Below are 55,250 nucleotides of genomic sequence, written 5' to 3'. Positions count from 1 at the left end.
GCCGCGCGGTCCGGGCTGAGCGAGAACTTGTCGGTGGCGACCTTCCGCTTCGTCTTGTCGGCGCGGATCTCGTCGAGCTGGTTGATCGCCGACGCAATGGTGCCGCCGCTCGCACCGCCCTTCATCGCCATGTGCAGCGTCGTGTCACCGAGCTCGCCGGCGTCATCCGCGCGCGCGGCCTCCGCCAGCACGAGCACTCCGAGGTCGGACGGCACCGAGTCGAACCCACAGGAGTGCACGATGCGGGCGCCGGTGCGGTTCGCCTCCTCCTGGAACTGGTCGATCGACTCGCGCACGAAGAGAACCTCGCCGGTCAGGTCGACGTAGTCGGTCCCGGCGGTGGCGCAGGCGTCCACCAGCGGGAGGCCGTACTTCGCGTACGGGCCGACCGTGGTGATCACCACGCGAGTGCTTTCGGCCATCGCTCGCAACGATGCCGGATTGCTCGAATCCGCAATGACGACAGGCCAGTCGGCAGCCGCGCGCGGTAGCTCCCGGCGCACCGCCTCGACCCTCCCGCGATCGCGCCCGGCGAGGGCGATCCGGGTGCCTTTCGGCGCGAATTTCGCCAGGTGTTCGGCGGTCAGCCGACCGACGAAACCGGTCGCGCCGAAGAGGACGATGTCGTGCTCGCGTTCAGTCATGTCTACGAATGTAGTAGCAGGACGGTCGCTCAGGCGAGGGGCAACGACTTTTCGGCAACCCGGGTCACCCTGTCGTGCAGCGCGATCAACCGCTGCTCGGAGGGCCGCGGCGGCGGTCCGACGACCTCAACCAGCCGGCAGGTTGCGTATGGCGCGGACGCCGCCTGATAGTCGCGCAGCCAGGAACCCCATTGCCCCTCCGCGTCAGGGTCCGCCGGCGGCCAGGCCGGCGCGGACGCACGCAGTCCGGCGCGCCACGGCTTCGGCGTGAGCCGCGCCCGGCAGGTCTGGTATTTCCGGCACAGCCGGGCGTACACCTGGTCGGTCGCGAGCTCGTCGAAGAGCGTGGCGGCACCGAGGGAGTCGGGCGGCAGGCCGGTGCCGGTGAGGATGGCCCGGAAGCCGCCGAAGGTCTCGTAGACCCGCACCCCGACCGACGGATGCGCTGACGCGAACTCACCGATCTGGCGCAGTGCCAAGGTTTTCGGGCTGTTGGTGCTTTCCTCGGGGCGTCCGAACGCACGCCGCAGCAGCCGCCGCCCGTGCTGCGCGACCGTCTGGCGGACGTCGACGTCGGCGATGAGGAAATGGTCGGTGTTGAGCACGTCGGCGCCGTAGCGATTGCGCGACACCACCCCGATCAGCACGCCGGCGTCGTCGCGCTCCTCGTGCAGGGTCAACTCGCGCGGCGGCGCCCAGCCGTAGGAGCCCCTGATCGTGCCGTCGTGCACCGCGGCCAGGAGACGGGCCAGCCGGTCGTACCCGACGGCGCGAGCGTCGTCGAGCGACCGGCTGGACCAGCCCCAGGCCGTCTGGCTGCCCTTGCGCGCGGCGATCCAGTATTTCGGAAGCGGCTCCACGCGGGTCAGTGAACCAGAGTCGTTGACATCAGTGCGTGCTCACGGCGTCGCCGCTCAGAGCATCGACCACGCCTCGGTGAGGACGCCGCGGAGCTTCTGCTCGATCTCGTCGAACTCCGGCTGGCCGATGATCAACGGCGGCGCCAGCTGGACGACGGGGTCGCCGCGGTCGTCGGCGCGGCAGTAGAGACCTGCGTCATACAACGCCTTGGAGAGGAACCCGCGCAGCATCCGCTCGGCCTCGTCGTCGTTGAACGTCTCGCGGGTCTCCTTGTCCTTGACCAGCTCGATGCCGTAGAAGTAGCCCTCGCCGCGGACGTCGCCGACGATCGGCAGATCGTGCAGCTTCTCCAGCGACGCACGGAACTTCGGGGCGTTCTCGTGCACGTGCTGCACGAGGCCCTCGCGCTCGAAGATGTCCAGGTTGGCCATCGCGACCGCGGCCGACACCGGGTGCCCGCCGAAGGTGTAGCCGTGCGGGAAGGACGTGGTGCCGTGCCGGAACGGCTCGAACAGCCGGTCGCTCGCGATCATCGCGCCGATCGGGGAGTAGCCGGAGGTCATCCCCTTGGCGCAGGTGATGATGTCCGGGGTGTAACCGAAGTCCTTGCAGGCGAAGATCTCGCCGATCCGGCCGAACGCGCAGATCGTTTCGTCCGAGACCAGCAGCACGTCGTACTCGTCGCAGATCTCGCGCACCCGCTCGAAGTATCCGGGCGGCGGCGGGAAGCAGCCACCGGCGTTCTGCACCGGCTCGAGGAAGACCGCGGCGACCGTGTCGGGCCCCTCGAACTCGATCGCCTCGGCGATGCGGTCGGCGGCCCAGCGGCCGAAAGCCTTTGGGTCGTCACGGAATTCGGGAGCTGCCCGGTAGATGTTGGTGTTGGGCACCTTGAACGCACCCGGCACCAACGGCTCGAACATCTCCTTGAGCGGCGGCAGCCCGGTGATCGACAGCGCACCCTGCGGCGTGCCGTGGTAGGCGATCGCGCGGCTGATCACCTTGTGCTTGGTCGGCTTGCCGACCAGCTTGTAGTACTGCTTGGCGAGCTTCCACGCCGACTCGACGGCCTCGCCGCCGCCGGTGGTGAAGAAGACCCGGTTGAGGTCACCCGGTGCGTATGACGCGAGTCGCTCCGCGAGGTCGATCGCCGGCTTGTGGGCGTAGGACCAGATGGGGAAGAACGCCAGCTCCTTGGCCTGCTTGGCGGCCGCCTCGGCGAGCTCCTCGCGGCCGTGACCGACCTGCACGGTGAACAGGCCGGAGAGGCCGTCGAGGTACTTCTTGCCGGCGTCGTCGAAGATGTAGGCACCCTCACCGCGGGTGATCAGCGGAATGTTGGCGCCGAGCCCGCCCTGGTCGACCGGTTCGTAGACCGACTGCCGGGTGAAGTGACCCCAGAGGTGGTCCCGTGCGGCCTCCTGGCGCGGCGTGCCCGCAGGAGTCAGATCGGTGGATTGCGCTGTGGTTGTTGTCATCTCGTTCCCCAGTCGTAGCGTTGTTTGGCGAGTTTGAGGTAGACGAAGGTCTCGGTGTCGGCGACACCGGGGATCGCCCGGATCTTGGCGGTGAGCAGGTCGAGCAGGTGGTCGTCGTCGACGCAGACGACCTCGACGAGGATGTCGAACCGGCCCGCGGTGAGCACGATGTAGGCGACCTCGGGCATCTCGTTGAGAGCCACCTGCACGCCGCCCAGATCGCCGTGCACGGTCAGGCCGATCATGGCCTGCCGGTCGAAGCCGACCTGTGCGGGATCGGTGACCGCGACGATCTGCAGGACGTCGGAGTCGAGCAACCGCTGCACCCGCTGGCGGACCGCCGCCTCGGACAGGCCGATCTCCCGCGCGATCGCCGAATAGGCGGCGCGGCCGTCGGACTGCAGGTGTCCGATGATCGCCTTGGACACGTCGTCGAGCGCCGGGCGGGAAGATGTGCGATTTGGCTCGGCCATGCCTGCATGTTGCCACGAGTTGTGACGTTAATCAACCATTCGACCACGGATTTCGTTGCTGGAGTGGGCTGGTGATTATGCTTTGGGTATGGCGTTGAGCGCGTTTGATCTGTACTCCGTCGGCATCGGGCCGTCCTCCTCCCACACCGTCGGTCCGATGCGGGCCGCCAAGACGTTCGTCGACGGCCTGGCCGACACCGGAAAGCTCGACGCCGTGCGTCGAGTCGAGGCCCAGCTCTTCGGATCGCTCGGTGCGACCGGCCACGGGCACGGCTCGGACAAAGCGGTCGTCCTGGGCCTGGAGGGCGAACAGCCCGAGACGGTCGACACCGACTCCGCAGACGCCCGTGTCGCCGAGGCACGCACCCGCCATACGCTGCGATTGGGCGGGACCCACGAGATCCCCTGGGATCCTGACACCGATCTGGTGCTGCACCGGCGCAAGTCGTTGCCGGCGCACCCCAACGGCATGCAGTTCGATGCGTATGACGGGGGCGGCGAGCTGATCGCGAGCCGCGTCTACTACTCGGTCGGCGGCGGCTTCGTCGTTGACGAGGAGGCGACCGGCGCCGACCGGGTGGTGCTCGACGACACCAAGGTGGAGTTCCCGTTCTCGACCGGTGCGCAGCTGTTGGAGATCTGCCAGCGCGAAGGACTGAGCGTCGGCGAAGTGATGCTGCGCAACGAATTGTCCTGGCGCACCGAGGACGAGGTCCGCGCGGACCTGCTCGCGCTCTGGCAGGTCATGGCGCAGTGCGTGCGCAACGGCATCGGGCACGAAGGCGTGCTGCCCGGCGGGCTGCGCGTGCCGCGCCGCGCGCCAGAGCTGCACCGGGAGCTGACCAAGGGCGCACTGCGCGACGACCCGCTCAAGGTCATGGACTGGGTCAACCTTTACGCCCTCGCGGTCAACGAGGAGAACGCCTCCGGCGGTCGCGTCGTCACCGCGCCGACGAACGGCGCCGCCGGCATCATCCCGGCGGTGCTGCACTACTACGTCAACTTTGTCGACGGAGCCGACGAGGACGGCATCGTGCGATTTCTGTTGGCAGCAGCGGCAATTGGCATCCTCTTCAAGGAGAATGCGTCGATCTCGGGCGCCGAGGTCGGCTGTCAGGGTGAGGTCGGCTCGGCCTGCGCGATGGCCGCCGGTGGTCTCGCCGAGGTCATGGGCGGCACCCCCACCCAGATCGAGAACGCCGCCGAGATCGGCATCGAGCACAACCTCGGCCTGACCTGCGACCCAGTCGGCGGCCTGGTGCAGATCCCGTGCATCGAGCGCAACGCGATCGCCAGTGTCAAGGCGATCAATGCCGCCCGCCTCGCGGTGGTCGGCAGCGGGGTGCACACGGTCAGTCTCGACAAGGCGATCAAGACCATGCGCGACACCGGCCGGGACATGTCGGTGAAGTACAAGGAGACGGCACGTGGCGGACTCGCGGTCAATGTGATCGAGTGCTGACATGGCTCTCGTACTCGACCTGACCGGACGCACCGCACTCGTCACCGGATCGACCCAGGGCATCGGTGCGGCGATCGCCACCGCGCTGGCCGACTGCGGGGCACGGGTGGGTGTCAACGGCCGCAGCGCCGAGCGGGTCGAGCAGGCCATCGCCGAGCTCGCCGCAGCCACTCCCGACGGTGACTTCGTGCCGGCGGTGGGTGACGTCACGACTGCCGAGGGTGCCGACCAGGTGCTGGCCGCGACCGGCGATGTCGACGTGCTGGTCAACAATCTCGGCATCTTCGGCAGCGCCGATCCGGCGACGATCTCCGACGAGGAATGGCGCCGCTACTTCGACACCAACGTGATGAGCGCGGTGCGGCTGATCCGCTCGACCGTGCCCGGCATGATGAAGCGCGGCTGGGGCCGAATCCTCAACATTGCCAGCGACTCCGCGATCGCCATACCCGAGGAGATGATCCATTACGGGATGAGCAAGACCGCGCTGCTGTCGGTCTCGCGCGGCTTCGCCAAGCACGCCGCGGGCACCGGCGTGACGGTCAACTCGGTGATCGCCGGCCCGACCCACACCGGCGGCGTGGAGGACTTCGTCTACGAGCTGGTCGACAAGGACCTGCCGTGGGAGGAGGCGCAGCGCGAGTTCATGCGCAAGCACCGCCCGCAGTCGCTGCTGCAGCGGCTCATCGAGCCGGCCGAGATCGCCAACATGGTCGCCTACCTCAGCTCCGACCTCGCCTCGGCGACCACGGGCGCGTCGGTGCGGGTCGACGGCGGGTATGTCGACAGCATCGTGCCCTGACCCGGCCTGACCGGAGCGGGCGGCCGCGACCGGCGTACCGTGATTGCATGCGCATCGAGCACGTCGGCTTCGACCCTGACTTCGTCGACTACCAGGCCGCCTGGGATCTGCAGCGGCAGGTGCATGCGGCAGTCGTGGCGGGGGAGCAGCCCGACACCACGCTGCTGCTGGAGCACCAGCGGGTCTACACCGCGGGCAAGCGCACCGCGCCGCACGAGCGGCCGTTCGACGGCACCCCGGTCATCGACGTCGACCGTGGCGGCAAGATCACCTGGCACGGCCCGGGTCAGCTGACCGGCTACCCGATCGTGCACCTGCCCGACCCGGTCGATGTGGTCGGCCACGTGCGCCGGCTCGAGCAGTTGATGATCGACGTCTGCGGTGACCTCGGCCTGGAGACGACCCGGGTCGAGGGTCGCAGCGGCGTCTGGCTGCCGGCCGGCGACGGCAAGCAGGAGCGCAAGATCGGTGCGATCGGCATCCGGGTCAGCCGGGACGTGACCATGCACGGCTTCGCGCTCAACTGCGACTGCGACCTGTCGTGGTCGCAGGTGATCGTCCCGTGCGGCATCCCCGACGCCGGGGTCACGTCGCTGACCGAGGAGCTCGGCCGCGACGTGACCGTGCGTGAGGTGCTGCCGTTCGTCGAGAAGCGGCTGCCCGACATCCTCGCCTGACCGCTATGGGGCCAGGCGGTGCAGGTCACGCGGGAAGAGCGTCACCTCCCGCACATTCGCTGCCCCGGTGAGCCGGGCCACCCAGCGCTCCAGCCCGATCGCGAAACCGCCGTGCGGCGGCATTCCGTGGTCGAATGCCTCAAGGTATGCCGAAAACTCCTCTGCCGACTGCCCGCTCGTCGCCAGTGCGGCGCGGTAGTCCGCCGGCCGATGCAGCCGTTGGCCGCCGGTGCTCAGCTCCAGCCCGCGGAAGAGCACGTCGAAGCTGTTGGACCATCGTGGGTCGTCCGGCTGCGGGTGGGTGTAGAACGGGCGCTTCGCCATCGGATAGCCCTCCACCACAAGGAAATCCGAACCGTGAGTCTCCTTGGCCCAGACCCCGAGTGCTCGCTCGTGTGCCGGCTCGAGGTCCGGCTCGTCCGGTGCGGCACCGACCAGCCGCAGCGCCTCCCGAAAATGTATGACGGGCAACGCTTCCGGCACCTGCGGGACGTCGACGCCGAGCAATTCCACCGCGTCGGCGGCACGCTCCCGGACAGAGCTGAGCATGCCGGCGAGCACGGTCCGGAACATCGCGATCACGTCGCGGTGACTCTCGATGAAGCCGAATTCGACGTCGAGAGAGGTGTATTGGGCAAGATGCCGGACTGTGTCGTGCGGCTCGGCGCGGAACACCGGACCGACCTCGAAGACCCGCTCGAACACTCCGACCAGCATCTGTTTGTAGAGCTGCGGCGACTGCGCGAGATAGGCCGGTCTGCCGAAGTAGTCGAGCTGGAAGACGTTGGCGCCGGACTCGGTGGCCATGCCGACCACTTTCGGGGTCGACACCTCGGTGAACCCCTCGGAGTCGAGTGACGAGCGGAAGCCATGCAGCGACGCCGCAGCCAGTTGCCAACGGGCTCTGCTACGCGGGTGTCGCAGCGCCGCCGCTGCGTGGTCCAATCTGGTTGGCAGTCCTTCGGATTGGGCGGGTCGCCAGAGCTCGACCGGTGGGGTGAGTGATGGTTCGGTGGGTGGCTCGATGCGTGGCTCAATCACCTCGAGACCGCCGGGTGCGGCGTCGTTGGCGGCCAGCCTGCCGCGCACCTGCACGACCGACTCCTCGCCGAGCGTGCCGATCGCAGCGCGGGCGTGGGGCGCCTTTGCCACGATCTGGGCCAGACCCGAACGGTCGCGCAGCACAAGGAAACTCACGCCCGACAGTTGCCGGCGTCGATGGATCCAACCGGCGAGGGTGACCTCCGACCCAATCGGGATCTGCGCCAGTTCGGCGGCCAGGATGCGCTGGTGCATGTGTATTCACCTCCATGAGAAAACGACTCCCCGGAGGTGTGGGCGATGGGGCCAACTTCGCGGTGCCACCACACCTTCGCCGCAGCGGATGCCGCGACCTCTTGTCCTGCGATCGGCTCGGGGGCGTCACTCCCGTCGTCGCCGTGCGGCGAGATTAGGTCGCCAATCACGGAGGCGACAACCGATTTTCGTCCGCGGCTATGTTGACGTCGTCAAGATTGACGCTCACTGACCGGCAGCCGCACGCTGCCGTCATGACCACCTCAGCAGCCAGCGAACTCATTGTCACCCCACCGGGATTGGCCGGTGTCGTCGTCGCCGAGACAGCGATCGGCGACGCGCGTGGCGCCGAAGGCTTCCTCCACTACCGGCAGTACGACGCCACGCGCCTAGCCCGGGACCACAGCTTCGAGGATGTCTGGCACTTGATGCTCCGCGGGAGTTGCCGACCGGCGACCGTCGTGCGGCGTGGGAGGACGAGGTGGCCGAAGCTCTCGTCATACCAGCGCAATTGGCAGATCGGCTGGGGACTGTCATGCGGGCGGCGGGCAACGACGAGGACACCAACCAACGTGCCGCCCTGCGCACAGCGGCCGTCGTGCCGTGGCTGGTGACTGTGGCACAGTCTCTCGCGAAGGGGCAGGAACCACTCGCGCCGCGACCTGAACTCGGTTATGTCGGAAGCTATCTCGCGACGCTGACCGGCGGTGCTCCGAGCGCCGAACACGTCACCGTGCTCAGCCGTTACCTGGTGCTCACCATCGACCACGGCTTCAACAACTCGACGTTCACTGCGCGGACCGTCGCGTCCACCGGCACCGACCTGACCTCGTGCCTGGTCACATCGGCGCAAGATGGCACCTTGAAGTGCCGGGTCGTCACGCGCTCGGCAGCGTCACGGGTACCGTCTTGTCTTGGTCAAGGCCGGTGAAGTGGAGCGATCCGCTGCGGTCGGGTGTGTCGTCGACGAACCTCCACAGCACCCACCACGGCGACGACGTTGCGTTGACGGTTACGCCGTTAAGTTCTCGGACCTTGAGAACTCTCTCCCCGAGCGTCAATGTCGGGACGATGTCTGTTAGGAACCCGGACGGGCTGGTGTCGCCTGGGCCGTCAGATTCGATGAAGAAGGTAACTTCTACCGAACCATCTGTAATCTCCGGTTGCGCGAGGCGAACCTTCGCACCCTTATATGTTCCGACTACTGTTGTTGATGTCATTTCACATCTTGGCAGGTGTTCCGCAGCCGGAATATGTCGACGTGAGAATAGTCCCGTACGAGTCGCGCACGTTTGCGCCGATGCCGACGTTATCAGCACCGGCGTAGCCGTAATGCGTCGACGTGGACCATGCTCCGTGTGTGCCGGCGGTGACTGTGTCCCTTTCGCTCGTGCTAGTGGGTTGGCCGTTACGGTACACAGTTGTCCAAATCGTGTATCGCTCGTAAGGCACGTACTCGTAACCACGAACGTTGTATGCGTAGCCGGGCGGGCGCATCTGCCACACCAACACATGTGGTGGATAGCAGAACAGCAGTGCAAATGGCGCGCATTCTCATTTCGGTTCCCCTGAGTATTTGAGAAGCTATCGCGAACTCTCTCACTCGACCATGTAGCGCATGTGCACGTCAAGTGCCAAAAAGTACGCAAATCGTAAAATCCTCCGGCGCGGAATGTGTTGTTTGCGTCGGCTTCGGTGGCTGCGTGGCGCGGTTGGTCAGTCCGACACAGGCACCCGCCACAACACTCTTGCCGACCACGGTCGGCGCCGCGGGCGTCGCTGTCGCCGTCATGATCGCGCGACGAGCTGCCGCGCGAATATGCTCGGCGGACAGGCTGGTTCGATCCGGGTCGGTTGTTGCCGAGGACTGGATGCCAGGGCGGATTCGGTCACAGCGGGTCGCCCCGTCATACCCGATCGGAGGGGCGGGGTCGCGGGCTACGCGGCCGGCTGGTGCGGGTCGTCCCAGACGATGTCGGCGACCTGCTCGAAGGCACAGTGGGGTTGACCCCGTTTCGTGGACATCGGGTTAAGCGGCTTCGTTGGCCGTGGTGGTGAGCGTGTTCTCGAAGGCTATGGGGCTGATCTGGCCTAGTGCGCTGTGCCGTCGCCGACAGTTGTACACGGTCTCGATCCAGGAGCTGACCCGGGTGATCGCTTCGGCGTGTGTGTCGAACGAGTGCCGCTGGTAGTACTCGGTTTTCAGCGTCGACCAGAACGATTCCTGCTGAGCGTTGTCCCAGCACACCCCGGTCCGCGCCACGGACAGCCGCACATCGACCTCGTCGGCGACGTCAGCCAGCTGAGTGGACGTGTACTGACAACCCGGTCGGCGTGGAAGATGACCTTCGCGGTCGATCCGGAGGCCGGATCGCGGAAGGTGACCGCGCGACGCAGCGCGGTCTCGACCAGGTCGGTGTGCAGGTTGTCAGCGAACGCGTACCCGATCACCCGCCGGGAGCACCCGTCGCGGACCGTGCACAGATACAACCAGCCCTGCCCGGTGGCCAGATGGGTGATGTCGGAGGTCCACACCACGTTCAGTGCCCCACGATCGAACCTGCGCAGGGCATCCTTCCCTGCCAAGCCAAATGCCTGGCGATCAGGATGTCCACCGAACGGGGTCAACCTCACCGTGCGGCGAGGTTAGGTCGCCAATCACGGAGGCGACAACCGATTTTCGTCCGCGCCTATGTTGACGTCGTCAAGATTGACGCTCACTGGCCGGCAGCCGCACGCTGCCGTCATGACCACCTCAGCAGCCAGCGAACTCATTGTCACCCCACCGGGATTGGCCGGTGTCGTCGTCGCCGAGACAGCGATCGGCGACGTGCGCGGTGCGGAGGGCTTCTTTCACTACCGGCAGTACGACGCCACGCGCCTAGCCCGGGACCACAGCTTCGAGGACGTCTGGCACTTGATGCTCCGCGGCGAGCTGCCGACCGAGGCGCAGCGGGGTCCATGGGAGGCCGACGTGGCAGAAGCCCTCGTCATACCGGAGGGATTGGCGGAGCAACTCGGGGTGGTGATGCGGGCAGCAGGCAGCGACGACCCGTTGGTCACTCTGCGGACGGCGCTTTCGGCATACGGCGCGCTGACCGGTGACCGGCCGCTCTGGGACAGCGACGAGGACATCAAGCAACGTGCTGCGCTGCGCACCGCAGCCGTGGTGCCATGGCTGGTGACGGCGGCACACGCGCTGGCGAGTGGACGGGAGCCGGTCGCCCCACGGCCCGAACTTGGTTATGTCGCAAGCTATCTCGCGATGTTGACCGGCAGGACCCCGAGCGCAGAACACATCGCCGCACTTAGCCGCTACCTCGTGCTGACCATCGACCACGGCTTCAACAACTCGACGTTCACCGCCCGCACGGTCGCGTCGACCGGCACCGACCTGAGCTCGTGCCTGGTCGCAGGTGTCGGCGCGCTGGCCGGCCCGCTGCACGGCGGTGCCCCGAGCAGGGCCCTGGACGCCCTTGACGAGATCGGATCGGTGGAGCGCGCAGAGGGCTGGGCGCGCGCACAGCTCGCTGCCGGGCAACGGGTGATGGGATTCGGTCACCCCGTCTATCGGACCCTCGACCCGCGCTCGGAACTGTTGAAGGAGACCGCAATTGAGCTAGGCGGACCGACCGCGGACCTGGCCGTCGCGGCGGAGGCAGAGGTCGTCAAGGTGCTCGATGAGGCAAAGCCGGATCGGCCGCTGCGAGCGAATGTCGAGTACTACGCGGGCGTGGTGATGCAGGCGTGCGGGGTGCCGCGCGAGATGTTCACCCCGACCTTTGCGTGCAGTCGCGTGGTGGGATGGGCGGCGCACGTGCTGGAGCAGAGTCGGGACCGCAAGATCATCCGGCCGAGGTCGCGCTACGTCGGCCCGCTGCCCGAGTGATCTTCTGACCGACCGGTGTAGGTGGCCCGGGGCCGGAAGCGGAGCGGGTGGCCCTGCTCCTCGATGCCGTGCGCCACGAAGCCGGAGAGGCGGGCGAGCATGAAGAGCACCGCACCGGCGTCCCGCGGCAGGTCAGTGGCGAGTGAGAGCGCGGCAAGGGCGAGGTCGACGTTCGGTGCCACCCCGTGCCGGCGCCCGACGCGGACCACGAGCTCGTCGACCGTGCCGACGACGTCCGGAGCGACCCGGCCCACGGCGGAGAGGAGCACGTCGAAGCGGGGATCGTTCCCGACGTACACCGCGTGACCGAATCCCGCTGGTGTGTCGTCGATCTCGGCGCTCCCGGACCGCGCCGCCACCAGCAGATCGTATGCCGGGGCCGACGCGGCGCCATGGCGCTCACCGGCGAGCGCCGACGCTCCGGCGAGCATCACCAGGTAGGGGTCGGCGCCGGTGCTCGCGGCTGCCCTGGCGGCCAGCGTCGAGGTGGCGAGCTCGTGATCGGCAAGGATCCCGAGTGCGACCTCAACTGCGCGCAGCTCGTCGGGGTGGCAGGCCCGGTCGCTCAAGGCGGACCAAACACCTGCCGCGACGGACGGGGCAGGCGGTGGAGCGGACGGTGTGAGAGCGGCGATCGCCGTCATGATCGCGCGGCGGCCGGCGGCCCGAAAATGACTGGCCGACAGGCTGGTTCGATCGGGGTCGGTGATGGCGGCGGACTGGACGGCGAGCCGGATGCGGTCGCAGCGGGTGGCGTCGTCATACCGGATCGGTGGGGTTGTGCCGGACGGCCAGACGGCCGGCGGATCCGGCTCGCCCCAGACGATTTCGGCAACCTGCTCGAAGCAAGAGTGCTCGGCGAGTTCGCCGGCATCGCGCCCGCGGAAGAGCAGCCGTCCTTGTGGGTCGAGACTTGTGACGGCGGTCTCGACGGTGAGTTCGAAGACACCGCCGCGCGGTCGGTGGTGCCGAGCCGCTAGCTGCGCGACCTCGGCACGGTCGAAGCGTGAGCCGTCCTGCCGCGATCTGCCGGCGCCCGCGCGGTGCAGCAGTCCGCGGCTGACATAGGAGTAGACGGTCGCGACGCGCACGCCGAGCAGGTCGGCCGCCTGCTGGGTCGAGATGAGGTCGTCGCTCACTCGCCACACCCTAATGCGGTGCCTGTGGACAACTTCTGCGCGCGACAGCGTGCGAGTGCCACGGTGGAGCGGTGGACACTTCCGGCGCATCCGACCGGGCCGCGGGCCTCCGACAGCCCAGCCTGCCCGGCTACGAGGTGATCGGTCCGATCGGGCGCGGTGCGACCGGGACCGTCTGGGCGGTGCGTTCCGCCGACGGGATTCGGTTGGCAGCGAAGGTGCTCGCGGGGGAGGCAGAGCAACTGGACTACGAGATCACGGTCCTGGAGTCGATCCGTCACGAGCACGTCGTGCGACTGGTCGACGTCGTGCTCGACACCGCATCGGAGCCGCCTGGCCTCGGTTTGGTGATGGAGCTTGCCGAAGGCGGGTCGCTTGCCGAGACGCTGACCCGCCGTGGGGTGTTGACACCAGGGGAGTTGGTCACCGTGCTCTGCCCGGTGGCCCGCGCGCTGCACGATCTGCACGGCCTGGGGTTGGTGCACGGCGATCTCAGCCCGGGCAACATCCTGCTGACCGGTGACGGCAAGCCGTTGATCGGCGACCTGGGTATGTCGCAGCTCGCCGGTCACGTCGGCGACGAGGTGTGGGCGACCGAGGCCTGGGCCGCACCGGAGGTACTCGCCGGCGCCGCTGTGACGCCGGCAGCTGATGTCTACTCGCTCGGTGCGATCGCCTGGCGCGCGCTCACCGGTGCGCCTCCCGAGCCGGCCGCCTTGCGGGCCGACCTGTCAGAGCTTGCCCCGGAGGTGCCTCAGGAGCTCCGGGACCTGGTCAATTCCGCTCTGGCGCATACGGACTCGGCGCGACCGCTGCCCGGCGACTTTGCGCTGTCCCTGTGGCGATGTGCCGACCCCGAGCCGGCCCCCGTGCAGGGATCGGCGGCCCGCCGAGTTGCCGTCGCCGCGAGCGAGGACCCCGCTGAGGCGCTCACCCGTCGGATCCGAGCGGAAGCCGGCCAGGTCGTCGACGCGCACCCGCAAGCGTCCCGATCGGCCCGCCGCACCCGCCGCGCCGGGCGCGACCCGGGGCGGCGCGGACCATCGGTCCGGTGGGCCTGGACCGGGGTCGCCGTCGCGGTCGCACTCGGCGTGAGCGCCGTCGCGTTGGGTGCACCGGACCGTTCCGGCGGCGGCGCCTCCGCAGCTACCGAAGGTTCACCGAGTGCGCCGGCGGCACGACCGTCGGCGAGCGCGCGGCCCTCTGCCGCCGATCCGGCGCCGGAGCGACTCGGCAGCGACCCGGTGCAGGTGGTGCAGTCCCTGGCCGATGCGCGGGCAGCCGCGTGGTCGAACGTCGATGCGCGGCGCCTGAATACCGCTTTGGTGCCGGGCTCTGCTGCGGACAAACGAGATCGGGCCGACCTCGGCAAGGCCGTCGCGAACGGCGTGCAGTATGACGGGTTGAGGTTTCGCGTGCGTTCGGCCCGGGTGGAGCCGGGGGAAGGCGACACAGTGCACGTGACGGCCGTGATCGACCGTCCTGCCTATCACGTCGTCACGGCAACCGGGCGCCGCACCGTCCCGGCCGGGTCCGGGCAGCGCACCGACGTCTCGGTGCGGTGGACGCCGGACGGCTGGCGCATCACCGATTGGCAGGCGCCGTAGTTGAGCGGCACCCACGGGTCGCTCAGGTCAGCAGCAGCGCGTCGAGCCGCCGGGCCACGACCCGTGTGCCGATCAGGCCCAGCACGACCAGGTAGACCACCGACACCGCGGACGCCCAGGTGACCTCGCCGGTGGTGAGCTCCCGACAGAGCACCACGCCCCGGTAGAGCGGCGTGCACTCCACCACCCAGCGCAGCCAGTCGGGGAAGGCGCTGACCGGGAAGAAGGTGCCGGAGAAGAGGAACAGTGGCATTACCCCGAGGGTGATGTATTCGAAGTCCTGCCACGACCGCATCCAGGTGGTCAGCGCCATACAGATCCCGGCGAACGCGAACCCGATGAGCAGCGTGGCCGGCAGTGCGAGGATCGCCCACCACGAGTGCACCATGCCCAGCGCCGCCATCACGATCAGGAACGCTGCCGCATAGCTGCCGCCGCGCAGCAGCGCCCAGCTGATCTCGCCACGCGCGACGTCTGCGGTGGTGCGCGGTGTCGCGAGGATCTGGTCGTAGAGCTTGACGTACTTCAGCCGGAAGAAGACGTTGAAGGTGGTGTCGAAGACCGCGCCGTTCATCGCCGACGCCGCGAGCATGCCGGGCGCGACGTAGTCGGCATATGGCACGGTGTGACCGCCGACGTCGAAACCGTGCACCAGCTTGCCGACACCCACGCCGATCGACAGCAGGTAGAAGACCGGCTCGAGGAAGCCGGTGAGGAAGAAGATCCAGCCGCGCCGGTAGACCAGGTAGTTGCGGTAGAGCAACACGCCGGTGGCGCTCGCGCGGGACAACTCGCGACCGGTGTCGCGGGTAAGAGCTCCGGAGACTGCGGACATCAGCGCACCAGCCTCCGCTCCAATGCCCGTATGCCGAGCCAAGTCCCGCCGACCGCGCACACCCCGAGGTAGACCACATGCGCCAGCGCCGCCGGCCACGACCAGGTGCCGAGCGCGCACATGCGGGTCAGGTCGACCCCCTGCCACAGCGGTGTCAGCCGGGCGACCCACTCCAGCACCGGCGGAAGGTTGCCGAGCGGGAAGAACGCGCCGGAGAAGAGGAACAGCGGCATCATCAGCAGCCGGAAGATCACCGTGAAGCCGCCCTCGTCCTTGAGCGTGGCGGCGTAGGCGTAGACCGGCGCGGCGAAGGCGAGCCCGACCAGCAGCTGGATGAGGAAGACCCCGATCGCGCCCGGCACCGACGACCAGGCACCGAACGGAGCCATCACGAGCACGAAAACCGCTGCACTGGAAGCGATCCGGACGACGGCGAAGGACAGGTGGGCGAGAGCGATATCGGCGACCCGCAACGGGGTCGCGAGCATGCCGTAGTAGGTCTTGTGCCACTTGACCGCACCCATCACCGGATAGGTCGTCTCCCCGAACGCCAACTGCATGCTCTGACCGGCGAGCAGGCCCGGCACCACGAACTGCAGGTAGCTGCCCGCACCCTCCAAGTGCGACGGATCGGCCTTGACGAACCCGCCGAGCAGGACGCCCATCGCGACGACATAGAGCAGCGGGGTCAGGAAACTGTTGATGACCGTGCCGCGCCAGGTGCGCCGGTAGACCGTCACCCAGTAGTCGAACAACCGGGCGGTGAGCGGCAGGGAGGTCATCAGTCGACCAGGCTTCGGCCGGTGAGCCGGAGGAAGACGTCTTCCAGGGTCGAGCGCCGGGTGAGCATCCCGACCGGCTGCAACCCGCGGTCGTGCACCGCCACCGATGCGGCCTCGCCGTCGTCGGTGTAAAGCAACAGCCGGTCCGGCAGCACCTCGACCCGATCGGCCAGATCGGCGAGCGCATCGGCCAGCGCCTCGTGCTCGCCGACCCCGAAGCGCAACTCCACGACCTCCCGGGTGGAGTGCGCGCGGATGAGTGCGGCAGGGGAGCCCTCGGCGACGATGCGGCCCTTGTCCATCACCACCAACCGGTCGCAGAGCTGCTCGGCCTCGTCCATGTAGTGAGTCGTCAGCACCAGCGTCACGCCCTGCTGTTTGAGCCGGAAAAGCTTGTCCCACAACACATGTCGCGCCTGCGGATCGAGCCCGGTGGTGGGCTCGTCGAGCAGCAGCAGGTCTGGCTCGTTGATCAACGAGCGGGCGATCGTCAGGCGCCGCTTCATGCCGCCGGACAGATCCTCGACGCGCGCGTTCGCCTTATCGGTGAGCTGGGCGAAGTCCAGCAACTCGTCCGCGCGTGCCCGGACCGCAGGCCTCGTCATACCGAAATAGCGGCCGTAGACGATCAGGTTGTCCCGCACCGACAGCTCCGGGTCGAGCGAGTCCTCCTGTGGGCACACGCCGAGCCGGGCGCGGATCCGCGAGCCGTCCGTCGCCGGGTCGCGCCCGAGGATCCGCAGCTCGCCGCCGCTGATCGGCGAGACGGCCGCGACCATCCGCATGGTCGAGGACTTGCCGGCGCCGTTGGGGCCGAGAAAGCCGAACGACTCTCCCCGCACCACCTCGACATCGATGCCACGCACCGCCTCGAAGTCGCCGAACGACTTGCGCAGCTCCCGTGCGCTGATCATCACCTCCGGCATCGAGCGGTCCATGACCCGGACGCTAGCAACGTCCGCCGACACACCGCCTGGTTCCGGGCTTTGGACTGACCGGTCGACCTGCATATGCTGCTGGACGCTCTTTGCCCCAACCCCTGACGAGAGACATCCGTGGCATTCACCGTGCAGTCCTGCACATCTACCGACTTCCTCGACGTCGTTCACGCTGGGGGGCGTGACGTCCCGGTCGAGCAGGCGCCCGAGTGGGCGAAGTATGACGACTCGCTGCCCGGCCGCGAGCACTGGCGCTACCTGGTGGTCAGGGACGGTGACGAGCCGGTCGTCGCGCTCAGTCTCACCTCGTTCTCTGGCCGCTTCCTGGAGCAGCTCTGGGCCAAGAACGGGCCGATCTGGCTGTCCGGCGAGCGGTCTGCCGAGCGCGAGCGGCAGGTGCGGGACGCGCTTGCGTCATACATCCGCAGCGAGCGGCCATCCGCGGCGGTGCTGCGACTGCACACGGAGCACGGCGGCGACGACCTGGTGGAGCCGCTGATCGGCGTCTTCTACGACCGCACGGTGATCCTCGACCTCACCAAACCCGAGGACCAGCTGCTCGCGGAGATGTCGCAGACCGGCCGCCGCAACATTCGCAAGGCGCTGAAGAACGACGAGCTGACCTTCGCCGACGAGACCGGCATCGGCGAGGCGGACTTCCGCGACACGATGTACCCGGTCTTCGAGGAGACCGGGCGGCGCGGTGGATTCGTGCTGCGGCCACCGAGCTTCTATTACGAGATGCTGCGCGAGCTCGGGCCGCAGGTGTGCCGCCTGTTCGTCGTGCGGCACCGTGGCGAGGTGGTCGCCTGGACCCTCGTCACCGTGTATGACGGGGCGGCCAGCTACTACTTCGCCGCCTCCAAGGACGCGGCGCGCGACCTCTACGCCGTCTACCGCCTCGTCTGGGGCGTGCTGCAGACCCTGCACACCGAGCAGTTGCGCACCTTCGACTTCTGCGGTGCCGGGTCGGCGCGCGCGCCGGAGCTGGAGACGCTCAACCGGTTCAAGCTCAACTTCGGCAAGAAGGCGCTGGTGGACATCCCCGGTCCATGGGATGTGATCCTGCGCCCGGGCGTGATGCGTGCGTACAACACCCAGCGCTCCGCACTGAGTGCGGCCGCGCGCGCGAAGACGGCCGCCCGCGAGCTCCCGCACCGGGTGCCGCGATCGAAGGCCGACGTGGTCGGCATGGTGGACGCGGCCACCTCCGCGGCCGCGTCGGCGGTGACCCGGGTGACTCCGCCGAGCACCGCGGCGCCCGCGGTGCTTCCCGTCGTGCTCGACTTCACCCTGTCCGGGTATGCGCTCGCCCGCGCCTTCCACGAGCGCTACGGGCTGACCAGCGTGGCGCTGGTGCCGTTCGCCACCGGAGCGATCGCCGACTCATCAGTGATCTCGCAGGTGCGTGAGCTCGGCCGGGGCGCGGTGACCGATCCGAAACCGGTGCTGCAGGCCATCCGCGAAGTGGCCAAGGCCAATCCGGCGCTCACCGTCATACCGCTCACGAACAACGACGCACTGGTGCAATCCCTTGCAGCAGAACGCAATTCGCTGGGCAAGAACGTCGTCGTCCCGCACGAGACGCCGGAGATGCTGCACCGGGTTTCGGACAAAGTCTCCTTCAACGAGCTGTGCGCTGCCGCCGGTGTCGCGACACCGCGCACCGAGGTGCTCGACTTCGCCGGTGGCCGGCCCGACGCCGACGCCGTCGACCTGCCCTGGCCGATCATCGTCAAGCCCGCTGACTCGGGCAGGTTCGCCGGCCTGCGGTTGGCCGGAAAGAAGAAGCTCTACCGCATCGACGACCGGCCGGCGCTCGAGGAGCTGATCGGTCAGTTGCACCAGGCCGGGTTCGACGGGCAGATGCTCGCCCAGGAGTTCATCCCCGGGGAGGACCTGCTGTCGATCACGCTCTACCGGGCGCGGGATGGCCGGATCACTCTGGCTCGCGCCTCGCAGGTGCTGATGCAGGACCCGCGCGCGGCATACCTGGGCATCCCGGACGTCCAGGTGGTCACCGAGCTGGACGACGCGGTCGAGCAGGGGGCGCGCATCCTGGCCGAGGCCGACTACCACGGCTTCGCCAATCTGGACGCGATCCGTGACCCGCGCGACGGCCGGGTGGTGTTCTTCGAGATCAACCCCCGATACGGTCGCAACTGCCATTACGCGACGGCAACCGGCGCCAATATCGCCGAGCAACTCGTCGGCGACCTGATCGAGGACTCACCGGTCGAGGCGCCCGCACTGTCCGGCGAACTCGTCTACACCACGGTGCCGCCGCGTTTCGTCGAGCGTTACGTCGGTGGCGCCGCGGGCGCCCGGGTCGCGGCGCTCGCCGGTGCCGGGCGGCTCGCCGATCCGCTGAAGTACGACGGGGAGCGCAACCCCAAACACCGGGCGTATGCCGCAATCACGGCGCGCAACCACGCGCGCGCCTATCGCGGTCAGCCCCCGACCCTGCGGGTCTGAGACTCTGCGGGTCTGAGACTCAGGCCGCCGCATAACGCATCGCGTCGTCAATGCTGCGGTGGTGCCACTGGAAGTCGTTCTGCTGCAACACTTTCGGACGCATACGAGTGCTCGAGACGACGTCCTCGGCAAGCTCTCCGAGGACGAGCCGTAGGCCGAGCTTGGGGGCGGGGAAGACCGCCGGCCGGCGCAGCACCCGGCCCAGCGCCTTCATCGCGTCGCGCTGCCGGACTGCGGCCGGGGTGGCCAGGTTGACCGGCCCGGTGATCTCCGGGTGGTCGATCAGGTGCACGAGTGCGGAGATCTCGTCGGTCAACGTGATCCAGGACCACCACTGACGTCCGTTGCCGAGCGGGCCGGCGAGACCGAGTTTTGCAAGCGGCAGCACCCGCGCCATCATCCCGCCGCCGTCGGGTGCGAGCACGAGCCCGGTCCGGGCGAAGGCGACCGGCAGGTCGGCCGAGACGGCAGGGGCGGTGGCCGCTTCCCAGCGTTGCACCAGCTCGGGCAGGAAGCCGGTGCCGGGCGGCGAGTCCTCGTCGACCTCTTGGTCACCGCGGTCGCCGTAGTAACCCATCGCGGAGCCGTTCACCAGCCGCACCGGTGCGTCGAGCCGGGTCAGCGCCGTGGCCAGGGTTTCGGTGCTGTCGACGCGAGAATCGATCAACGTCTGTTTGTACGACGCGGTCCATCGATGGTCACCGATGCCGGCGCCAGCGAGGTTTACCGCAGCCGAAATGCCTTGTAACGCTTCAGGATCGAGTTGCCCTTCAGTGGGGTTCCAGCGGACTTCATCCGGAGACTTCGGGGGATGCCGCACCAGCTTGACGACCTGGTCTCCGCGTTCGGCGAGCGCCTGGCAGAGCGCGGTGCCGATCAGCCCGGACGACCCGGTGATCGCGACTCGCATGAGGGAACCTCCACTGATGTGGGAAAGGGTGAAGGAACAGTCCAGCACACTTGTCGGTGAAAGCTGGCAGAGTCGGCGGGTGAGCAGCGAGTGGTCACCGGTCTACCGGGAATGGGCGCTCGGCCCCGGCGTCACCGCCTGGACGAGCGTCAGTGGCACCGGGCCGGTGCGGGTGCTGCCGGACGGTTGTCTCGATCTGCTGTGGACCGACGGCTCCTTGAGCATCGCCGGGCCGGACACAGTCGCCAAGCTGGTGCCGGGGGAGTCGGGTCGCCGCCGCGTCGGGCTGCGCTTCGCGCCGGGTGTCGGGCCGGGGATCCTGGGTGTGCCCGCCGGTGAGCTGACCGACCTGCAGGCCCCCGCGGATGCGCTGCCCTCGGCGCAACGGCGCCGGCTCGGGCGCGGCCTGCGTCATACCGACTTGATGGGGCCGGCGGAGATCGCCACCACGCTGCTGGACTCGCTCGACATCGACGGAGGCGACCCATTCGTCACAAGACTCGCCGACCTCGCCGCCGCAGGCACCGCACTGCCGGCCATCGGGCGGGCGCTCGACCTGAGCCCGCGACAGCTGCATCGACGCTCAGTCGCGGCCTTCGGCTACGGGCCGAAGCAGCTGCACCGGATCAGCCGATTCCAGCGCGCGCTCAGCCAACTTCGGGCCGGCCTACCCGCCGCGGAATGCGCTGTGCGCACTGGGTTTTCGGACCAGTCCCATCTCAGCAGAGAGGTGCGGGCGCTCGCCGGGGTGCCGATCCGAGAGCTGACTCAAGCACGCGGCGCGAAGATGTCGACGCCGTTGCCGTCCGGGTCGAGCACGCTGGCGTAGCGCTGCCCCCACGGCGCGTCGAACGGCCGCAAGGCGGCCTCGTATCCGGCGCCGGTGACCTGCTCGAAGAGGGTGTCGACGTCGGCGGGGGAGTCGGCCTGCAGGGCGAGCCCGATCCGGCCGCCGGTGACCGGCCGCCAGTCGGGGTGGAAGGAGCGCACCGTCGACTCGGGGTCCCAGGCAAGCCGCATCCCGCCGTCGAGGGTGATCTCGACGTGCGGGGCGTCGTCGACGCCGTCGGGCACCGGAAGGCCGAGCAGCCGGTAGAAACGCAGTGACGCGGCCAGGTCGGCGGTCACGATGCCGACGAGGTCCAGGCGGGCGGAGGGTGTCGTAGGTGCGGGTGAGTTCGTCATACCGGCAACGTATGGCGCCGTCCGCGCACCTGTCTTGCACGTTTCGGACATGCGCCGCGCGCCGCCCAGCCGGTGGCCGGGCGGCGCGCGGTCAGCACGGGTGCGTCGCGGTCAGACCTCGAACGCGCCCTCTTCCAGCCGCTCCTTCATTGCGGTGAGGAAGCGGGCCGCGTCGGCGCCGTCCACGATCCGGTGGTCGTAGGACAGCGCGAGGTAGACCATCGAGCGGATGGCGATCGTCTCGCCGCCGTCGGCGTCGGTCACCACGACCGGCCGCTTGACGACCGAGCCGGTGCCGAGGATGCCGACCTGCGGCTGGTTGATGATCGGGGTGTCGAACAGCGCGCCGCGGCTGCCGGTGTTGGTCAGCGTGAAGGTGCCGCCACCCAGCTCGTCCGGTGTCACCTTGTTGTCGCGGGTGCGGGCCGCCAGGTCGGCTGTCTTGCGGGCGAGGCCGGCGATGTTGAGGTCGCCGGCGTTCTTGATCACCGGGACGAACAGGCCCTTCTCGGTGTCCACCGCGATGCCGAGGTTCTCCTGCGGGTGGTAGACGATCGAGTCGTCCTCGACGCTGGCGTTGAGCTGCGGGTAGGCCTTGAGCGCTTCGACCGCGGCCAGCGCGAAGAACGGCATGAAACTGAGCTTGACGCCCTCACGCTGCTCGAACGCAGTCTTGTTGCGCGCCCGCAGCCGGGCGATCTTGGTGACATCCACCTCGACGACCGTGGTCAGCTGCGCCGACACCTGCAGGGACTCGACCATCCGCTGCGCGATCAGCTTGCGCATGCGGGTCATCTTCTCGGTCGTGCCACGCTTGGCCGAAACCTCAGGAACAGCAGTCGGTTTCGAAGCCGCAGCCGGCGCAGTCTCAGCAGCCGGGGTCGCTGCTGCGGCCGGCTGCTCGGCGGGCTTGGCGGCGTCGAGGACGTCCTGCTTGCGGATCCGGCCGCCGACACCGGTGCCCTTGACCGTCGACAGGTCGACGTTGTTCTCGGCGGCCAGCTTGCGCACCAGCGGCGTGACGTATGACGCAGGCTCCTCCCGGTTCGAGCTCGCGGCGGGCGCCGGCGCACTGGCCGGAGCGCTCGCCGGCGCCGGAGCTTGCGGACTCGGCGGCGGGGTCTGCGACGCGGCCGGGGCGGCCGGCTGGGCGGGCTGCTGCGGCGCGGGAGCCGCGGCCGGTGCGGGCGCTGCCGGCTCTTGCTTCGGCGCCTCTTGCTTCGGGGCCTCTTCCTTGGCGGGCTCCTGCGTGGGCGCCTCCTGCGCGGGCGCTGCGGCGGGAGCACCCCCACCGGAAGCGTCACCGCCGATGATCGCCAGGTCCGCGCCGACCGGCACGGTCTCGTCCTCTTGCACCAGGATCTTGCTGAGCTTGCCGGCGACCGGGGAGGGCACCTCGGTGTCGACCTTGTCGGTGGACACCTCGAGCAGCGGCTCGTCGACCGCCACGTCGTCACCCTCGGCCTTCAGCCAGCGGGTGATGGTGCCCTCGGTGACCGACTCGCCGAGGGCCGGCATGGTGATTTTCTCTCCGCCGCTGACCTCTCCGCCGGTGCCCGCGCTCGGCTGCTCGGCCGGCTGCTGCTGGTCGGTGGACGGTGCCTCAGCGGGAGCCGCCTGCGCTGCCGGCGTCGCCTCCGGTGCGGCGGCAGCGGTCTCCTGCGGGGCGTCCTGCTTCGGCGCCTCCTGCTGCGAGTCACCGGAGCCGGAGTCGCTCGCCGGAGCGGCGGCGCCGTCACCGATGACCGCGAGATCGGCACCGACCGGCACGGTCTCGTCCTCCTCGACGAGCACCTCCTGCAGAGTGCCGGCGACCGGGGACGGGATCTCGGTGTCGACCTTGTCGGTGGAGACCTCGAGCAGCGGTTCGTCGACCGCAACCTCTTCGCCCACCTGCTTGAGCCAGCGAGTCACGGTGCCTTCGGTCACCGACTCGCCGAGTGCTGGCATTGTCACGCGTTCAGACATGGATGACAGTCTCCTTGATTCTGTATGCAATCTGCAGGCGGGTCTCACGCATGAGCGTGTAGCGGCTTTCCGGCGAGGGCGAGATGAGCCTCGCCGAGCGATTCGTTCTGGGTCGGATGGGCGTGGACCAGACTGGCAACGTCATCGGGCAGCGCCTCCCAGCCGACGATGAGCTGGGCCTCACCGACCTGCTCACCCATGCGGGCACCGATCATGTGCACTCCGACCACGGCGCCGGTGTCGGCCGCGCGGACCACCTTCACGAAGCCCTGCGTCTGCAGGATCTGGCTCTTGCCGTTGCCGCCGAGGTTGTACTCATAGCTGCTGACCTCGCCGTGCCGCTCCTGCGCGGCCTCCTCGGTCAGGCCGACCGACGCGACCTCCGGGTCGCAGTAGGTGACCCGCGGGATCCCGCTTTCGTCGATGACCGCCGGCTGCTTGCCGGCGATCTCCTCGGCCACGAAGATGCCCTGTGCGAATCCGCGGTGCGCCAGCTGCAGGCCGGGCACGATGTCGCCGACCGCGTAGACGCCCGGCACCCCGGTGCGCAGGCGCTCGTCGGTGATGACGTAGCCGCGGTCCAGCGTCACACCGGCCTCGGCATACCCGAGGTCGTCGGTGACCGGACCGCGACCGACCGCCACGAGCAGCAGGTCGGAGGTGACGGTCTCGCCGGAGTCGAGGGTGACGGTGACGACGTCACCGTCCTGGCTGGCGCCGGTCAGTTTCGCGCCGGTGAGCACCTTGATCTTGCGCTTCTTGAAGGCGCGCTCCAACTGCTTGGAGATCGCCGCGTCCTCGGCGGCGACGAGTCGTGGAAGTGCCTCGACGATCGTCACCTCGGAGCCGAACGAGCTGAAGACAGAGGCAAATTCGACGCCGATCACGCCACCGCCGAGCACGGTCACCCGCGACGGCACGTGGTCCAGGCTGAGGGCCTGGTCGCTGGTCATGATGCGGCCGCCGATCTCGACCCCGGGCAATGTCTTGGCGTAGGAGCCGGTCGCCAGCACGATGTTCTTGCCGGTGAGCACCCGGTCGCCGACGGTGACCGTGGTCGGCGAGGTGAGCCGGCCGGTGCCCTCGACATACGTGATCCCGTGCGACTTCACCAGACCCTGCAGCCCCTTGTAGAGCCGGCCGATGACGCCGTCCTTGTAGCCGTGCACGCCCGACATGTCGACCGACTCGAAGGTGGTCTTGACGCCGAACTTTTCACCTTCACGGGCACTGTCGGCGATCTCCCCCGCATGCAGCAGTGCCTTGGTCGGGATGCAGCCGCGGTGCAAGCAGGTGCCGCCGACCTTGTCCTTCTCGACGAGAGCCACGCTCAGGCCCAGCTCGGCGGCACGGAAGGCGCAGGCGTAACCGCCGCTGCCACCGCCCAGGATCACGATGTCGTATTGGTCGGCTGCTGCCGTCATTGCTCGAAGCGCTCCCTTGCGTCTCGTCGCTGATGAGGTGTCGTGCATCGCCATCTTGGCACTGTCGGCCACGTCACGCGGCGGCGGTCTCCATACCGGCCGGTGTTAATCACTGGTTCGGGCGGTGCTCGCCGTGCGAGAGTGGCCGGACGCGACAATGAGGAGGTCGACCGTGACGGACAAGAGCGGACCCAGCGACGAGGTCAAGCGCAAGTTCCGCGAAGCGCTGGACAAGAAGCACGCGCACGGTGGCAAGGACGTCTCGGACAATTCGGAGCACTCCAAGGTGCACGGCACCCACGGTGCCGAGACCAGCGGCGCGCAGCAGATGTTCCGCCGCAAGTCGGGCTGAGCGGACCGCCTCGCGACATACGAAACAACAACCCGCACCGATCATTTCGGTGCGGGTTGTTGTTGTCCCGTATGGCGATCGGCCGCTCAGGCGCGGCCTTCGGCGAGCTGCACCAGGGTGCGCACCGCGAAGCCGGTGGCGCCCTTGCCGACGTAGCCGTAGGTCTCGTCGGCGGAGTATGCCGGGGCCGCGATGTCCAGGTGCACCCACGGCAACTGGTTGCCGTCCTTGTCGTCACCGACGAAGTCCTGCAGGAACAGCGCGGCGACGATCATCCCGCCCATCCGCGGGCCGGTGTGCTTGATGTCGGCGACCAGCGACTTCATGCCCGATCGCAGGTGCTGCAGGAGCGGCATCGGCCAGAAGTCCTCACCGGCGGTCGTCGCCGCCGCGACCACCTCCTCCCGGGTGGTGTCGTCGTTGCCCAACGCGGCAGCGGTGCGCGACCCGAGCGACAACACCGCGGCACCGGTGAGCGTCGCGACGTCGACGATCAGGTCGGGCTGCTCGCGGGAGGCGAAGCAGAGGCCGTCGGCCATCACCAGCCGGCCCTCGGCGTCGGTGTTGATGACCTCCACCGTCTTGCCGTTGGGCATGGTGACGACGTCGCCCGGGCGCTGCGCGTCCGCGCCGGTGAGGTTCTCGGCCAGGCACAGGTATGCCGTGACCGCGACCGGCAGACCGAGCTCGGCGATGGCGGCCACGGCTGCTGCGACGGCAGCGGCGCCGGCCATGTCGTCCTTCATCGACACCATGCTCTCGGCGGGCTTGATGCACAGGCCGCCGGAGTCGAAGGTGATGCCCTTGCCGACGAAGGCCAGGTGCTGCCCCGCCTTCGCGGGCCGGTAGGTGAGGGTGACCAGGCGGGGTGGGCGCGCCGAACCCCGGCCGACGCCGACCAGGCCACCGGCGCCGGCCTTGGCGAGCGCCTTCTCGTCCTGCACCTTGACCTTCACCTTGCCGCCGGCGAGGTGCTCCTTGACCTGCTCGGCGAAGGACTCGGGGTAGAGGTCCAGCGGCGGCATGTTGACCAGGTCCTGCGCCCAGGCGCGCTGCGTCGCGACGACCCCGGCCCGCTTCACTCCGGCGCGCACCGCCTTGTCCTTTGCGAGCGGTGACAGGACGGAGACCTTGGTGATCGGCTTGGCCGACTTCTTGGAGCGGTACGCGTCGTACTCGTAGGCGCCGAACAGCGCGCCCTCGCCGGTCGCGACGACGAGCTCCGCGGTCTCCGCCGGGAAGGCAAACGCGACCGAGCCCACCTTGCCGACGAGCGACCGGGTCGCAGCGCCGGCGGCCTTACGGACCACCTCCGCGTCGTCGGCCTGCGGGCTCGCGGCCAGTCCGGAGCCGCTGATCACCACGACCCCCTGGATGCCGGGAACACCTGGCAGCCGGACGATCTCGTCGGCTGCACCGGTTGCGTCCAGCGCCTGCAGGCTCGCGTCCAGGTGCTCCTGCGTCGCCCGGTCCAGCGCGGTCGCGGGGGCGACCTTCGCGCGCCCGTCCTCCTGCACGGCGAGCACGACGAGCGCGTCCGCCTTGCTTTTGCCGGAGGAGGTATCTGTCACGGTCAACGTCGGCACGACGTGGGCTCCTATCGTTCGGTGTTCGATCGACGCGGACGATACGCCGCGCCGGTGAGAGTCGGCGCACGGCATGGTGCCGGGCCCGGCTACCGTGCGGTGCATGACTGCGGAGCCGAAGACGTCCCCCTTGCATGATCGCCATGTGGCCCTCGGGGCCAAGCTAGCCGATTTCGGCGGATGGCAGATGCCGATCGAGTACCCCGGCGGCGGCGTGCTGCGCGAACACACCGCGGTGCGCGAGCGGGTCGGCATCTTCGACGTCTCGCACCTGGGCAAGGCGCTCGTGCGGGGCAGCGGCGCGGCCGACTTCGTCAACTCGTGCTTCACCAACGACTTGCGCAAGGTCGCGCCGCCGAAGGCGCAGTACACGATGTGCCTGGACGACGAGACCGCCGGCGTCGTCGACGACCTGATCCAGTACTTCACCTCCGAGGACGAGATCTTCCTGGTGCCGAATGCCGCCAACACCGCCGAGGTCGTCCGGCTGCTGCAGGCCGCGGCACCCGAGGGCATCGAGATCACCGATCAGCACACCGATTACGGGATCATCGCGGTGCAGGGTCCGAAGGCGCCCGAGGTCGTCGCCGCGCTCGGCCTGCCGATCGACCTGGACTACATGTCGTTCCGGGTCGCGCAGTGGCAGGGCCGGGACGTCATCGTGCTGCGCTCGGGCTACACCGGGGAGAAGGGCTTTGAGTTGGTCCCCCGGTGGGACGACGCACCCGCCCTCTGGGACGCGCTGGTCGAGGCGATGGCGCCGTACGACGGATTGCCCTGCGGCCTCGGCGCCCGCGACACGCTGCGCACCGAGATGGGGTACCCGCTGCACGGCAACGACCTGACACTCGACATCACCCCCAACATGGCGCGCGCGGGCTGGGCGGTCGGGCGCGGCAAGGACGCCTTCTGGGGCAAGGAGGCGCTGCAACGCCAGAAGGACGCCGGCGGCTATCGACTGACGTGGGGTCTGCTGGCCACCGGCCGCGGCATCCCGCGCAGCCACTGCGAGGTCAAGGACGCCTCGGGTGCGGTGATCGGCGAGGTCACCTCGGGCACGATGTCGCCGACCCTGAAGCAGGGCATTGCGCTCGCACTACTCGACCGCGGCGTGTCCGAGGGGGACGACGTCGTCATCGACGTGCGTGGCCGTGAGCTGCCTGCCACGGTGGTCAAACCACCGTTCGTTAAGGTCGAGACCTCCTGACGGCCGCGGCCGGCCTCAGCGCACCCGCGGGCTGTCGCTGAGGTCCAGTGCCCGTCCGCCGGTCACCAGCACCACGTGTGGCAAGGCAGCGCCGATCAGCCGGTTCGCCTCAGCTACGGTGCGCTGCAGCTTCCGGCGAGTTTCGTTGCGGGGGAGCGGGATCGAGCCGACGTCAGTGCTGAGCAGCACGACGTCGAACGGCACTCCCAGGCAGACGGTCACCAACTCGTCCGCAGCGTCGGTCACCGCGGCCAGGGCACGCTCGGGGTCCGACCAGGCATCCGCGCGGTCGAGCAGCAACGCCACCCACGCGGTGAGGTCGTCCACGAGCACCGGGTGTCGCGCGCGCAGGATCGTGCGGGACAGGTCGTTGGTGCCGGTGACGGTCCAGGAGTCCGGCCACCCCGCGGAGGGGTCGCGGTCGGGTGACGCTTCCTCGGGAGACGGCACCGCGACCGTCGCCGCCGCCTGATCGCGCAGCAGGCTCACGGCATACCTGCCTCGACCACTGCCCTCGCCCCCGAGCACCAGAGTCGCCGGCACGAAGCTCACCATCCTCATCACTGTCGTCCGTCACACCCACCACATGGGTAAGCCGAGCGTAGCCACCCGGCCCTGGAACGGCGAGAGGGGCGACGCGGGAGGCGCCGCGTCGTGAGAAACGCTCGCTCGACCGCCCGCCGATGTGCTTGTCTGATGCGGCCATGAGTGAGAGCAGCCACACACCCCAAGTCAGCGGACCGGTTTTCGTCGCCCATGAGGGCGGCAAGCTCGAGTCGGTACCGACCAAACCGCTCCGCGACCGGGACGACTTGTCGCTGCTCTACACCCCGGGCGTCGCCGATGTATGCCGCGCCATCGCAGCCGACCCGGAGTTGTCGTTCCGCTACACCACCCGCCACAACACCGTCGCAGTCGTCACCGACGGCACCGCCGTGCTCGGCCTCGGCGACATCGGCCCGACCGCCGCACTGCCGGTGATGGAGGGAAAGGCGGTGTTGTTCAAGCACTTCGGCGGGGTCGACTCGGTGCCGGTGTGCCTGGAGACCGGCCCGGTCGAGGACCTGGTAGAGGCCATCGCGCGCATCGCGCCGACCTACGGCGGGATCAACCTCGAGGACATCTCGGCGCCCCGCTGCTTCGACATCGAGGATGCGCTGAAAGAACGACTCGACATTCCGGTCTTCCACGACGATCAGCACGGTACGGCGATCGTCACGCTCGCCGCACTGCTCAACGCGGCGAAGGTGGTCGGCCGCGAGTTGCCCTCGCTCAAGGTGGTCATCGCCGGTGCGGGTGCGGCCGGCGTCGCGATCGCGAACATCTTCGAGCGCGCCGGCATACCCGATGTGGTCGTGGCCGACTCGCGGGGCGTCATCTCCCGGTCGCGCGAGGACCTCGGCCCGCACAAGCGCAAGCTCGCCGAGAGCACCAACCCGCGGCAGGTGACCGGGTCGCTGACCGACGCGCTCGCCGGCGCGGACGTCTTCGTCGGCGTTTCAGGCGGATCGGTGCCTGAGGACGCCATCCGCGAAATGGCAGACGGTGCAATCATTTTCGCGTTGGCGAACCCGGACCCGGAGGTTCACCCCGAGGTGGCCGCCCGGCACGCGGCAGTGGTGGCCACCGGCCGATCCGACTTCCCCAACCAGATCAACAACGTGCTGGCGTTTCCCGGCCTGTTCCGCGGCGCACTCGACTCCGGTGCCAAGGCGATCACCGAGGAGATGAAGCTGGCGGCGGCCGAGGCGATCGCCGGCCTCATCGAAACGCCGACCGCCGACGAGATCGTGCCGTCGGTGTTCGACGAGCGCGTCGCGCCGGCGGTCGCGGAGGCGGTCCGAGCCCACAGCTGACCCGCAGGACTTTTGGGGGTATGACGGGGCCTACTGCTTCTTACCGCCGCCCAGCAGCCCGCCGAGGATGTCGCCGAGGCCGCCGGGCAGCGCGCCCGTCTGACCCTGTGCGGTGCCGCCCTGTCCGCCACCGCCGAGGATGCTGCCGAGGATGTCGCCCAGACCCCCGCCGGAGCCGGTCGGTGCCTGCTGACCGGCCGGCGGCTGGCCACCGGCAGGTGGGTTCTGCGCGCCGGTGTTGCCGCCGGTCGGTTGCGGGGCCTGGTTGCCGCCGAGCACCTTGTCGGACAAGTACTTCAGCACGATCGGCGCGAGGATCGGCAACAGCTTCTTGACCAGGTCGTTGCCACCGCCGAGCCCGCCGAGTTGCTGGACGACCTGGTTCTCGTTGCCGCCGAAGACGTTACTGACGATCTTGTTCGCCTCGTCCGGCTGCACGGTCGAGGGGTCACGGTCCTGGTGCTGGCTGAGTGCCTGCGCCAGGGACGCCGCACCACCCTCGTCGGTCGCGTTGGCCTGCATCCCGCCCAGCAGCGCGGGAACGACCTGCTCGGCCGCGGCCTGCACCTGCTGCGGGTCGGAGCCGACCTGCGCAGCGATCTGGTCGATCGGGAGCTGGCCGAGGATGTCCGATGAAGCGCTCATGTGCTCGTCCTTGTCGGTTGTGACGGATGTCGCACGCGAGCGTAGCGGCCGGAACGCTCAGTCGGAACGTCTCGATTCGTGGACGAGAATCGCGACCTGCACACGGTTGTCGGCCGCGAGCTTGGTCAGCACTCGCGAAACATGTGCCTTCACCGTGGGGACACTCATGTAGAGCTGGCGAGCGATGTCGGCGTTGGACAACCCCTCGCCGATGAGGTCGGCGACCTCTCGCTCCCGGTCGGTCAGCACCGTCAATTTGTCGCGGGCCGCCTGCCGGTCGCGGTCCGGCCCGGTCGTCACCCGGTCCACCAGTTGGCGCGTCACCGACGGCGACAGGATCGGGTCACCGGAGGCGACCGCACGGACTGCATCGACGAGTCGTTCGGGCGGGGTGTCCTTCAGCAGGAAACCACCGGCGCCGGCGCGCAGTGCCTGCACGATCAGATCGTCGGAGTCGAACGTCGTGAGCACGATGACTTGCGGCGGATTAGGCTGCGCCAGAATGCGTTTCGTCGCCTCGATGCCGTCCATCACCGGCATCCGGATGTCCATCAGGACAACGTCCGGACGCTGCTCGGCCACCGTCTGCACACCGGCGGCTCCGTCCGCCGGGTCGGCGGCAAGCACGTCGATGTCGTCCGCTCCGCGCAGGATGATGCGCAACCCCGCGCGCACGAGCGCGTCGTCGTCGACGAGCAGCACGCGAATCTTGGTCGATGTGGTGGTCGGGTCGTCAGGAGTCGGCGAGCTCACCGGGCCACGGTAGCCGGGCCCGCACCACGAAGTCGCCCGCCCGGTCCCGCCCGGAGGTCAACTCGCCCCCGACCAGGACCGCGCGCTCGGTGGCACCGACCAGGCCGAGCCCTGCTCCGGGGAGCCGCTCGTCGTCGTCCGACGGCTGCGGCAGGGGGTTCCACATGCGCAGCTGCAGATTGTCGTCGGCATGTCGCAGCTGGATGTGAATCTTCCTGCCCGGCGCGTGTTTCCGGCGATTGGTCAGCCCTTCCTGGACGATGCGGTAGGCGTTACGCGACACCAGATCGCTGAGCCCGCTGAGATCGGACGGCATGTCGAGCTCGACCGGGCCGTCGGCTTTCTCCGCGGTGTTCACCAGGGACGGCAGGTCGGCAAGGGTCGGTTGCGGTGCGTCCGGTGCGGCGTCGTCGCCTGCCGTCGGGTCACGCAGCACGCCCAGCACTTCTCGCAGCTCGCTGAGCGCCGCGTGCGCGTTGTCCCGGATGATCGCCGAGGACTCCTGCAACTCCTCCTGGCTGAGGTTGCTGCGATAGGCCAGGGCGCCGGAATGCATGGCCACCAACGAGATTCGGTGGGCAAGCACGTCGTGCATCTCCCGGGCAATCCGCGAGCGTTCGGCAACCCTGGCCTGCTCGACCCGCAACTGCTGGCGGCTCTCGGCATCGAGGAGTCGTTCGTGCAGCCCGGCAATCAGAAGGCGTCGGGCGCCGATCGCCATACCTGTGGCGATGCAGAAGCCCAGTGCGAGCAGCCCGAAGATCCCCGAGGCGAGGAAGTCGCTGTTCCCGTCTTCTGGTGGATGGAACAAGTATTGGTAGACGTAACCACCGGCCAGGTACGCGACACCGGCGACCGCGACCGGCTTCCATCGTCGATGGGTGGTGAGGGAGATCAACGCGATCGACGACGCACCCGTCGGCGTGGTCGACACGAAACAGAAGCCGGCGAGAATCAGGCACACGGCGAAGGGCCACCGACGGCGAAATAGCAGCAGCACCAACGACACCAGGCCAAGAAGGCCGTCGACCAGGATCCAGTGCTCGCCGTCGCGGTAGCCGCGCACGTCCTGCGCGGCCTGCGTCACCACCAGAGCCACACCGATCGTGGCGGCCAGCAGCTCGCGCCATACCTCACCCCAGATGTGCCGGCGACGGCTGACTCCGGGTAGCGCGAGATTCACGCGGACCAGCGTATGCGTCCGTGGCCGGAGCCCACGTCATACCAAAGTCGGGGTGGTTTCCAGCCCCGCGGCCGATGCGCGACCTACCTTCGGATTGCCAGGCTGGAGCCATGATCAAAGTCGAGGACCTGACCCGCCGCTACGGTTCGTATGCCGCGGTCGACTCGGTGTCGTTCGAGGTGCAGCCCGGCACGGTTGCCGGCTTCCTCGGCCCGAACGGCGCCGGCAAGTCGACCTGCATGCGGATGATTTGCGGTCTGACCCCGCCCACCTCGGGCACGGCGACCGTGCTCGGCAAAACCTATGCCGCGCTGCCCAACCCGGGCCGGCACGTCGGTGTGCTGCTTGACGCGGCCGCCCAGCACAACGGCCGCACCGGCCGGGAAATCCTCACCCTCGGTGCGATCATGATGGGCCTGGACCGCCGCCGCGTCGATGAGATGCTCGAGTTGGTTGGCCTCAACAAGGAGGAGTCCAAGCGGCGCCTGCGTGACTACTCCCTCGGCATGCGGCAGCGGCTCGGCATCGCCCACTCGCTGCTCGGCGACCCCAAGGTGCTGATCCTCGACGAGCCGGCCAACGGCCTGGACCCGGCGGGCATCCGCTGGATGCGTGGGCTGCTGCGCGGTTTCGCCGACGAGGGCGGCACCGTGCTGCTGTCCTCGCACCTGCTGCACGAGGTCGAGGTGGTCGCCGACGAACTCATCGTGATCGGTCGCGGCAAGATCGTCGCCGAGGGTCCGAAGTCGGCCCTGCTGTCCGCCGCCGGCACCACTGTGCGCACCACCGATGACCAGCGCTTGGCCAATGCGCTGGAAAGCGCCGGTTTCCAGGCGAGCCCGGCCACCGGCGGCGGCATACACACCGACGCCGTGCCCGAGCAGGTCGGCCGCATCGCGCTGGAGCAGCAGGTCGTGCTGACCGAGCTGCGTCAGGCGGGCACCGCCGGCCTGGAGGAGATGTTCCTGCAATTGACCGCAGCCGACGCACGCGAAGGAGTGGCGGCATGACTACTGGACAACTGATGGCGGATGAGCGGATGCCGTCCCGCATCGCCGACGAGACGATCTCCGGGGTGCCGTTCGCGCGGCTGGTCAAGCTGGAGCTGCGCAAGCTCGTCGACACCCGCGCCGGGCGAGTGCTGCTGGCGGTGGTCGTGGCACTGCTGATCGGCGTCTCGCTGATCCCGATGTTCGCCGGCAGCCCGGCCGAGGACAAGTCGTTCAACGACTTCGTGCAGATCGGGTCGATCGTGCTGCAGCTGCTGCTGCCGATCATCGGCATCCTCGCGGTGACCAGCGAATGGTCGCAGCGGACCGGGCTGGTGACCTTCACGCTGGAGCCTCGCCGCACCCGCGTGGCGCTGTCCAAGTGGGCCGCCTCGGCGCTCATGGGGCTGATCGGTGTCGTCGCTGGTTTCGTCGTGGCCGCCGTGTTCACCCTGCTCACCGACATCATCCGCGGCAGCGACCCGTCCTGGAGCATCAGCTGGGAAGTCGTGGTCGGCATCTTCGTCGGTCAGTTGCTCTACATCTCGATCGGTGTCGCCTTCGGCATGCTGATCCAGAACACGCCCGGCGCGATCGTCGCCTACCTGCTGATCCCGAGCCTGTGGTCGATGCTCGGCAGCTTCTCCTGGATGGCGAACATCGCCGAATGGGCCGATACGAACAAGACCATGGCGCCGCTGCTCGACGCGAGCATGCAGGGCTCGGACTGGGCCAAGCTCGGCGTCTCGCTCGTCATCTGGTTGGTCGTGCCGATGGTCGCGGGCATCTGGCGGATGACACACAGCGAGGTGAAGTCCGGCTGACCGCCGCTTCACCTGAGGCGAGAACCCACTGGGCCCATCGGGGGAGTCCAGTGGGTTTTCGTATGCCCTCATTAGGGTGAAGCCCATGAGCGGATGGACCTGGAGCTACGAAGACACCGGCGGCGCGCAGTTGAGTGCGCCGCAACTTGTCACCACGGCATTCCCCACCCAGAACGACGCCGAGAGCTGGCTCGGGGAGCACTGGCGGACGCTGGCCGACGAAGGCGTGGCAGCGGTGACGCTGCACGAGGACGACACCGTCGTCTACGGGCCGATGCCGCTGTCGGACGGCTCCTGACGGAGCGTCACCGACGCTCAGACTTTGTCGCCGCGCTTCACGCGAGGCATCGGACGGCGACCCATCCGAAGTTGGAACGCCCGCATGATCGTGTATGACGTGGTGCCGCGCGGCGGGTCGGTGTGGAAACGCTCGCGGATCTGCTTCTTGATCCGCCGCAGCACCAGCACCGAGTCGACGATCCCGACCAGCACGACCAGCCACAGGAAGAAGAACGCGGCCATCTGCAGGCTGCGGTTGGGCAACACGGTGAGCACCAGCACGACGAGCATCAGCGGGAGCAGGATCTCGCCGAAGTTCCACCGGGAGTCGATGTAGTCACGGATGAAAGCCTTGATCGGGCCCTTGTCCCGCGGGGGTAGCGCCTTCTCGTCGCCGCGGGCGAAGGCCTCGCGCTGCTCAAGCCGCGCCTTGCGCGCCTCCTCACGCGACTGCTTCTTGGCCGCCTTGCGGTCGACCGGCACCAGCGGCTGCCGTCGGGCGGCTTCCTGCTCGCGGCGCTTCGGGGTCGGCCGGCCCTTCTTCGGGGTCACGCCCGACCGGGCGGCGTCCTTGTCGAGGTCGACAGAGATCGCCTCCGGTGCGGGGTCGGTGGTCTCAGTGGTCTTGTTGCGGCCGAACACATCAGTCATTCTACGGTGCTCGCGGAGTGCCTCCGCCCGCGTGCGAGGGCGGCGACGGGCGCACTAGCTTGGTGTCCGTGACTGACGACACCGCCGCAACGGACACCCTCCGCACCAAGGTCAGCGAACTCATGGACGGCGTCCGCGCCGACCTCGAGGCATTGACCCGCATCCCGAGCGTCTCGCTGGATTCCTTCGACCAGACCCAGGTCGACCGAAGCGCGGACGCGGTGGCGGACCTGCTGCGCGCCGAGGGCCTCGACGTCGAAATCGTGCGCGAGGGTGGGCGACCCGCGGTGATCGGCCGCTTGGCCGCGCCCGCGGGCGCGCCGACCATCACCCTCTACGCCCACCACGACGTGCAGCCCCCGGGCGAGGACGCCGACTGGGACACCCCGCCGTTCGAGCCGACCGAACGCGGCGGTCGGCTCTACGGCCGCGGCGCTGCGGACGACAAGGCGGGTGTCATGGCGCATGTCGCGGCGCTGCGCGCACACGACGGCAAGCCGCCGGTCGGCGTCAACATCTTCGTCGAGGGCGAGGAAGAGGTCGGCTCGGACTCGCTCGCCACCATCCTCGACAAGCACGGCGACAAGCTGGCCGCCGACGCGATCGTCCTCGCAGACTCGACCAACTGGAAGGTCGGCGTCCCGGCCCTCACCACGACGTTGCGCGGCATGATCCGGGTCGTCGTGAGCGTGCGGACACTCGATCACGGCGTCCATTCGGGCATGTTCGGCGGAGCCGTGCCGGACGCCATCAGCTCGCTGATCCGGTTGCTCGCCACCCTGCACGACGACGCCGGCGACGTCGCCGTCCAGGGGCTGAAGTCGGGGGCGGCCGCCGACCTGGACTTCGACGAGGCACGGTTGCGCGAGGAGAGCGGCCTGCTCGACGGCGTGCAACCGATCGGCACCGGTTCGCTGTTGTCCCGGCTGTGGACCAAGCCGGCGATCACCACGATCGGCATCGACGCACCCGCGGTCGACGCCGCGTCCAACACGCTCGTGCCGTCCGCGCGGGCCAAGGTGTCGATGCGGATCGCACCGGACGAAGACCCGCGCGCGGCATACGACGCACTGCGCAAGTACTTGACCGAGCACGCGCCGTGGGGCGCGCAGGTCGAGGTGAGCCTGGACGACGAGGGCGCCGGTTTCGACGCCGACGCCCAGGGGCCGGTGTACGACGTGGCGCGCAGCTCATTCACCGATGCGTGGGACGGCACCGACCCGGTCGACATCGGCGTCGGCGGCTCGATCCCGTTTGTCGCGGCGTTCGCCGAGAAGTTCCCCGACGCCGCGATCCTTGTGACCGGCGTCGAGGATCCCGACTCCCGCGCGCACGGCGCCAACGAGAGCCTGCACCTCGGCGAGTTCGAGAAGGTCTGCCTGGCCGAGGCGCTGTTGCTCGCCCGGTTGCCGCAGGCGAAGTGACGCTCGACCCGGCTGTCGCCGGAGCCATTGCCGACTTGCCCGACGGCTACGCGCAGTTGCTCGACCGGGTGGTGGTCCGGCTGCAGGACGACGGCCGGGTAGCGGCACTGTGGCTCGGCGGTTCAATCGGCAGGGGAGTCGCCGACACCGGGAGCGATCTCGACCTGATCGTCACGGCTTACGAGCCATCCGTAGTCGCCGCTGACGGCGCGGTCGTGTGGGACTTCCTCGACCCGGTGTGGACCTATGAGATCGCAGGGATGGCAGGGAGTTTCGCACTGTTGACCCGATCCGGGCTGCGAATCGACATCGTGCTCGAGGGTGTCGCGGAGACGGGCTCGTCGCCATATGTCCATCGGGTGGTGGTGTTCGATCGGCGCCCGGATCCGGTGCTGCCGCAGGCAATCGGCGCCGAAGGCGACCGTCCTGACATGGCGCGGATGGAGGGAATCGCCGCAGAGTTCGGTCGGCAGCTGGCGATCTTCCCCGATGCCGTGGTCGCCCGTGGCGACTGGTTACTCGGACAGGAGGCGGTGCACAACTGCCGGCGCTTCCTCTACGAGCTTTACGTCATCTCCAACGCGCCGTTGCCGCCAATGGGTGTCAAGCAGTGGTCGGCGAAATTGACGGCGGGACAACAGCGTCGGTTGTCGTCGCTGCTGCCGCCCGTAGCAGACCGCGCGGCCGTCGTCGCCGCCATGTGTGAGGTGGCTGCCGTCATACGCGCTGAGGGAAGGGCGCTCGTCGAGCGCGCCGGGGGAGTGTGGCCGGATGAGATCGTGCAGGCCGGGCTGGCCCGATGGGCCGCGCGAGGTCTGCCTGATCCGGTGCCTGGCCGCGACGGTAACGTCTGGCCATGGCACAGGGCAGTTACGTGGAACCGTCGTTCAAGCGCGACACCAACTACATCCCCGATCGCATCACCCGTGACGCGCGGGACGGCTGGCCGGTGGAGCCGGGTCGCTACCGGTTGATCGCCGCGCGCGCCTGCCCGTGGGCGAGCCGGGCCATCATCGTGCGTCGGCTGCTCGGCCTCGAGGACGCGATCTCGATGGGGCTGGCCGGGCCGACCCACGACGCGAACAGCTGGACCTTCGATCTGGACCCGGGCGGCCTGGACCCCGTCCTGCAGATCCCACGGCTGAAAGATGCCTACGACAAACGGTTTCCGGGCTACCCACGCGGCATCACCGTGCCGGCGATGGTCGACGTGCCGAGCGGCGGCGTGGTCACCAACGACTTCGCGCCGATGATCACCGACCTCGCCACGGAGTGGACCGAGCACTTCCGCGACGGCGCGCCCGACCTCTACCCGGAGGGGCTGCGGGCCGAGATGGACGAGGTGACGCGACGCGTCTACACCGAGGTCAACAACGGTGTCTACCGCTGCGGCTTCGCCGGCAGTCAGGGGGCGTATGACGAGGCCTACGCCCGTCTCTTCACGGCCCTCGACTGGCTGGAGGAGCGCCTCGCCGGGCAGCGCTACCTCATGGGTGACACGATCACGATGGCCGACGTCAACCTGTTCACGACGCTCGTCCGCTTCGATCCGGTCTATCACGGGCACTTCAAGTGCAACCGCGGCAAGCTGATCGAGCTGCCGGCGCTGTGGGGTTACGCCCGTGACCTGTTCCAGACACCCGGCTTCGGCGACACCGTCGACTTCACCCAGATCAAGCGGCACTACTACGTCGTGCACCGCGACATCAACCCGACCGGCATCGTCCCTATGGGCCCGGACCTCAGCAACTGGATGACTCCGCACGGCCGAGAGTCCTTGGGCGGTAAGCCTTTTGGTGCCGGCACGGCCCCGGGGGAGATCGCTGTCGCCGAGCGGGTGCCCTCGGCCGACAACCCCGCGCTCGGCCCGGACGGACTGCTGCTCACGTGACCACTCCGGTCGTGATGGACGTCGACACCGGGGTCGACGACGCGTGCGCACTGCTGCTCGCTGCGCTGCACCCGGCGCTCGACCTGCGGGCGGTGACGTGCGTCGGCGGCAACACCGATGCCGCCCAGGTCACGGCAAACACGTTGGCAGTGCTGCAGATCGCCGGCCGTGAGGACGTGCCGGTCGCGATGGGGGCGGAGCGGCCGCTGCTGGAGGAGCCCGTGCACGCCCGCCATGTGCACGGTGAGGACGGAATGGGCGACCTCGGCTGGGCGACCACGGCGCGCGCTCCCGACCGGCGGCACGCCGTCGAGCTGCTGCGCGACGTACTGCTCGCCTCGGCCGACGACCCCGTCACCTTGGTGCCGACCGCCCCGATGACCAACATCGCGTTGTTGCTGCGGACCTATCCGCAGGCGGCGGAGGGCATTTCACGCATCGTCTTCATGGGAGGCGCCGCGCGCCACGGCAACGCGACCGCCTCGGCGGAGTTCAACGTCTTCCACGACCCGGAGGCCACGGCGATCGTGCTGGATGCCGCGGCCGGGCTCGGCATACCGGTGACGATGTACGGCCTCGACGTGTTCTACGAGCCGTCGGTGACCCGTGCGCAAGCGGCGTCGTTGTCGGCCGTCGGCGGACACGGACCGGCTCAGCTGGGCGGTGAACTCATCGGGTTTCAGTGCAACCGCTTCGGATCCGACTCCGCCACCATCGGCGACGCAGGTGCGGTTTGCGCCGTGATCGACCCCGACGGCATCCGTACCACCCCACTTCCGGTCCGGGTCGAACTCGCCGGTCGGTGGTCGCGGGGACAGACGATCGTCGACCCCCGCGACTGGAGCGGCGACCTCGACCACGATCCGCACGGCCGCTCCCGCGCGGTCGTCGACGTCGCCCTCGAGGTGGATGCCGAGCGTTACGCGGACCTCTGGCTGCAGACCGTTGGCGCGACCTCGGCTCAGCGCGGCCGGTAGGCGTCGACCGAAGCGACGTGCGCGGCGCCGTCGTGCACCCGACCGGCGACCTCGCCGATGTCCGCGGACCCGGCCGACCAGCGGCCTGCCCGCCATACGACACTGCCCGCCAGGCGGCGCAGGACGAGTTCTGGCAGCAGCCAGGTCTCATCGCGGGTGAGGTCCAGGGTCTGGTCGAAGATCTCGTGCACCAAGGCAATCTGGGAGCGGCCACGCTCGGTCCAGGGGTCGCCGCCGAGCGTCAGCATCGCGGTCGCGACGTCGCTCGCCCGGCAGTCCCAGCCGGATATCTCGAAGTCGAGCAGCCCGGTGATGACGCCGTCCTCGATGAGCGCGTTCGACATCGCGATGTCACCGTGCACGACCTGTCGGGGCAGGTGCGCGGATCGGCGTCGGACATCGGCGTCGGACGACAGCACGTCCCGTAGCCACCCCGAGTCGACTCCCTCGTCGTCGAGCCGGCCCAGCAGGGCTTCGATGTCCCGCGAGCCGGGGTGGATTTCGGTCAAGCCCGTCGACGTCCAGTCCCGCATCGCGACATCGGTCGGCGCCGCGCCCAGGACGCGCACCAGAGTGGCGAATGCCATTGCGGTTAACGCTATTTCGGTGTCATCCCGGGTTGGTCTCCGCCCGGGGATGAACCGGTGCACCGAGATCGCCCGACCGTCGGCGTGCCGCGCGAAGGTTGCGCCGGCTCGGGTGGTGAGCGGCTCGGGCACCGCGAACGGCAGACCCTGCCGTCCCAGCCAGCCGAGTAGAGCGTGCTCCCGGCGGACCTGCTCGACTCGCAGGTTCTCGTACTGCCTCCAGACGAATCGCTCCTCGCCCGAAGTCACCAGGCGCACTTCGTTGTTGGTGCCGTGCTCGGGCGCACGCACCTGCGTCGGCGTGGGCAGGCCCCACGCGGACAGGTCGGGTGCGATCACATGCGTCAGCATCGGGCGTCGACGGCTGTCGCGCAACGGATTTGCCGGCGGCACAGCACGCTCATAACGGAACACCGCTGCCGCGCCGGCCGTTGCGACGGCGTGGACGAATGGTGGCAACGCGCGACGGCGACCAACGCGCCGCTGGACGCACGGGCCACGGCCGCACTCGCCGTGCTGGCTGCCGCATGCATCCTCTGGGCGCCGGCGTGGCGCGCCAGCCGGCACCTGGTGACCGTCGCCCACGAGGGCGCGCACGGCGTCGTCGCGTTGCTCGCCGGGCGCAGCCTGTCCGGCATACGACTGCACTCGGACAGCTCCGGCCTCACCGTGTCGCGCGGCCGGCCCCGCGGGTTCGGCATGGTGGCAACGCTGTTCGCCGGGTATGTCGGGCCGGGTGTGCTCGGCCTGCTGCTGGCGTTCGTGCTACACAGCGGACACGCGGTCGGGGCGTTGTGGTTGTTGCTTGCTGCACTTGCGTTGCTGTTGCTGCAGATTCGCAACCTCTACGGGTTGTGGGTGGTGCTGGTCAGCGGCGTCGCGCTGTTCGCGGTCACCTGGTGGCTCTCCGATCAGGTGCAGGTCGCCGTCGCGCAGACGATCACCTGGTTCCTGCTGCTCGCGTGCCCCTGGTCGGTCATCGATCTGCAACGCACCCGCCGTGCCGGGCGCGGCCGGGGCTCCGACCCCGATCAGCTCGCGCGCATCACGCCGTTCCCGGCCGGGTTGTGGGTGTCGCTGATGCTGCTCGTCGGGCTCGGCTGCCTCGGCCTCGGCGGGTGGATGATGCTCGTGTGACCGGTGCACCGCGACTGTCCTTTCCTGCGAGCGTCGTGGGAAAAGTGCAGTTGCCGAGGGGGCGGCTGCGGGCCTGCGGCATACGCTCGGGTGATGGACCTGGAGGAGATCGACGCCTTCACCCGGACCCTGGCCGGTTGCAAACGCAAGGGCCACTCGGGTCGCGTCGCCTGGTTTGTCGACGACCGACTCGTCGTACGACAGGACGAGCCCGGAACCGTCCTGGTACGAGTTGATTTCGCCGACCGGGAGCGACTGCTCGACGCGCACCCGGACACCTTCGGGGTGCCGCCGCGTTGGGAACGGCACCAGAAGGTGCAGGCCGACCTCGACGGTGACGCCGACGCGATCCGCACCGCCATCCGGTTGGCCTGGGAGATGCAGCGTCAGCATTGACCGGGTGACCCGCACAATGGAGCGGTGCGAGTCCTCATCTGCAGTGACCACTGGGCCGACCTGTCTGCCGACGGGGTGACTGCCGCGATCGCCGAGGGCTGGCAGCAGCGACAGCCCGACGTCGGCGTCGAGGCGGTGCCGTTCTCGGCGGGCGGGATCGGTTTCGTCGACGCGCTTGAGCGCAGTCTCGGGGGAGTGGTCGGGGCTGCCGGCCACCTGGACCACGACGGCGTCACCTATCTCGACTCCGCCGAGCTGAGCCCGGATGGCGACTCCGCGCCGCTGGGCCGCGCGATCGGCGCCGCACTCGACCAGGGCGCCGGACGCGTCGTGGTCGGCGTCGGTGAGGTCGCCGGGGTCGACGGCGGGCACGGTCTGATCACCGCATTGGGCGGTCACCCCGATCTCGCCGTCGCGCTGCCCGCCGCCCGTGAGCGGCTCACCGGCATCGGGCTGACCGCGGCCTGTGACAGCGACATCCCGCTGCTCGGACTACAGGGCGCGGCCGCTGCGGCCGTGGAGGGGCTCGGCTGGACCAAGCAGGAAGCGCAGGACCGCGAGCGCGCGATGGGCGCGTATGCCGATCAGGTCCGCCGATTGATCCCTGCCCGGACCGACCTGCTCACCGGTAAGGAGCACCGCACCGACCGGGAGCCCGGTGCCGGGGCCGGCGGCGGCGTCGGGTTCGGTCTGGCGGCGCTCGGGGCGCAGCTGCGACCCGGGCCGGAGTTCTTCGCCGAGACGGTCGGCCTCGCCGCCCGCGTCGCCGAGAGCGACCTCGTCGTGGTCGGCACCCGAGTCTTCGACTGGCGCAGTCTCGAGCACGCGGTTGTCGCGACCGTCGTCGGCGCGGCCGGCGACGCCGCCAAGCCATCGCTGGTGCTCGCCGAGCAGGTCGAGGTCGGTCGGCGCGAAACCATGTCGCTGGGGGCCTCTGCGGCATACGGATTGGTCGACCCGATGAGCCGTCGCCCAGCGCCCGATCGCGCCGACCTGCCGCAGGCGTTGCAGACCACGGCGCGCCGACTGGCAGGCACCTGGCGCGGTGTCTGAGCCGGCGACGTACGCTGGTGGGACAGACGCGGGAATGATCGGCCGGCACCCACTGTTGGACCTGCTGACCGTGACCCCGTTCATCCGTGCGAGAAGGAATTGATGCAATGAGCGTCGACACCAACGCCACCCAGGCCACCACCGACACCCACGGTGTCGTTCTCACCGACGTCGCCGCCGGCAAGGTCAAGAGCCTGCTCGAGCAGGAGGGTCGCGATGACCTGCGCCTGCGCGTCGGCGTGCAGCCCGGCGGCTGCTCCGGCCTGATCTACCAGCTCTACTTCGACGAGCGCACCCTCGACGGTGACCTCGTGCGGGACTTCGGCGGTGTGGAGGTCGTCGTCGACCGGATGAGCTCCCCCTACCTCGAGGGCGCCACCATCGACTTCGCCGACACCATCGAGAAGCAGGGCTTCACCATCGACAACCCCAACGCGGGCAGCTCCTGCGCCTGCGGCGACAGCTTCAGCTGAGTCTGCGGCTCCTCGCAAACACCGGAAAAGGGGCGGTGTTCACGAATCCAGTTCGTGAACACCGCCCCTTTTTCGCGTCGGTCAGTTGAGCGGGACGCCACCGGTCAGAGAGTCGAAGGCGGCCGCTCAGAGACCGCGCAGCAGCCGCTCGTACCAGCGGACGCCCTCGAGCAGCGACTCCAGCGTCAGGTGCTCGTCCACGTTGTGCAGTGACTGGCGTTGCGCCTCGCTCATCCGAAACGGATTGAAGCGGTAGCAGTTTCGCCATACCCGCTGGAAGTGCCGGGCGTCGGTTGCGGCCATCACGACGTAGGGGACCGGTATGACGTCGGGCATCACCTCGCGGGTGACCTCCTCCAACAGCTCGTATGCCGCGCCGACCTCCGCCACCGGGCTGGGCTCGTAGGCGTCCCGCACCACCACCTCGACGCGCTCACCGACGACGTCCCGGATCCGCGCGACCGCCTCATCGACGGTCTCGGTCACCGACACCCGCACATTGACCCCGGCGCGGGCGGTGGTGGCCAGCACGTTGTGTGCGGGCGAGCCCTGCAACTCGGTCACCGCGTAGGTCGTGCGCACCATCGCCGCGGTGGCCGGTCCGAGCCGGGCGAACACCCGGGCCAGCGGCCCCCGGAGCGCACCTGCCCGCCCGAGCACTGCCCCGAGCGGACCGCCCACCGCAGCCGCCAGCCGTTGCAACATCAGCACGCTCGCGTCGGGGAGCGCCACCGGCGCGGGATGCCGCTCCAACTGCAGGACCGCCCGCGCCAGCAGGGCCGGAGCACCGCGCCGGGGCGGCATCGACGCGTGGCCACCATCGGCGGTGGCAACGAGTTCGAGATCGACCACGCCCTTCTCGGCCAGCCCGATGACCGCGATCGGCGCGGAGACACCGGGAAAGGCGCCGCTGACCGCCATACCGCCCTCGTCCAGCACCAGCCACGGGTCGACGCCGTGCTCCTGCAGCTGCGCGACCGCAGCCTGCGCGGTGTGCCCGAGAGTCTCCTCGTCCGAGCCGAACGACAACCAGACGTCTCGCTGCGGGGTGAACCCGTCGGCGAGCAGACCTTCGACGGCGGCGCAGATCGCGACCAGCGAACCCTTGCAATCCAGCGTCCCGCGCCCCCAGATCACTCCGTCGACGATGTCGCCGCCGTAGGCCGGGTGCGCCCAGTCGTCGCGGGTGTCGACCGGCACCACGTCCTGATGCGCCATGAGTATGACGGGGGCCGCGCCACCACGGCCCGGCCACCGCAACAGCAGCGCGTGCTCCGGCAATGGCACCTGCTCGCAGGCGGCGAACAGCAGCGGGAAGTGGGCCCGCAGGTCGGCGTGCAGGCCGTCGAACTCGGCGTCGTCCTTGGCCGCACCGGCGACGGTGCGCCGGCGGATCGCGGCCTGCAGTGCCGCGGCGGCGTCTGGCATGGGTGGAGGATAGGTTGTCGCCATGAAGATCGCCGTCACCGGTTCCATCGCGACCGACCATCTGATGACCTTCAAGGGCCGCTTCGCAGACTCCCTCGTCGTCGAGCAACTCGACAAGATCTCGGTGTCGTTCCTTGCCGACGATCTGCAGATCCGCCGCGGAGGCGTGGCCGCCAACATCTGTTTCGGAATGGGCAATCTCGGCCTCTCGCCGATCCTGGTCGACGCGGTCGGTGAGGACTTCGCCGACTACCGCTCGTGGCTGGAGCGCCACGGCGTCGACTGCGACTCGGTCTACGTCTCGCAGACCAAGCACACCGCGCGATTCGTGTGCACCACCGACGACGACATGGCTCAGATCGCGACCTTCTACGCCGGCGCGATGAGCGAGGCTCGAGAGATCGAGCTCGCCCCGGTTGCCGCGCGCGTCGGCGGGCTCGACCTGGTCATGGTCGGACCGTCGGACCCGGAGGGCATGCGCCGTCATACGGTCGAGTGCCGGCAGCGCAAGATCCCCTTCATCGCCGACCCGAGCCAGCAGCTGGCGTTCGCCGACGGGCCGTTCATCCGCGACCTAATCGCCGGTGCCGAATACCTGTTCACCAACGAGTACGAAGCGCAGCTGACCGAGCAGAAGACCGGCTGGTCGGCCGACGAGGTGCTCGACCAGGTCGGCACCCGGGTGATCACCAAGGGCAAGGACGGCGCGGTCATCCTGCGCAAGGGGGAGGACCCGATCGAGATCCCGGTCGCCGGTGAGGTGAAGCGGGTCGACCCGACCGGCGTCGGTGACGCGTTCCGGGCCGGGTTCCTGGCCGGTCTCACCTGGCAGTTGCCGCTGCGCACCTGCGCCGAGATCGGTTCGATGCTCGCCACCTACGTGCTGGAGACGGTCGGCACCCAGGAGTACGTGCTGCGGCAGGGCGATTTCCTGCGCCGGCTGGGGGAGTCGTACGGCGCCGACACCGTCGCCGCCGTGGAGTCCCGCCTGAAGTGCCCGCGAGCCTGATCCTCAACTTGACGTTGAATCTCACGTCGTGCCGATCGAACCGCCACCGACCGAGTGGAACCTCGGTGACCAGGACCTGCACCTTCCGCAGGACCTGATCGCGGTCGGCGCCGACCTGGCGCCCGGCACCCTGCTCGCCGCCTACCGCAGCGGACTGTTCCCGATGGGCATCGGCGACGACGGGCGGCCGCCGATCGGCTGGTGGTCCCCGCTGCAGCGCGGGGTGCTGTTGCCTGGCGAGCATCGGGTGCCGCGCTCGCTGCGCCGGTCTCGCCACCGCTTCCGGGTGACCACCGACGAGGCGTTCGACGAGGTCGTCGCCGGCTGCGCCGACCCCAGCCGGGACGGCCGGTGGATCACCGCTGATGTCGCGGACGCCTACGCCCGACTGTTCCAACTCGGCTGGGCGCACTCGATCGAGGTGTGGGACCAGGACGACCAATTGGTCGGCGGCCTGTACGGCGTGTGCACCGGCGGCCTGTTCGCGGGGGAGTCGATGTTCCACCGGGCGACCGACGCCAGCAAGGTGGCGCTCTGGGCGCTGGTCGAGGTGTTCTTCGCCGACGCAGATGCGCGGCGGCTGATCGACGTGCAGTGGCAGACCGATCATCTGCGCACGTTGGGTGTGCGCGAGATCACCCGCCGCGACTACCTGAGGCGCCTGGAGCAGGCCGCGGCCCTCGCCATACCCGCCGTATGGCGCGACGAGCCCGCTTGAGCGACCAGCCCCGCTCCGGCGTAAGGCAATTGACGCGACACCGAGCCGACACCGAGCACCGCCCTGGCGACGTGAACGAACGAGGCTGGGATAGGGTTTCCCCGTGCCCGGATCAGACAATCGCCACGTGAAATCCACACGTCGCTCACAGCCCCCGCGGGGCCGGCGACACCGAAAGGTCGGCTTCGCCGCCCTGATCGGTCTCAGCGCTCTCGTGCTGACGGGGTGCACCCCCGTGGAGAAGCGCGGCTACCTGCCGGACGGCGTGACCAACCTGTCCAAGGAGATCGAGGACTTCTGGGTGTCCAGCTGGGTTTGGGCGCTCGCGGTCGGTGTGCTCGTCTGGGGCCTGATCCTCTACTGCGTGGTGCGCTACCGCCGCAAGAAGACCGACGTCGGCCTGCCGCCGCAGCTGGCCTACAACGTGCCGATCGAGATCCTCTACACCGTCGTGCCGATCTTCATGGTCGCAGTGCTGTTCGGTAAGACCGTCGAGCTCGAGAACAAAATGCTCGACACCAGCCAGAAGGCGGACGTCACGGTCAACGTGGTCGCCAAGCAGTGGTCCTGGGACTTCAACTACGTCAACGCCAAGGTGTATGACGCGGGTGTGCAGGCCGACATGAGCGCGCCGAACCCGGAGGAAACCATCCCGACGCTCTACCTGCCGGTCAACAAGCGGGTCGAGTTCGTGCTCACCTCGCGGGACGTCATTCACACCTTCTGGGTGATCCAGTTCCTGCAAAAGATGGACGTCATCCCGGGCAAGGTCAACAAGTTCGCGGTCACCCCGACCCAGATCGGCACCTACCAGGGCAAGTGCGCCGAGCTCTGCGGCGCCTACCACTCGCAGATGTTGTTCAACGTCAAGGTGGTCAGCGAGGCCAACTACAACAAGAAGATGGAGCAGCTGCGCCAGCGCGGCCAGACCGGCTTCCTGTCCAACGCTCTGGACCGCAACGGCTCGGAGATCGTGCCCAAGGACGCCGCCAAGCTGCAGCAGTTCCTGCCGCAGGGCACGGACAACTCCGACATCGTCACTGAAGGGGCGAAGTAGTCATGGCGAGCATCGCAACACCTCGCGTCGGTGACTCGGGTGACGCCGGCGACGCACGTGCGGCGGCGCGGGCGCGCACGCGCCATCCGGGCCGCACCATCGTCAAGTGGATCACCGCCACCGACCACAAGGTCATCGGCAACCTCTACTTCATCACCTCGTTCGCGTTCTTCCTGATCGGCGGTGTGCTGGCGCTGCTCATCCGCGCCGAGCTGGTCGCACCCGGCCTGCAGGTCGTGGACAACCCCGAGCAGTTCAACCAGCTGTTCACCATGCACGGCACGATCATGCTGTTGCTTTTCGCGACACCGCTGTTCGCCGGGTTCGCCAACGCGATCATGCCGCTGCAGATCGGTTCTCCCGACGTGGCGTTCCCGCGGCTGAACATGTTCGCCTACTGGCTCTACCTGTTCGGGGCGTGCATCACCACCGCCGGCTTCCTCACCCCGCAGGGTGCGGCCGCGTTCGGTTGGTTCGCCTATGCGCCGCTGTCCAACGCGACGTACAGCCCCGGCCTCGGCGGCAACCTGTGGGTGTTCGGTCTGGCCCTCGCCGGTTTCGGCACGATCCTCGGGTCGGTCAACTTCATCACCACGATCATCTGCATGCGCGCACCCGGCATGACGATGTTCCGGATGCCGGTGTTCACCTGGGGCATCCTGATCACCTCGATCCTGGCCCTGGTCGTCTTCCCGGTGCTGGCCGCCGCGATGTTCGGCCTCGGAGCCGACCGGGTGATGAACGCGCATGTCTTCGATCCGGCCACCGGCGGCGCCATGCTCTGGGAGCACATGTTCTGGTTCTTCGGGCACCCGGAGGTCTACATCATCGCGTTGCCGTTCTTCGGCATCGTCTCGGAGATCCTGCCGGTCTTCTCCCGCAAACCGATCTTCGGGTATAAGACGCTGGTCTTCGCGACCATCGCGATCGCCGCCCTGTCGGTGAGCGTGTGGGCGCACCACATGTACGCCACCGGCCAGGTGCTGCTGCCGTTCTTCGCGGTCATGACGATGCTCATCGCGGTGCCGACCGGGGTGAAGTTCTTCAACTGGATCGGCACGATGTGGGGCGGCTCGCTCACCTTCGAGACCCCGATGCTGTGGGTCCTCGGCTTCCTGGTGACGTTCCTGTTCGGCGGTCTGACCGGTGTGATCCTGGCCAGCCCCGCGCTCGATTTCAACCTCACCGACTCCTACTTCGTGGTTGCGCACTTCCACTACGTGGTGTTCGGCACGGTCGTGTTCGCGATGTTCGCCGGGTGGTACTTCTGGTGGCCCAAGCTGACCGGCCGGATGCTCGACGAGAAGCTCGGCAAGCTGCACTTCTGGCTGCTGTTCATCGGTTTCCACACCACCTTCTTGATCCAGCACTGGCTGGGCGTGAAGGGCATGCCCCGTCGGTATGCCGACTACCTGCCGGCCGACGACTTCCAGTGGATGAACGACATCTCCTCGGTGGGCGCCTTCATCCTCGGCATCTCGATGCTGCCGTTCCTTTACAACGTCTGGAAGACCTGGCGGACCGCTCCGATGGTGGGCACCGACGACCCCTGGGGTTACGGTGCTTCACTGGAGTGGGCGACGTCCTGCCCGCCGCCGCGGCACAACTTCGACTCGATCCCGCGGATCCGTTCGGAGCGTCCGGCGTTCGACCTGCACCACCCGGAGGCCGCCGCCTGGTCGGTGAAGGCCGCACCGGACACGCTGTCCCAGCTGGTCGGCTCGGCGGACCACGGTGCGCAGAGCTTCGCCGGCGAGTCCAGCCCCAAGGAGAAGTGACGCTGCTGTGAAGGTCGAATTCAAGCTGTTCTCCCTGCTGTTCGCGTTCAGCGCGATCATGGGCATCATCTACGGCGTCTTCACCAAGTGGGAAGAGCCGGTCGGCACCGTCGCGCTGTTCCTGACCGCCGGGCTGTGCATCATGATCGGCGGGTTCCTGTGGTGGACCGGTCGCAAGATCGACCTGCGTCCGGACGACGACCCGCTGGGCGAGATCTCCGACATCGAGGGCGACTACGGCTTCTTCAGCCCGCACTCCTGGTGGCCGCTGTTCCTCGGTGCGTCCGGTGCGCTGATGTTCCTCGGTCTGGCCGTCGGCTGGTGGCTGGTCATGCTGGCGGTCCCGTTCGTGGCGGTCTCCGCGATCGGCTGGGTCTTTGAGTACTTCCACGGCGAGCACTCCATCTAGGAGTTACTCACGACGCTGGCGCGGCGCCCGCCATACCCCCTCCGGTATGGCGGGCGTCTCCGCGTTGTCACCCGCCGACGTAGTCGCCCCGTAACCAGCTGACGATCGTGGCGAACAACGGCGTCGGCCGATCGGCGCCGCCGGCGAAGGTGGACACCAGGTCCCAGCCGTGACCGGTGGGAGTGGACACGAAGCGGTGCGGACCCGACGCGGTCGCGGTGGCCGCCCGCAGCCCCGCGGCATCGGTGTCGGTGTCGTCCTTACTGGCCGCGACCAGGAGGGGAGTGGAAAGGCCTTTGGCCGCGACCTTTGCCTCCGGGACGTCGGACCAGTTGGTCGGACCGGACAGGTCGACGGTGACATCGGCGCCGGACGTCCGCGCGGTGCCGAGCGCGATCGACCCACCCATCGAGGCGCCGACCACACCGACGCGGGTGGCGCCGCGAGCCTTCGCCCACGCGACGGCACCGCGCACCTGCTGCGTGGGTGTCAGCGTGCAGGTGGACTCGCCATACCCGCACAGGTCGAGCGACAACGTGCGAATCCCCTTGTCGGCGAACAACTTCGCGCCGCTGGTCCAGCCGCAGAGGCCATCACCGTTGGTCTGGTGCAGCAGCACCGCGACGGCGGCGCCGGTGCCCCGCTCGGCCGCGGACAGCCGCTGGCCGGCGACGCCGACTGAGACTCTGCGCGCGCCGGCAGCCACGCTGCCGCAGCGGTCGACCAGGCTGACCGGGCCGGACGAGGTGGCGGACGTCGGGCTGCTCGCCAGTTCGGACCGGAGGGCCGGACTGCCGTCGGAGGAGGCACCCGCACCGGACGAACCCGACGACCCGCAACCGGCGAGCAGCACCGTGGACAGAGCCAGGGCGAGTCGCGCGCGCATATGACAACTTTGACATAGTTGGGGGATGGCGGCGGTGGAATCGACGAAGCAGGTGTCGGCGCTCGGACGCGCCCTGCTCAGTGTGCTGTGCCGTCGGGAGGCGACCGGCTACGAGCTGTCGCGGGCGATGAGCAACTCCACCGACTACTTCTGGACCGCTCGGCACAGCCAGATCTACGCCGAGCTCGCCCGCCTGGAGACCGCCGGGCTGGTCCGGCACACCGACATCGCCGCAGCCGGCCCCCGGCAGAGCAAGCGCTATGCGGTGACCGCAGCCGGCCGACGGTCGGTGCTGCACTGGCTGCGCACCGAGCCGGAGGCGCACGTCGACCGCGACCCGGTCATCCTGCGGGCGCACGCGCTGTGGCTGTTGCCGCCGGACGAGGCTCTCGAGGTGTTGGCCGGCATCGAGGACGCGAGCCGGGAGCGGCTCACGCTCTATCGGTCGTTCGAGCGCGAGCTGGACGACGACGGACAAGCCCGCACCGCGAGCCACCCGGACTTCGGCAGCTGGGCGACGGTCCGCGCCGGCATTGAGTTTCACCAGGGCAGACTGCGCTGGTGCCGGGACGTGCGCCGGCGGCTGCAGCAGGAGGACGGCTGAATCTGCTTCAGCCCCAGCCGAGTTCGTGCAGACGCGCGTCGTCGATTCCGAAGTAGTGGCCGATCTCGTGCAACACGGTCACCCGGATCTGCTCCAGCAGTTGGGGGCGGCTACCGCAGTAACGAGTGAGTGGTCCGCGGAAGATGTAGATGTGATCGGGCAGGTTGCCCAGGCCATAGCCCTCGCCACGCTGGGTGAGCGGCACCCCGACATACAGGCCGAGCAGGTTCTGCGGACCGTCCGCGGGTGGCTCGTCCTCGACGGTGATCGCGACGTTCTCGAGCCGGTCGAGCAACTCCTGCGGGATCGAGTCGAACGCGTCGCCGACGGCTTCCTCGAACTCCGCACGAGTCATCGGGATCGGCATGGCAACGAGCCTACGGGGCGGCGACCGATCAGTTTCGAGGTCGCCGATTGTCGGTACGGCTAAGGCGTGGAGGTGACATGCTGGCGAGCACCGGGAGAGGGAGCGTGGCGATGACCGAGCAGGCCGTGACCGAGGACTTTCCAACGGTCAGCGAGCAGTATCGGCGCGAGATCTTCGCGCACTGCTATCGGATGACGGGATCGACGCAGGACGCCGAGGACCTGGTGCAGGAGACCTATCTGCGGGCGTGGCGGGCGTATGACGCCTTCGAGCACCGCTCGTCAGTGCGCACCTGGCTCTACCGCATCGCGACGAACACCTGTCTGACCGCGCTTGACGGCCGGGCCCGGCGGCCGCTGCCGACCGGCCTGGGGCAGCCGAGCATCGCCGCGAGCGATCCGATCGTGGAGGACTTCGAGGTGCCGTGGCTGCAGCCGGTGCCGGACGCGGCGGTGGACACCGACACCCGCGACCCTGCGGCGATCATCGGTGCTCGCGAGAGCATCCGGTTGGCGTTCATTGCTGCGCTGCAGCACCTGCCGCCGCTGCAGCGGGCGGTGCTGGTGTTGCGGGACGTGCTGGCCTGGCGGGCCAAGGAGGTCGCCGACGCGCTCGGCACGTCGGTTGCGAGCGTCAACAGCGCATTGCAGCGGGCGCGGGCGCAGCTGGCCGAGGTGCAGGCAAGTGAGGACACCGTCTGCGCGGACGAGCTCACGCCCGAACAGCACGACCTGCTCGACCGATGGACGGCCGCGTTCTGGGAGAAGGACATCGACGCGATCACCCGGCTGTTCACGACGGACATCGTCTGGGAGATGCCGCCGCACGTCGGCTGGTACCAGGGCGCCGACGTGGTCGCCGAGCTGATCGACACCGCGTGTCCGGGCACGCGGCACACGATGCGCCTGGTGCCCACCCGCGCCAACGGGCAGCCCGCCTTCGGTCTCTATCTGCGCGGCGACGACGGGCGGTATCACCCGTTTCATCTGCAGGTCCTCAGCCTGCGGGACGGCGTGGCGGCTCATGTCGTCGCCTTCTTCGACACGGGCCTGTTCGCCACCTTCGGGCTGCCGGCGGTGCTGCCCGCTGACTACTCCCCGGCCGGGTGACGACAGTGACGACATCGACCCGGCGAGGCTCGACGGCCGCCGGAGCGCAGTTGCTGGCGTCGGCCACGTCATACACCTGCGGGATGCTGGGGCGGGTGCGTGACGGCGACCTCGATCGTCAAACACCTTGCGAGCATTGGGATCTCGCCGAGTTGCTCGGGCACATGGAGGACTCCTTGCTGGCCTTCACCGAGGCCGTAACCGGCAGCGTCGCGATCCGGCCCCCGGTGTCCGGCCGCTCATCGGTCGAGCCAGTGCGCCGGCTACGGACCCTTGCCGGCGAGCTGCTCGGCGCCTGGGAGCCGCCGCCGACGCGAGGGACGACGCGCATCGGCACCGCGCCGATGGCGACCTCGCTGGTCGCCGCCGCCGGGGCATTGGAGATCGCGGTGCACGGCTGGGACGTGGGGGAGGCGACCGGCGGGGCCGAAGCGATCCCGGCGGCGCTGGCCGGCGAACTGCTGGCGGTGGCGCCGGTGCTGATCGGCCCGCACGACCGCGGTGTGCGCTTCGCGGCCGCCCGCCCGATCGTGGCCGGCGCTAACGAGTCCGATCGGTTGCTGGCGCTCGCCGGGCGTCGACCAACGCCCCGTCGATAAGCATCGGCACGACCTCGCTCGAGTCGAGCTCAGCGGCGACTGTGACATCGGCACCGAAGCCAGCTGCCTCGAGCTCCTCGCCACCGGCGCACTCACGCAACGCGGTGACGGGGTCGTCCCGCACCGCGGCGAACGCGTCCGCGGCGACCTGCGCCTCGACCGAGCGAGGACCGTGCTGCAGACCCGACACGATCGCGCCCGCGCCCCACAGGTCCTCCACGGCGGGGCGGAGCACCCCCGACGGCCACTGCTCGCCGGCCGGTATGACGATCACCGGTCGCGGCCACGCGGCGACCTCGGTGTCGATCCACCGCGCAACCGCGCTTGCGTTGCGCAGCGCCCCGACCAGGACGGTCGCGCCGGCGTCGGACTAGGCGGCCACGATCGTTGAGCCATTGGGTGACGGCAGCAGGAGCCGCTCCGGCGCCGCCGCACGGATCGTGACGGGGGAGAGGGACACCGCTCCGGGCGGTCCGTCGCGGGCCTCCAGCCGGCCGACGGCCAGGGTGGCGCCCAGCTGCTGGGCGCGTCGTGCGGCGCTGTCGTCCCGCCAGCGATGCGGGTGAACGACCGCGCCGAGTTCGATCGCGACAGAGGTTGTGGTGGAGAAGCTGAGCACGTCCACCACGACGGCGATCGAGTCGGGCTCGACCAGCGCGGTGGCGCCGGCCAGACCCCATTCGACGCGAACCGGCCGTGACAGCTGACGATGCGCCTTGAGGACGCGGTCAGCGGTCACGGCCGGTTCGGTGGTTCGACCGAGATGCCGTCGCTAGTTCTTGCCGGCGTCGGCGTGCTCGCCCGGGTGGCCGTAGGCGTGCGCCTCGCCGATCTCCTCCGCGCCACCGTGCATCAGGCCCTGCTCGGCCTCGTCGGGGTGGGACTCGATCGCCTCGTGCGCTTGACCATCGTGGTGCGCGGCCTCGAGCTCAGCGGGGGTCACCGGCTCGATGCGGTCCTTGAAGTAGTAGTGCGACAGGCGGGCTCGCATGCGGTCCTTGCGGGCGCCCTTGCGTCGCACTCCGTTCTCGTCGGTGGCCGACGGCAGCTCGATCGGGGCGTGCGCGTCATACGCCACCAAGGGCCAGCGCTGGAAGTCGTCGAGGTTCTGGTGTGCCTCGAAGAACTTGCCTCGACCGGTGCGGACGATCCGGCCGCTCTCCCTGCCGTGCAGCACCATCTCGCGGTCGGCCCGCTGCAAGGACAGACACAGCCGCTTGGTCACCCAGAACACGATCGGCGGCATGATGATCAGGCCGATCTGGAACGCCCGGGTGATGTCGTTGATCGACATGTTGAACTTGATCGCCATGATGTCGTTGCCACAGGCGGCGAACAGGATCCCGTAGAAGGTGATCGCGGCCATGCCGAGCCCGGTGCGGGTCGGCTGGTTGCGCGGCCGGTCCAGGATGTGGTGCTCGTTCTTGTCGCCGGTCACCCAGGCTTCCACGAACGGGTAGGCGCCCATGATCGTCCAGAGGATGGGGATCATCAGGATCGCGCCGATCATGATGTTGAAGCTGAACGTGAAGCCGAGCACGGTGAATTCCAGGAAACCTGGCAACAATCGCAGCGCGCCGTCGGCGAAGCCCATGTACCAGTCGGGTTGGGATCCGGCCGTCACCATCGTCGGCTCGTAGGGACCGTATGCCCAGATCGGGTTGATCGTGACCAGCCCGGCGATCAGCGTGGTGATGCCGAACACGACGAAGAAGAAACCGCCGGCCTTTGCGGCGTACACCGGCATCAGCGGGAAGCCGACGACGTTCTTGTTGGTGCGGCCAGGGCCGGGGTACTGGGTGTGCTTGTGCACCATCACCAGCAGGATGTGCGCGGTGAACAAGCCGACCAGCACGGCGGGCAACAACAGCACGTGGATGGTGAAGAACCGCGGGATGATGTCGTGGCCCGGGAAGCCGCCGCCGAACAGGAAGTAGCTGATGTAGGTGCCGACGACCGGGATCGACAGGATGAATCCCTGCATCGCACGGATACCGGTGCCGGACAGCAGGTCGTCCGGGAGCGAGTAGCCGATGAAGCCCTCGACCATCGAGAGCATCGCCAGCAGGAGGCCGATGATCCAGTTGAGCTCGCGCGGCTTGCGGAACGCGCCGGTGAAGAACACCCGGAACATGTGCAGCGCGATCGACACCAGGAAGATCAGCGCGGACCAGTGGT

General features: G+C 68.9%; 58 protein-coding genes and 1 pseudogene (2 of these 59 cut by a window edge). 31 read left to right on the top strand and 28 right to left on the bottom strand.

Going from position 1 to position 55,250, the window contains the following annotated elements; translation table 11 throughout:
- The 4 genes in view from N2M23_RS06485 to N2M23_RS06470 are tightly spaced (at most 54 nt apart) and all read right to left on the bottom strand, a layout consistent with a single transcriptional unit that may run on beyond the window.
- Positions 1–644, bottom strand: partial view of a saccharopine dehydrogenase family protein gene (locus tag N2M23_RS06485; protein WP_265444175.1) — the 5' portion only. It extends 592 nt beyond the left edge of the window; only the first 644 of its 1,236 coding nucleotides appear in the window; the start codon lies at positions 642–644; its stop codon lies off the left edge, out of view.
- A 29-nt stretch (positions 645–673) separates the two neighbouring features.
- Positions 674–1,504 carry a hypothetical protein gene (locus tag N2M23_RS06480; protein ID WP_265444174.1) on the bottom strand — a complete coding sequence of 277 codons (831 nt, stop codon included), beginning with the start codon at positions 1,502–1,504 and terminating at the stop codon, positions 674–676.
- A gap of 54 nt (positions 1,505–1,558) precedes the next feature.
- The gene (locus N2M23_RS06475; protein ID WP_265444173.1) at positions 1,559–2,983 is read right to left on the bottom strand and encodes an aspartate aminotransferase family protein; all 1,425 of its coding nucleotides are present in this window, start codon (positions 2,981–2,983) and stop codon (positions 1,559–1,561) included.
- Positions 2,980–3,456 (bottom strand): Lrp/AsnC family transcriptional regulator, encoded by a 477-nt coding sequence (locus tag N2M23_RS06470; RefSeq protein ID WP_265444171.1) that lies wholly within the window; start codon positions 3,454–3,456, stop codon positions 2,980–2,982. The genes N2M23_RS06475 and N2M23_RS06470 overlap by 4 nt, the downstream gene beginning before the upstream one ends.
- A gap of 88 nt (positions 3,457–3,544) precedes the next feature.
- Between N2M23_RS06470 and N2M23_RS06465 the strand changes: the two genes are divergently transcribed.
- Genes N2M23_RS06465 through lipB form a run of 3 tightly spaced genes read left to right on the top strand, consistent with a single transcriptional unit; the run spans position 3,545 to position 6,397 of the window.
- Positions 3,545–4,918 carry an L-serine ammonia-lyase gene (locus N2M23_RS06465; protein ID WP_265444170.1) on the top strand — a complete coding sequence of 458 codons (1,374 nt, stop codon included), beginning with the start codon at positions 3,545–3,547 and terminating at the stop codon, positions 4,916–4,918.
- Between the two features lies 1 nt (position 4,919).
- Entirely contained in the window at positions 4,920–5,720 is an 801-nt protein-coding gene (locus N2M23_RS06460; RefSeq protein ID WP_265444168.1) for an SDR family NAD(P)-dependent oxidoreductase, read from the top strand.
- 47 nt (positions 5,721–5,767) lie between these two features.
- Positions 5,768–6,397: a lipoyl(octanoyl) transferase LipB gene (gene lipB / locus N2M23_RS06455; RefSeq protein ID WP_265444167.1), complete on the top strand. Its 630-nt coding sequence runs from the start codon at positions 5,768–5,770 to the stop codon at positions 6,395–6,397.
- A 3-nt stretch (positions 6,398–6,400) separates the two neighbouring features.
- Here lipB and aspS read toward each other — a convergent pair whose 3' ends face one another.
- Complete coding sequence (gene aspS / locus N2M23_RS06450; RefSeq protein ID WP_265444166.1) at positions 6,401–7,693, bottom strand: aspartate--tRNA(Asn) ligase; 1,293 nt, start codon at positions 7,691–7,693, stop codon at positions 6,401–6,403.
- Between the two features lie 200 nt (positions 7,694–7,893).
- Here aspS and N2M23_RS20930 point away from each other — a divergent pair.
- Both N2M23_RS20930 and N2M23_RS06440 read left to right on the top strand, forming a co-directional pair.
- A pseudogene (locus tag N2M23_RS20930) lies at positions 7,894–8,133 on the top strand (citrate/2-methylcitrate synthase); the annotation flags it as partial.
- Positions 8,134–8,174: 41 nt separating this feature from the next.
- On the top strand, positions 8,175–8,624 hold the full coding sequence (locus tag N2M23_RS06440) for a citrate/2-methylcitrate synthase (RefSeq protein ID WP_265444165.1): 450 nt from the start codon (positions 8,175–8,177) through the stop codon (positions 8,622–8,624).
- 1,098 nt (positions 8,625–9,722) lie between these two features.
- Here N2M23_RS06440 and N2M23_RS21115 read toward each other — a convergent pair.
- Positions 9,723–9,941 (bottom strand): integrase core domain-containing protein, encoded by a 219-nt coding sequence (locus N2M23_RS21115; protein WP_425270196.1) that lies wholly within the window; start codon positions 9,939–9,941, stop codon positions 9,723–9,725.
- Entirely contained in the window at positions 9,896–10,279 is a 384-nt protein-coding gene (locus tag N2M23_RS06435; RefSeq protein WP_265444163.1) for a DDE-type integrase/transposase/recombinase, read from the bottom strand. The genes N2M23_RS21115 and N2M23_RS06435 overlap by 46 nt, the downstream gene beginning before the upstream one ends.
- Positions 10,280–10,439: 160 nt before the next feature.
- On the opposite strand from N2M23_RS06435, the gene N2M23_RS06430 reads away from it, so the two are divergent.
- Complete coding sequence (locus N2M23_RS06430) at positions 10,440–11,582, top strand: citrate/2-methylcitrate synthase (protein ID WP_265444162.1); 1,143 nt, start codon at positions 10,440–10,442, stop codon at positions 11,580–11,582.
- On the opposite strand, the gene N2M23_RS06425 is transcribed toward N2M23_RS06430, so the two are convergent.
- Positions 11,558–12,721, bottom strand: a complete 1,164-nt coding sequence (locus N2M23_RS06425; RefSeq protein ID WP_265444161.1) for a citrate synthase — start codon at positions 12,719–12,721, stop codon at positions 11,558–11,560. The two genes, N2M23_RS06430 and N2M23_RS06425, sit on opposite strands and share 25 nt — an antisense overlap.
- Positions 12,722–12,792: 71 nt before the next feature.
- Between N2M23_RS06425 and N2M23_RS06420 the strand changes: the two genes are divergently transcribed.
- Entirely contained in the window at positions 12,793–14,328 is a 1,536-nt protein-coding gene (locus N2M23_RS06420; protein WP_265444160.1) for a protein kinase domain-containing protein, read from the top strand.
- A 22-nt stretch (positions 14,329–14,350) separates the two neighbouring features.
- On the opposite strand, the gene N2M23_RS06415 is transcribed toward N2M23_RS06420, so the two are convergent.
- From N2M23_RS06415 to N2M23_RS06405, 3 genes are read right to left on the bottom strand one after another with little or no spacing between them, the layout of a single operon-like run.
- The gene (locus N2M23_RS06415) at positions 14,351–15,163 is read right to left on the bottom strand and encodes an ABC transporter permease (protein WP_265444159.1); all 813 of its coding nucleotides are present in this window, start codon (positions 15,161–15,163) and stop codon (positions 14,351–14,353) included.
- Positions 15,163–15,945 carry an ABC transporter permease gene (locus tag N2M23_RS06410; protein ID WP_265444157.1) on the bottom strand — a complete coding sequence of 261 codons (783 nt, stop codon included), beginning with the start codon at positions 15,943–15,945 and terminating at the stop codon, positions 15,163–15,165. Before N2M23_RS06410 ends, N2M23_RS06415 begins: the two co-directional genes overlap by 1 nt.
- Positions 15,945–16,883, bottom strand: coding sequence for an ABC transporter ATP-binding protein (locus N2M23_RS06405; RefSeq protein WP_265444156.1), 939 nt, complete (start codon positions 16,881–16,883; stop codon positions 15,945–15,947). The genes N2M23_RS06410 and N2M23_RS06405 overlap by 1 nt, the downstream gene beginning before the upstream one ends.
- Before the next feature lie 117 nt (positions 16,884–17,000).
- Here N2M23_RS06405 and N2M23_RS06400 point away from each other — a divergent pair, with 117 nt between their 5' ends.
- The gene (locus N2M23_RS06400) at positions 17,001–19,358 is read left to right on the top strand and encodes a GNAT family N-acetyltransferase (RefSeq protein WP_265444155.1); all 2,358 of its coding nucleotides are present in this window, start codon (positions 17,001–17,003) and stop codon (positions 19,356–19,358) included.
- A gap of 19 nt (positions 19,359–19,377) precedes the next feature.
- On the opposite strand, the gene N2M23_RS06395 is transcribed toward N2M23_RS06400, so the two are convergent.
- Positions 19,378–20,268, bottom strand: coding sequence for a TIGR01777 family oxidoreductase (locus N2M23_RS06395; RefSeq protein ID WP_265444153.1), 891 nt, complete (start codon positions 20,266–20,268; stop codon positions 19,378–19,380).
- A gap of 79 nt (positions 20,269–20,347) precedes the next feature.
- Here N2M23_RS06395 and N2M23_RS20925 point away from each other — a divergent pair, with 79 nt between their 5' ends.
- Positions 20,348–21,097 carry a helix-turn-helix domain-containing protein gene (locus tag N2M23_RS20925; RefSeq protein ID WP_265444151.1) on the top strand — a complete coding sequence of 250 codons (750 nt, stop codon included), beginning with the start codon at positions 20,348–20,350 and terminating at the stop codon, positions 21,095–21,097.
- On the opposite strand, the gene N2M23_RS06385 is transcribed toward N2M23_RS20925, so the two are convergent.
- From N2M23_RS06385 to lpdA, 3 genes are all read right to left on the bottom strand, one after another.
- Positions 21,037–21,453: a VOC family protein gene (locus tag N2M23_RS06385; RefSeq protein ID WP_265444150.1), complete on the bottom strand. Its 417-nt coding sequence runs from the start codon at positions 21,451–21,453 to the stop codon at positions 21,037–21,039. The genes N2M23_RS20925 and N2M23_RS06385 overlap by 61 nt on opposite strands.
- Before the next feature lie 111 nt (positions 21,454–21,564).
- Complete coding sequence (gene sucB / locus N2M23_RS06380; RefSeq protein WP_265444149.1) at positions 21,565–23,421, bottom strand: 2-oxoglutarate dehydrogenase, E2 component, dihydrolipoamide succinyltransferase; 1,857 nt, start codon at positions 23,419–23,421, stop codon at positions 21,565–21,567.
- 44 nt (positions 23,422–23,465) lie between these two features.
- Entirely contained in the window at positions 23,466–24,845 is a 1,380-nt protein-coding gene (lpdA, locus tag N2M23_RS06375) for a dihydrolipoyl dehydrogenase (protein WP_265444148.1), read from the bottom strand.
- Between the two features lie 172 nt (positions 24,846–25,017).
- On the opposite strand from lpdA, the gene N2M23_RS06370 reads away from it, so the two are divergent.
- On the top strand, positions 25,018–25,197 hold the full coding sequence (locus N2M23_RS06370; protein WP_265444146.1) for a DUF5302 domain-containing protein: 180 nt from the start codon (positions 25,018–25,020) through the stop codon (positions 25,195–25,197).
- An 86-nt stretch (positions 25,198–25,283) separates the two neighbouring features.
- Here the strand turns inward: N2M23_RS06370 and N2M23_RS06365 are convergent, their stop codons facing one another.
- Positions 25,284–26,783, bottom strand: coding sequence for a leucyl aminopeptidase (locus N2M23_RS06365; RefSeq protein WP_265444145.1), 1,500 nt, complete (start codon positions 26,781–26,783; stop codon positions 25,284–25,286).
- A 103-nt stretch (positions 26,784–26,886) separates the two neighbouring features.
- Between N2M23_RS06365 and gcvT the strand changes: the two genes are divergently transcribed.
- Positions 26,887–27,990 carry a glycine cleavage system aminomethyltransferase GcvT gene (gcvT, locus tag N2M23_RS06360; RefSeq protein WP_265444143.1) on the top strand — a complete coding sequence of 368 codons (1,104 nt, stop codon included), beginning with the start codon at positions 26,887–26,889 and terminating at the stop codon, positions 27,988–27,990.
- A gap of 15 nt (positions 27,991–28,005) precedes the next feature.
- Here the strand turns inward: gcvT and N2M23_RS06355 are convergent, their stop codons facing one another.
- The gene (locus tag N2M23_RS06355) at positions 28,006–28,551 is read right to left on the bottom strand and encodes a bifunctional adenosylcobinamide kinase/adenosylcobinamide-phosphate guanylyltransferase (protein WP_265444141.1); all 546 of its coding nucleotides are present in this window, start codon (positions 28,549–28,551) and stop codon (positions 28,006–28,008) included.
- Between the two features lie 143 nt (positions 28,552–28,694).
- On the opposite strand from N2M23_RS06355, the gene N2M23_RS06350 reads away from it, so the two are divergent.
- Positions 28,695–29,846 (top strand): NAD(P)-dependent malic enzyme, encoded by a 1,152-nt coding sequence (locus N2M23_RS06350; protein WP_265444139.1) that lies wholly within the window; start codon positions 28,695–28,697, stop codon positions 29,844–29,846.
- A gap of 30 nt (positions 29,847–29,876) precedes the next feature.
- On the opposite strand, the gene N2M23_RS06345 is transcribed toward N2M23_RS06350, so the two are convergent.
- The 3 genes from N2M23_RS06345 to N2M23_RS20920 are packed head-to-tail and all read right to left on the bottom strand — an operon-like array spanning position 29,877 to position 32,427.
- The gene (locus N2M23_RS06345; protein WP_265444137.1) at positions 29,877–30,491 is read right to left on the bottom strand and encodes a DUF937 domain-containing protein; all 615 of its coding nucleotides are present in this window, start codon (positions 30,489–30,491) and stop codon (positions 29,877–29,879) included.
- A 57-nt stretch (positions 30,492–30,548) separates the two neighbouring features.
- A complete protein-coding gene (locus N2M23_RS06340) occupies positions 30,549–31,244 on the bottom strand; it encodes a response regulator (protein WP_265444136.1) in 696 nt (231 codons plus the stop codon).
- Entirely contained in the window at positions 31,225–32,427 is a 1,203-nt protein-coding gene (locus tag N2M23_RS20920; protein ID WP_265444134.1) for a sensor histidine kinase, read from the bottom strand. The genes N2M23_RS06340 and N2M23_RS20920 overlap by 20 nt, the downstream gene beginning before the upstream one ends.
- Before the next feature lie 110 nt (positions 32,428–32,537).
- On the opposite strand from N2M23_RS20920, the gene N2M23_RS06330 reads away from it, so the two are divergent.
- From N2M23_RS06330 to N2M23_RS06320, 3 genes are all read left to right on the top strand, one after another.
- Positions 32,538–33,437, top strand: a complete 900-nt coding sequence (locus tag N2M23_RS06330) for an ABC transporter ATP-binding protein (RefSeq protein WP_265444133.1) — start codon at positions 32,538–32,540, stop codon at positions 33,435–33,437.
- On the top strand, positions 33,434–34,240 hold the full coding sequence (locus N2M23_RS06325; protein ID WP_265444132.1) for an ABC transporter permease: 807 nt from the start codon (positions 33,434–33,436) through the stop codon (positions 34,238–34,240). The genes N2M23_RS06330 and N2M23_RS06325 overlap by 4 nt, the downstream gene beginning before the upstream one ends.
- Before the next feature lie 85 nt (positions 34,241–34,325).
- On the top strand, positions 34,326–34,538 hold the full coding sequence (locus tag N2M23_RS06320) for a hypothetical protein (RefSeq protein ID WP_265444131.1): 213 nt from the start codon (positions 34,326–34,328) through the stop codon (positions 34,536–34,538).
- Between the two features lie 17 nt (positions 34,539–34,555).
- Here N2M23_RS06320 and N2M23_RS06315 read toward each other — a convergent pair whose 3' ends face one another.
- The gene (locus N2M23_RS06315) at positions 34,556–35,170 is read right to left on the bottom strand and encodes a DUF3043 domain-containing protein (RefSeq protein ID WP_265444129.1); all 615 of its coding nucleotides are present in this window, start codon (positions 35,168–35,170) and stop codon (positions 34,556–34,558) included.
- A 68-nt stretch (positions 35,171–35,238) separates the two neighbouring features.
- Here N2M23_RS06315 and N2M23_RS06310 point away from each other — a divergent pair, with 68 nt between their 5' ends.
- From N2M23_RS06310 to N2M23_RS06295, 4 genes are read left to right on the top strand one after another with little or no spacing between them, the layout of a single operon-like run.
- Positions 35,239–36,594, top strand: coding sequence for a dipeptidase (locus N2M23_RS06310; protein ID WP_425270193.1), 1,356 nt, complete (start codon positions 35,239–35,241; stop codon positions 36,592–36,594).
- Positions 36,591–37,568: a nucleotidyltransferase domain-containing protein gene (locus tag N2M23_RS06305; RefSeq protein WP_265444127.1), complete on the top strand. Its 978-nt coding sequence runs from the start codon at positions 36,591–36,593 to the stop codon at positions 37,566–37,568. Before N2M23_RS06310 ends, N2M23_RS06305 begins: the two co-directional genes overlap by 4 nt.
- Positions 37,451–38,485 carry a glutathione S-transferase family protein gene (locus N2M23_RS06300; protein ID WP_265444126.1) on the top strand — a complete coding sequence of 345 codons (1,035 nt, stop codon included), beginning with the start codon at positions 37,451–37,453 and terminating at the stop codon, positions 38,483–38,485. The genes N2M23_RS06305 and N2M23_RS06300 overlap by 118 nt, the downstream gene beginning before the upstream one ends.
- A complete protein-coding gene (locus N2M23_RS06295; protein WP_265444125.1) occupies positions 38,482–39,462 on the top strand; it encodes a nucleoside hydrolase in 981 nt (326 codons plus the stop codon). The genes N2M23_RS06300 and N2M23_RS06295 overlap by 4 nt, the downstream gene beginning before the upstream one ends.
- On the opposite strand, the gene N2M23_RS06290 is transcribed toward N2M23_RS06295, so the two are convergent.
- Entirely contained in the window at positions 39,447–40,388 is a 942-nt protein-coding gene (locus N2M23_RS06290) for a phosphotransferase (RefSeq protein ID WP_265444123.1), read from the bottom strand. The two genes, N2M23_RS06295 and N2M23_RS06290, sit on opposite strands and share 16 nt — an antisense overlap.
- Before the next feature lie 102 nt (positions 40,389–40,490).
- Here N2M23_RS06290 and N2M23_RS06285 point away from each other — a divergent pair, with 102 nt between their 5' ends.
- From N2M23_RS06285 to N2M23_RS06270, 4 genes are all read left to right on the top strand, one after another.
- A complete protein-coding gene (locus N2M23_RS06285; protein ID WP_265444122.1) occupies positions 40,491–41,186 on the top strand; it encodes a M50 family metallopeptidase in 696 nt (231 codons plus the stop codon).
- Between the two features lie 93 nt (positions 41,187–41,279).
- Positions 41,280–41,582 (top strand): hypothetical protein, encoded by a 303-nt coding sequence (locus N2M23_RS06280; RefSeq protein WP_265444120.1) that lies wholly within the window; start codon positions 41,280–41,282, stop codon positions 41,580–41,582.
- A 24-nt stretch (positions 41,583–41,606) separates the two neighbouring features.
- Complete coding sequence (locus N2M23_RS06275) at positions 41,607–42,635, top strand: glycerate kinase (protein WP_265444118.1); 1,029 nt, start codon at positions 41,607–41,609, stop codon at positions 42,633–42,635.
- Between the two features lie 107 nt (positions 42,636–42,742).
- The gene (locus N2M23_RS06270; RefSeq protein WP_171154896.1) at positions 42,743–43,108 is read left to right on the top strand and encodes a HesB/IscA family protein; all 366 of its coding nucleotides are present in this window, start codon (positions 42,743–42,745) and stop codon (positions 43,106–43,108) included.
- 126 nt (positions 43,109–43,234) lie between these two features.
- Here N2M23_RS06270 and N2M23_RS06265 read toward each other — a convergent pair whose 3' ends face one another.
- Positions 43,235–44,536, bottom strand: coding sequence for a M20/M25/M40 family metallo-hydrolase (locus N2M23_RS06265; protein ID WP_265444117.1), 1,302 nt, complete (start codon positions 44,534–44,536; stop codon positions 43,235–43,237).
- A 22-nt stretch (positions 44,537–44,558) separates the two neighbouring features.
- On the opposite strand from N2M23_RS06265, the gene N2M23_RS06260 reads away from it, so the two are divergent.
- The 5 genes from N2M23_RS06260 (at position 44,559) to N2M23_RS06240 (ending at position 49,507) form a co-directional block, all read left to right on the top strand.
- Entirely contained in the window at positions 44,559–45,545 is a 987-nt protein-coding gene (locus N2M23_RS06260; protein WP_265444115.1) for a carbohydrate kinase family protein, read from the top strand.
- 28 nt (positions 45,546–45,573) lie between these two features.
- Complete coding sequence (gene aat, locus N2M23_RS06255; RefSeq protein ID WP_425270192.1) at positions 45,574–46,263, top strand: leucyl/phenylalanyl-tRNA--protein transferase; 690 nt, start codon at positions 45,574–45,576, stop codon at positions 46,261–46,263.
- A gap of 127 nt (positions 46,264–46,390) precedes the next feature.
- Entirely contained in the window at positions 46,391–47,320 is a 930-nt protein-coding gene (ctaC, locus tag N2M23_RS06250) for an aa3-type cytochrome oxidase subunit II (RefSeq protein ID WP_265444114.1), read from the top strand.
- A gap of 2 nt (positions 47,321–47,322) precedes the next feature.
- Positions 47,323–49,098, top strand: coding sequence for an aa3-type cytochrome oxidase subunit I (gene ctaD / locus N2M23_RS06245; protein WP_265444112.1), 1,776 nt, complete (start codon positions 47,323–47,325; stop codon positions 49,096–49,098).
- Positions 49,099–49,105: 7 nt separating this feature from the next.
- Entirely contained in the window at positions 49,106–49,507 is a 402-nt protein-coding gene (locus N2M23_RS06240; protein ID WP_265444111.1) for a cytochrome c oxidase subunit 4, read from the top strand.
- A 67-nt stretch (positions 49,508–49,574) separates the two neighbouring features.
- Here the strand turns inward: N2M23_RS06240 and N2M23_RS06235 are convergent, their stop codons facing one another.
- The gene (locus N2M23_RS06235; protein WP_265444110.1) at positions 49,575–50,393 is read right to left on the bottom strand and encodes an alpha/beta hydrolase family protein; all 819 of its coding nucleotides are present in this window, start codon (positions 50,391–50,393) and stop codon (positions 49,575–49,577) included.
- Positions 50,394–50,427: 34 nt separating this feature from the next.
- Between N2M23_RS06235 and N2M23_RS06230 the strand changes: the two genes are divergently transcribed.
- Positions 50,428–50,997 carry a PadR family transcriptional regulator gene (locus N2M23_RS06230; protein ID WP_265444109.1) on the top strand — a complete coding sequence of 190 codons (570 nt, stop codon included), beginning with the start codon at positions 50,428–50,430 and terminating at the stop codon, positions 50,995–50,997.
- A gap of 7 nt (positions 50,998–51,004) precedes the next feature.
- On the opposite strand, the gene N2M23_RS06225 is transcribed toward N2M23_RS06230, so the two are convergent.
- Positions 51,005–51,364 (bottom strand): metallopeptidase family protein, encoded by a 360-nt coding sequence (locus tag N2M23_RS06225; RefSeq protein WP_265444107.1) that lies wholly within the window; start codon positions 51,362–51,364, stop codon positions 51,005–51,007.
- 110 nt (positions 51,365–51,474) lie between these two features.
- Here N2M23_RS06225 and N2M23_RS06220 point away from each other — a divergent pair, with 110 nt between their 5' ends.
- Together N2M23_RS06220 and N2M23_RS06215 are read left to right on the top strand one after the other, a co-directional pair.
- Positions 51,475–52,473: a sigma-70 family RNA polymerase sigma factor gene (locus N2M23_RS06220; RefSeq protein WP_265444105.1), complete on the top strand. Its 999-nt coding sequence runs from the start codon at positions 51,475–51,477 to the stop codon at positions 52,471–52,473.
- A gap of 5 nt (positions 52,474–52,478) precedes the next feature.
- Positions 52,479–53,072 (top strand): TIGR03086 family metal-binding protein, encoded by a 594-nt coding sequence (locus tag N2M23_RS06215; RefSeq protein ID WP_265444103.1) that lies wholly within the window; start codon positions 52,479–52,481, stop codon positions 53,070–53,072.
- Here the strand turns inward: N2M23_RS06215 and N2M23_RS06210 are convergent.
- The 3 genes in view from N2M23_RS06210 to qcrB are tightly spaced (at most 33 nt apart) and all read right to left on the bottom strand, a layout consistent with a single transcriptional unit that may run on beyond the window.
- The gene (locus N2M23_RS06210) at positions 53,014–53,421 is read right to left on the bottom strand and encodes a 2-phosphosulfolactate phosphatase (protein ID WP_265445092.1); all 408 of its coding nucleotides are present in this window, start codon (positions 53,419–53,421) and stop codon (positions 53,014–53,016) included. The two genes, N2M23_RS06215 and N2M23_RS06210, sit on opposite strands and share 59 nt — an antisense overlap.
- Positions 53,422–53,442: 21 nt before the next feature.
- The gene (locus N2M23_RS06205; protein ID WP_265444101.1) at positions 53,443–53,811 is read right to left on the bottom strand and encodes a hypothetical protein; all 369 of its coding nucleotides are present in this window, start codon (positions 53,809–53,811) and stop codon (positions 53,443–53,445) included.
- Positions 53,812–53,844: 33 nt separating this feature from the next.
- On the bottom strand, positions 53,845–55,250 hold the 3' portion of the coding sequence (gene qcrB / locus N2M23_RS06200) for a cytochrome bc1 complex cytochrome b subunit (RefSeq protein WP_265444099.1). Its footprint extends 388 nt past the window's final position; 1,406 of the gene's 1,794 nt are visible here — the last part of the coding sequence; its start codon lies beyond the right edge, outside the window — the gene reads right to left on this strand; its stop codon occupies positions 53,845–53,847.

Source organism: Flexivirga meconopsidis, assembly GCF_026162425.1.
GTDB classification, from domain to species: Bacteria; Actinomycetota; Actinomycetes; order Actinomycetales; family Dermatophilaceae; genus Flexivirga; species Flexivirga meconopsidis.
This window is presented reverse-complemented; position numbering and strand designations above follow the sequence as displayed.

What these genes read in the sequence shown, in the direction of transcription:
- N2M23_RS06325 (WP_265444132.1), top strand. Translation starts at nt 33,434, where the DNA reads ATGACTACTGGACAACTGATGGCGGATGAGCGGATGCCGTCCCGCATC.
- N2M23_RS06280 (WP_265444120.1), top strand. Translation starts at nt 41,280, where the DNA reads ATGGACCTGGAGGAGATCGACGCCTTCACCCGGACCCTGGCCGGTTGC.
- N2M23_RS06355 (WP_265444141.1), bottom strand. Translation starts at nt 28,551, where the DNA reads ATGAGGATGGTGAGCTTCGTGCCGGCGACTCTGGTGCTCGGGGGCGAG.
- N2M23_RS06405 (WP_265444156.1), bottom strand. Translation starts at nt 16,883, where the DNA reads ATGGACCGCTCGATGCCGGAGGTGATGATCAGCGCACGGGAGCTGCGC.
- N2M23_RS06270 (WP_171154896.1), top strand. Translation starts at nt 42,743, where the DNA reads ATGAGCGTCGACACCAACGCCACCCAGGCCACCACCGACACCCACGGT.
- N2M23_RS06260 (WP_265444115.1), top strand. Translation starts at nt 44,559, where the DNA reads ATGAAGATCGCCGTCACCGGTTCCATCGCGACCGACCATCTGATGACC.
- N2M23_RS06395 (WP_265444153.1), bottom strand. Translation starts at nt 20,268, where the DNA reads ATGCGAGTCGCGATCACCGGGTCGTCCGGGCTGATCGGCACCGCGCTC.
- N2M23_RS06220 (WP_265444105.1), top strand. Translation starts at nt 51,475, where the DNA reads ATGACCGAGCAGGCCGTGACCGAGGACTTTCCAACGGTCAGCGAGCAG.
- N2M23_RS06350 (WP_265444139.1), top strand. Translation starts at nt 28,695, where the DNA reads ATGAGTGAGAGCAGCCACACACCCCAAGTCAGCGGACCGGTTTTCGTC.
- N2M23_RS06345 (WP_265444137.1), bottom strand. Translation starts at nt 30,491, where the DNA reads ATGAGCGCTTCATCGGACATCCTCGGCCAGCTCCCGATCGACCAGATC.
- gcvT (WP_265444143.1), top strand. Translation starts at nt 26,887, where the DNA reads ATGACTGCGGAGCCGAAGACGTCCCCCTTGCATGATCGCCATGTGGCC.
- N2M23_RS06315 (WP_265444129.1), bottom strand. Translation starts at nt 35,170, where the DNA reads ATGACTGATGTGTTCGGCCGCAACAAGACCACTGAGACCACCGACCCC.
- aspS (WP_265444166.1), bottom strand. Translation starts at nt 7,693, where the DNA reads ATGCACCAGCGCATCCTGGCCGCCGAACTGGCGCAGATCCCGATTGGG.
- ctaD (WP_265444112.1), top strand. Translation starts at nt 47,323, where the DNA reads ATGGCGAGCATCGCAACACCTCGCGTCGGTGACTCGGGTGACGCCGGC.
- N2M23_RS06265 (WP_265444117.1), bottom strand. Translation starts at nt 44,536, where the DNA reads ATGCCAGACGCCGCCGCGGCACTGCAGGCCGCGATCCGCCGGCGCACC.
- lipB (WP_265444167.1), top strand. Translation starts at nt 5,768, where the DNA reads ATGCGCATCGAGCACGTCGGCTTCGACCCTGACTTCGTCGACTACCAG.
- N2M23_RS06300 (WP_265444126.1), top strand. Translation starts at nt 37,451, where the DNA reads ATGGCACAGGGCAGTTACGTGGAACCGTCGTTCAAGCGCGACACCAAC.
- N2M23_RS06415 (WP_265444159.1), bottom strand. Translation starts at nt 15,163, where the DNA reads ATGTCCGCAGTCTCCGGAGCTCTTACCCGCGACACCGGTCGCGAGTTG.
- N2M23_RS06225 (WP_265444107.1), bottom strand. Translation starts at nt 51,364, where the DNA reads ATGCCGATCCCGATGACTCGTGCGGAGTTCGAGGAAGCCGTCGGCGAC.
- lpdA (WP_265444148.1), bottom strand. Translation starts at nt 24,845, where the DNA reads ATGACGGCAGCAGCCGACCAATACGACATCGTGATCCTGGGCGGTGGC.
- N2M23_RS06320 (WP_265444131.1), top strand. Translation starts at nt 34,326, where the DNA reads ATGAGCGGATGGACCTGGAGCTACGAAGACACCGGCGGCGCGCAGTTG.
- N2M23_RS06470 (WP_265444171.1), bottom strand. Translation starts at nt 3,456, where the DNA reads ATGGCCGAGCCAAATCGCACATCTTCCCGCCCGGCGCTCGACGACGTG.
- sucB (WP_265444149.1), bottom strand. Translation starts at nt 23,421, where the DNA reads ATGTCTGAACGCGTGACAATGCCAGCACTCGGCGAGTCGGTGACCGAA.
- N2M23_RS06430 (WP_265444162.1), top strand. Translation starts at nt 10,440, where the DNA reads ATGACCACCTCAGCAGCCAGCGAACTCATTGTCACCCCACCGGGATTG.
- N2M23_RS06410 (WP_265444157.1), bottom strand. Translation starts at nt 15,945, where the DNA reads ATGACCTCCCTGCCGCTCACCGCCCGGTTGTTCGACTACTGGGTGACG.
- N2M23_RS06235 (WP_265444110.1), bottom strand. Translation starts at nt 50,393, where the DNA reads ATGCGCGCGCGACTCGCCCTGGCTCTGTCCACGGTGCTGCTCGCCGGT.
- N2M23_RS06330 (WP_265444133.1), top strand. Translation starts at nt 32,538, where the DNA reads ATGATCAAAGTCGAGGACCTGACCCGCCGCTACGGTTCGTATGCCGCG.
- N2M23_RS06385 (WP_265444150.1), bottom strand. Translation starts at nt 21,453, where the DNA reads ATGACGAACTCACCCGCACCTACGACACCCTCCGCCCGCCTGGACCTC.
- N2M23_RS06465 (WP_265444170.1), top strand. Translation starts at nt 3,545, where the DNA reads ATGGCGTTGAGCGCGTTTGATCTGTACTCCGTCGGCATCGGGCCGTCC.
- N2M23_RS06475 (WP_265444173.1), bottom strand. Translation starts at nt 2,983, where the DNA reads ATGACAACAACCACAGCGCAATCCACCGATCTGACTCCTGCGGGCACG.
- N2M23_RS06460 (WP_265444168.1), top strand. Translation starts at nt 4,920, where the DNA reads ATGGCTCTCGTACTCGACCTGACCGGACGCACCGCACTCGTCACCGGA.